Consider the following 45,562-nt stretch of genomic DNA (forward strand, 5'->3'; position numbering starts at 1 on the left):
GAAGAACCGAAAATCAATTATAGAGATGCGGTCGTTTCTTCGATCGGAGGCTTAATTGCCATTATCATCAGCAGTGCGATTGCACTAGCGCTTGGCTATCCAATGGCACTTGCTCCGATTGGCGCAAGCTGCGTGCTTGTCTTTGGGGCTCATAAAGGTCCTTTATCACAGCCGCGTCACGTACTGGGAGGGCACTTGCTTGCAACGGTTTCCGCACTTATTATTTGGAGTTTATTTCATCGAAGTCTAATCACTATCGCCATTGTGCTTGCGTTTGTTCTTATTTTAATGATTCTTACCAAAACCGTTCATCCTCCCGCTGCAGCGAGCGCAATTGTAGCTATTAATACTCAAGCCGGCTGGGGATATTTAGGTATTATTATGATTTGTGCGTGTGTGGTTGTACTGATTTCTACCGTGTATAACAATTTATTTCAAGATCGGCAGTATCCCAGGTATTGGGTTTAACACATAAAAAAGACGTCTCCTCATAGAAGACGTCTTTTTTATGTGTTTTTGCTTACTGCACTACGTGTTTTGCTGTTTCAGGGTTCATTTAGCAGCTTTTACTTTACTTCAGTTGAACTAATAAGCTGATAAACTCCTAGACTTCCATCAGATAACTCTTTTACTTTATGAATACTGTTAAATTTTTTGTATTTAACAGATCCGTCTCCGTACGAAATATCATACTGTTCTGTTGTATATACTTTATACATCGAATCATCAAGTTTTGTTACTCTATTTACGTTAAAGCTTAATAAATCTTCTGTTATTCCTTTTTTAATTAGGTAAGCTGTATACTCTTTTTGTTCTTTGTATTTTGGTCCGTTAGAATCGATATACGGCTCTGCAATAGAGAAGTCTCCGCTATTAATTGATGAAATTGTAGCGTACATATATTGTTCAATAAAACTAGACACTTCGCTAGTAGATACTCCAGAATCAGCTTTTGAATCTTGGTCATCCGACTGTTCTTCCTTAGAAGGAGCTGATGCTTCTGCCGTATTTTCTTCGTCAAAATTAAGCGCAATATCGTCTATTCCTTTTTTGATTGATACTTCTTCCGTTTTCTTTTCTCCAGAATCAAATTTACGTTTTGCATATACTTTTACTGAACCATCCATTGGCAGTGGACCTAGATAATCAATATCACCAATTTCTGTTTTTGTGTCTTTGCCATTAACGAACAGCGTCGCGTCATCATAATCTGAAGAAACGTATACCGCATGATCTGACCAATCAAACTCCACGTTCACATCTTCTCCGTTGGCGGCTTCAATCTCTTGCTCACTTTCAACTTTTCCATAATCATTTTGAACTTCACCTTTTACCGTGTGCGTACCAGGTGAAAATGGACCAATCTTTTTAGAGGAATCACTGCTTACTGTTCCAGCTTTTTTCCCGTCAATATATACCGCTGTCGCATCTTCTGTAGACTGAACTTTTGCATATACAGGGTTTACTTGTACCGTGTAATGATCAAAGATTCCCCATTTCTTTCCGTCTTGTTCTAGCTTAGCGTATGAAGAGTGATCTTCGCTTGGGACTCCTGCTTCAAGCGCTCTGCTGTCTGCCACTAACCCTTCAGAGATTGATTTCATCACATCGGGATTTTCGTGCAAATATGTAATAAATGATTTGGTTTGCTCATCGTTGGCTTCTAATTGAATTTGACCATCATTTACATATTGTTTTACTTTATCAACATCATTGCCCTTTACTGAAGCAATGAATTTTTCTGACACGGCTTTGGGCGCCATCATTGTTTTATCGATTCCGTAATAAGCGCCGCCAAGTATAGCAGCTGCTGCTATCACTGAAATTGTTATAACCTTTGTTCTTTTATTTGAAGGCTTTACCGAGCCTCTGCCCTCTTCTCTTGACGGTGATGCAGATTCTACGTAACGCTGTGATTGTTCTCCTTGACTAGAAGCCTCCTTTCTTTCAACAGGATGTCCACACTCTGGACAAAATTCATGCTCATTTGTTAACTGATGTCCACACTCTCTACAATAGCTCAATTTCTACACTCCTTTTTTATAATGGTTTGAAAAAGCATCGCTGTACACGATGCTCTCTGTCGACTTAAAATAGATCATTCAATTCAGTGCTGTTCCCCATTCTTGTAATAATGGTTTTGGCTTCTTCTCCTAAGCCATTCGCAATGAACGTCAGCACAATCGTAATTACTACATACACAATAAGAGTGCTGTAGATACGATCTAGTCCGCCTGATCCGCTTTGCTTGAAGCTAGCAATCGTAAATGGAACCACAAGGAAAATACTCAACAAACCAAAATTCATAAAATAAGAAAAGTATTCCACATGTAGAAATGCCAGCACAAGCCCAATTAAAAGCAGAGCTGTTGGAATAATTAAAAACGTGCCAAAGCGCGAGAAAAATTCTTTAAAGGAAACGTCTACTTTTCCAAACTTTGCTGCAACATATGTTGCTCCAATAATAACCGCAAGTCCAATAAAAATGAGAATCCCTTGTTTAAAGACGAAATCTGTAAAATTAAAGTGAATGATGCTGTTAATATCTGTGGCTTTTATCAAATCAACGCCTGTATTAAAATCCTCCATGTCGGATGGCGCCAGCTCTTCACTGATAATAGGAAGCTTGAACATGCTTCGAACAAATTGAATCAATAATAGCTTCCAGCCTACATACAGCATAATAGGTATACTAAGAGCATAAAGAATGACTGTAATAAGAGCATTAACAAATTGGCTTTCGCCTGCTGCTTGCGCTGTAGCTGTTGGATTTTTAATCCCTTCTGCAAAATAACTAAAAAATGATTTTGACACTTTTTTCGCCTGACGAACACGCTGATTAGGTTGTTGAGGCGCATACGCTGCTTGCGGCTGAGGTTGAGGCTGATATTCAGATGCTGCTGCCGTCTGGCTTGCAGCTGCCTCTTCTTGTAATTTATGACCGCATTTCACGCAAAACTTTCCGCCATCATTAAAATGGCCGCAATTTGAACAATTCAAATGCTCCTTCCTCCTTCAATATATTGTTTAAAATATAGTTATATAGATTTACCTAGGTGTAATCTATATAATTCTATACTCACATCTTTTAGAATTATACACCATTTCTGGTATTTTAGGAGAGGTGTTTTCAGCAGATCAGCTTAAAAAATTTCTACCCAAACTTCTTCGCCGAATTCTTTCTTTTATTTCTACATGCAAGTTGTATATCAACCTTCCTTTTATGCTTTTAGTTCACTAATAAAACTATTTTACGTCTTAACTGTCTTGTTTTAATTTTCAGAATTGTTTATACTCAAAACATCTTTGCTTTTTTAGAAAAACAATGGAGGTGACTTTGCAGCACGGTCTATACATACTGGAGGGGGATTTTTTATGTTGAAATTAATTGGGGTTTTGCTAGTGGCAGTGGGATTTTTATTTCGTTTAAACACGCTGCTTGTGGTAACTGTTGCAGGCATCGTGACGGGCCTTGTATCAGGCTTGTCACTGCATGAAGTAATTACGATGTTCGGCCAGTTCTTTGTAGATAACCGCTATATGTCTATGGCTATTTTACTTACTCTTCCTATATTCGGCGTATTAGAAAAATACGGGCTGAAAGAACAAGCGGAAGTGCTGATCAAAAAAGCTAAAAACGCTTCTTCTGGAAATGTTTTACTTATATATCTTTTTATTCGTGAAATTTCAGCCGCAGTCGGCTTAAATATCGGAGGACACGCTCAATCCGTGCGTCCGTTAGTGGCACCTATGTCTGAAGGCGCAGCTCGCGCCAAATACGGAGAGCTTCCGCCCAAAGTAAAAGAAGATATCCGCGCTCACGCAGCGGCAGCTGAAAATACAGGCTGGTTTTTCGGAGAAGATATCTTTATCGCAACGGGTGGAATTCTCTTAATGAAAGGGTTCTTTGACTCTGTAGGCATTCACGTGGACGTCTGGGATATGGCACTTTGGGGTATTCCAACGGCTATCTCAGCACTGCTGATCAGCGCCATTCGTTTCCGTCAGTTAGACCGACGTATTCATAAAAAAATGGCGAAGCATAAACCAACATCATCTTCAAAGACGGAGGCGAGTTAAATGAAAAGCATCCTGACGCTTGATACGATTTACTACTTACTCGGTATTATTGTCGCTTTTATCGCGATTCGGATCGCACGTGATCACAACCATCCTAATCGTTTAGGATCTTCTCTATTCTGGGCGCTGTTTTCCATTACGTTTTTATTTGGCAACGTCATTCCGCCTTTTTATGTAGGGTGCTTAGTGATTATTATGGTTCTGCTTGCTTCATTTAACCGCGTGACTAAATCCAATGAAGCCGAAACACCGGCTGAAGAACGTGTGGCTCACGCCCAAAGATTAAAAAACAAAATCTTTTTACCGGCTTTATTTATTCCTATTTTTACGATTATTGGCACTCTTCTTTTTGGCAAAATTAAGTTTGGGAACTGGGCGTTAATTGATCCAGAAAAAGTTACGTTAATTTCACTGGCAATCGCAGCTGTGATTGCGTTTATCGCTTCAATGGGCGTCACCAAAGCAAAAATGGACGTACCTGTTAAAGAAGGAAGCCGCTTGCTTCAAGCAGTTGGCTGGGCAGTTATTTTACCGCAAATGCTCGCAGCGCTTGGCGGCATTTTTTCAAAATCAGGCGTTGGAACAGTCGTCTCGGATATTGTAAGTGATATTCTTCCGACTAACTATGCATTTGTTGCTGTGCTTGCTTACTGCTTGGGGATGCTGCTGTTTACAATCGTCATGGGAAATGCATTTGCTGCGTTTGCCGTTATTACTGGAGGTATTGGCCTTCCCTTAATTGTACACATGCACGGAGGGAATCCAGCGATTATGGCAGCACTTGGCATGTTTGCTGGCTACTGTGGCACGCTTCTTACGCCAATGGCAGCGAACTTTAATATCGTACCTGCTATGCTGCTTGAATTAAAAGACAAAAACGCCGTCATTAAAGCACAAGTTCCGATTGCGCTATCCGTTTTTGTTGTTAATACATTATTGATGTACTACCTTGTATACCATTTTTAAAGGAGACGACTAGAATGACAACTGTATTACTAACCGGTTTTGAACCATTTGAAGGTGAACGCATTAACCCGTCTTTAGAAGCGGTAAAAGCTTTAGATGGTGTAGCTGTTGAAGACTATCACATTATTGCTAAACCTCTTCCTACTGTATTTGGCGAATCAATCGCAAAGCTTCATACGTATATAGAAGAAATTAGCCCTTCAATCGTCATTTGCGTTGGACAAGCAGGCGGACGAGAAGGCATTACAGTAGAACGCGTGGCCATTAACGTAGACGATGCGCGAATTCCTGACAACATCGGCCAGCAGCCCATTGATCGCCCTATTATCGAAAACGGCCCTGCCGCATACTTTTCGACACTGCCTATCAAAGCAGCTGTCGAAACTATGCGCCAATCAGGCATTCCAAGCAGCGTCTCTCAAACTGCTGGGACATTTGTCTGCAACCACGTATTTTACGGGCTCATGAACATGATTCAAAACTGCTCGATTAAAGGCGGATTTGTTCATATTCCTTATCTTCCCGAACAAGCTGTAAATCATCCAGGGAAAGCGAGTATGTCGCTAGATTTGATTGTGCAGGGGTTGCTTTCTATTGTAAAGACCACAATTGTAACTGAAGATGATATTTTAGTTTCAGGCGGCGCTACTCATTAATGCTAAAGACCAGTTCATATAGAGAACTGGTTTTTCTTTTTATATACGCACAAATTTTTTATTTAATAAATTAATGGAAAGTGTAAACAACCTCACCTCTCAGTCGATATATAGTATGAACATATTTTCAAAAGATGTTCGATTACTTTTATCCCGCCTAAAGACGGGACACTTCTTGCATACAAGGATGTAAACCGAGAAGTAAAACTATTATATGGAGGTAAGGAAAATGAGAATTAATCACAACATTACAGCTTTAAACACGTACCGCCAGTACAACACAGCCAATAATGCACAAGCAAAATCTATGGAGAAATTATCTTCTGGTTTACGTATTAACAGTGCGTCTGATGACGCTGCTGGTCTAGCAATCTCTGAAAAAATGCGTGGTCAAGTGCGTGGATTAGATCAGGCTGCACGTAACGCCCAAGATGGTATCTCAGTTATTCAAACAGCTGAAGGTGCTTTAGGTGAAACTCACGATATTTTACAACGTATGCGTGAATTAGCTGTTCAGTCTTCAAACGACAGCAACACAGATGCTGATCGTGGAGAAATCCAAAAAGAAGTAAACCAACTTGCTAAAGAAGTTACACGAATTGCTAACGATACTGAATTCAATACTAAAAAACTTCTTACAGGTGCAGTTGATTCATCTAATACAACAAACGTCACAGATGCTGATTCAATGACATTCCAAATCGGTGCCAATGCTGGGCAATCTATCAACCTTGATATTAAAGCGATGGATGCTGTTAGCCTAGGAGTTGCTGGTACTGACGCATCTAACGCTGTAGCTGCAGGAACGGCGGATACTGCTAAAGCTGTAACAAATGACGGTATTAACGTTTCTAGTAAAGCAAGCGCAAGCACAGCTATTACAGCTATTGAATCGGCAATTGAAAAAGTATCTGCTGAACGATCTAACTTAGGAGCTCACCAAAATCGTTTAGATCACTCTATCAATAACTTAAATACATCATCTGAAAACTTAACGGCAGCTGAGTCACGTGTAAGGGATGTTGATATGGCGAAAGAGATGATGGAGCAAACTAAAAACTCAATTCTTGCTCAAGCCTCTCAAGCAATGTTGTCTCAAGCTAACCAACAACCGCAGCAAGTACTTCAATTATTACGTTAATTGGTATTTTAAGAGAGTCTCTACACAGAGGCTCTTTTTTACTTTTCCTCAGGCTAAAATAAAGCTTCTTTACTAATTCAATACAATCTAGCTAAGTTGATCTCTTATAAGAAATTCTGTTACTTTAACTGTTGTACTAGATAGTATTGTTCCCAAAAGTATCATAGCAGCCATCTTGGATAAAATAATAGATTTCAGGTAACTTTACACTTACTTCTCTTCCTAATTTAACGAAACGAGAAACTTTCGAATCAAAGATAAAAATATTCCTCCTTTACTTCTTTTTAATTGGTAAAATAAAAAACAAAAAGGAGGAATACAGTGAATAACATAAAAAAACTTCATTTATTTTCTAGAGGCTCTTTTCAGATACTGACTATTTTACTTTTTTCTCACCGCTTTTTACAAGGATGTTTCGAAAGAATATATTCTCATCAAAAAGCGAAGATCCGACCCCAAAAGCTACATGGCTTTTTTTCAAACCATTTGTATGCCGGTGAACGTGTTTCTCTTATGTTTATTTTACTGTGCAAGCTAAAAAGCATCTATCGCTGAGGATAGATGCTTTTTTATGTATATTGTTTGTTTTTTATACAAAATACTTTGTTAGATATATTTAACAAAACATTACATATTTAAGAGACTTGATAAATGCTTGGCTACAATCGCTCCTTGACCGGCTGAAGAGCTGATACTAGAAAACAAAGGAGTCGTGCAGGCGTCTCCGATTGCGTAAATAGATGGGTTGCTGCTTTGATGCACTTCATTGATGACGATGAGCCCGCTTTGTGTAGTGGTGACTTTTTCTTTAATAAGTTCAACATTGGGCGCTACGCCTAGTCTAATCAGCACTGCGTCTACTGATAGGTTCTTACATTCACTGTTTTTACTTTTTAAATCGATCGATGTGACGTGATTTTTCCCGTGGATAGCCGTCACTTCTGTATCTGTCATCACTTTAACACCGGGGTCGGAAAGAACTTTTTCAACGTATTGCTCTCTTGCTTTAAAATGCGTAGAACGATGAATCAGATATACTTCTTTTGCTTTTGATGCTAAAAGATGTGCTCCTTCAAACGCCCGGTCTCCCCCGCCAATGAGAGCAACCCTTTTACCTTTTAACCGTTCTCCGTCTGCTGAAGCAGAATATACTTCTCCTCGGTCAATCATTTGCTGCTCACCCGGCACTCCGAGCTTTCGCTGACTAGAACCCGTTGCTAAAATAAGATACGTATAGCCAATTTCTTTTTCTGTTTCTTGCTGCTTTACTTTTACTGTTTTAGAACATTCGTCAATGGAAATTACTTTTGTATTCGCTTCATATAAGCAGTCCATATCGATAAAATGCTGAACCATTTTACGCTGCATTTCGATGCCATTTTCCGCTTGTATTCCGGGATAATCAATAATCTCATTATAAATCGTAAACAGCTGTCCGCCTAACTGTGCCTGCTCTTCAAGAAGCAAGCACTCAACGCCTAGCCTCTTACACCACACGGCAGCAGAGATACCAGCGGGCCCTCCGCCAATAATCAGTACGTCAACGTGTTGCATACAGCTCACCTCGCTTCTGCTTCTCAGCTTATATGGCTTTTTGTTTCTTTACATTTGTCGCTGTAAAAGAGATAAAAATTCTCCTCGAACCTCTGGTTTTTCCATAAACATTCCTCGAACAGATGAAGTGGCTGTAGAAGCTGAAGATTTTTTAATTCCTCTTCCGCACATGCACATATGCTTTGCTTCAATAATCACCATGACTCCTTTCGGCTCTAACACTTCTTCGATTGCATCTGCAATTTCATTTGTTAGACGTTCTTGAACTTGAAATCTTTTTGCATATCCTTCTACCGTACGAGCAATTTTAGATAGACCTGTGATTTTTTTATCCGGTATATACCCAACGTGGGCAACGCCAAAGAACGGCGCAAAGTGATGTTCACACATTGAGTGAAATTCAATGTCTCGTATTAACACCAATTCATTGTGATTCACATCAAATGTTTTTTCCAAATGAGCTTTCGGATCTTCTCGGTAGCCTTCCGTATATTCTAAAAACGCCTTTAGCACGCGGTACGGCGTCTCTTCAAGGCCGTCTCTTTCCGGATTATCTCCGCATAAATCAATCAGCTCTTTCACCGCATTCATAAATGTGTCAGCTTGACCTATTTTTTTATCTATTTCAGTTGAATTCGTGCCTAGTGTTTCTAAAAATTTTTGAGCAATTAAATTTTGTGTACTTAGTGCCATCTTTTTATGTCCTCTTCCCTTTTCTTAGTAAGTTTATTTTTAAATGATGGTTTTGCTTCAGCTATTTAAAAACGCTTCTTCAAAATCTTCTGCAGCAAGAGGCTTGCTAAACAAGTATCCCTGCATGTGATTACAGCCATTTTCCATTAAAAACGCTTTTTGATATTCTTCTTCTACACCTTCTGCGATTACCTCCAGCTTTAAGCTTTGAGATAAGCTGATAATCGCCTGGGCAATTTCACTGTTGCTGTAATCTTCTTGAATATCCTGGATAAAAGACCGGTCGATTTTCAAACAATCGATTGGTAATTTTTTTAAATAACTCAACGAAGAATATCCGGTTCCAAAATCATCGATAGAAATTGATATACCATATTTCTTTAACAGATGTAAAGCTTTAATCGTTTCTTCCGCGTTCATAAGCAGTGTACTTTCTGTAATTTCCATTTCAAACCAAGCGGGATCAAATCTATGCAGCGAAAGAAAGTGTTTAATTTCATTAACCAAAACAACCGGATCTTGAAATTGCCGCGGGGAAAAATTGACCGCCAGTGTCATTTTTTCGTCTGAGACCTTATTCCATTCGCTGACTTGAGAACAAGCTTTCTTCATCACAACTTCCCATAAGTATTGAATCAAACCAGCTTCTTCTGCTATAGGGATAAACGCTTCTGGAGAAACAAATCCAAGCTCTGCGTCATTCCAGCGAACTAATGCTTCTACGCCGGTGATTACATTGCGATGCGCTTCTATTTTCGGCTGATAGTAAACGTCAATGTCCCCTTTTTGAATTGCTTTTCGCAAGCGCGTTTCGATGTGAACTTTTTCAGCTTGTTTTTGATTTAACGAATCATGATAAATACTTACTTTGCTGCCGCCTTGTCTTTTTGAAGCATACATGGCGACATCTGCATACGTAATAAGCGTGTCCAAATTCGTAGAGTGCTCCGGATAAAAGCTTAACCCGCTGCTGATACTGACGAAAACTTCATCATTGTCAATGTAGCAGGGCTGTTGAACATACGCCATGATCTTCTCGGTAATACCTTCAACTTCTTCCGGTGTAAAATCGCTGAATAAAATAACAAACTCGTCTCCTCCTTGCCTTGTAAGAAAATTGTTAGCAGGAGGCAGACACTCTTTAATACGGTTGGCTATCAGCTGTATAAGCTGATCTCCTTTTGAATGCCCTAGCGTATCATTAATATCTTTAAACCGGTCTATATCCATAAATAACACGGCTACGTGACGAATGGACTTTTCCTTCGACTCAATTAAGCGCCTGTTTAATTCTTCTTTAAAATATCTTCTGTTTGGCAATCCTGTCAAAAAGTCGTGGTAGGCATGATACTCACTTTCTTCCTGACTTTTCTTTAAATCGTCTACATATGTTTTTAAAAAGTGAGAAAGGTGATTGATGTTTGCTACAAGTCCTCCCAGCTCATCTTTTCTTCTTGTATTCAGCACCTTGCCGAAATTACCTTTAGCGATTTGGTTCACGTGCTCCATAATATGTTTAATCGGCCGCGTAATGGATGTAGAGAAGATAAAGCTTATAATAAGGACAATAAAGATAAACGGAAGAGACAATAATAAATGTTTAATTAATTCTTGCTGCAGTTCTTTTTCAATAAGTCCGTAGTCATACACTACGCCTATTACATAAGCTGGAGTGTTTTTTTCTTTAATCGGTACCAATGTCTTTAATACTTTTTTATGGTTAATTTCAGCAAGATAGCTTTGTGATTTTCCCGTTTTTAAGACCTCTTGTATGGATTTTTTATCCCGTTCGGTATTTCGGTACGTGTATGTTCCGTACCAAATCGGCTGATCTTTTATTTTAATATATTTATTGCCGTTTAAGTATACGTTTTGATTTCTTTTCCCAAAATTTTTGGGGTTAAAAACGGTTAGTTCAAGAACGCCTTCCAGATTTTCTGTGAAGCGGTTCATCACGTTCGTAGGACCGAACCTTTTTTCAAAATCCAGTACGTGCCGATCACGGAAATAAGGATCAATAATATAATTAGTAGACCCGTCGTAATAATAGCCCCACTTGTCAATGTGATTAGGGTTGCTGGAGGCTACTTCAATCGGACCGCTCCAAAAGTGAGGTAGAGTCACTCCTTTTTTGGTAGTAATCGTCTGCTGAGAAAGCAGCTGCCGAAAAGATGTATACCAATAGCCCCACTCTTTTGTAGACATATTGATTTCCTTAGGATCAGAAGATTTTACGCCTATAATATCATCTCCCGCAGGAGCTAATAATGTAATGTGAGATATCATCAGTTTTTTAGCCAGTCGCTTTAACTGGTCATTGCTGACGTCATGGTAATCAGCAGGCAAAGAATCCTGAATCGCAATCGAAGCCGTTCTTAATTCTTGTGCCATTCGATTTTCCATATAGGAAGCACTATTTTTTGAGTTTTCGACTTCGTACGCAATTTCCTCTGTTACCAGCGTGATTTCTTTTTTGTTAAATTCTATTAATCTATTTTTTGATCGAATGTAGTGCAAGGTATTATTCGCTAGTAGAATACACAATACCAGCAAAGTAAAGAATACGGATAACTTTTTCTTTATCGACACTAGTTGGCTGCCTCCTGTTTAAAGAACGGATCCGACAGTTTTAACACCTGCCTATATGCTCTAGCTTTACATCGGATACTATTCTTCAATTTCCACAAAAAAAAGAATGAACTCATACAAAAAACCAACCGCTTTGGTTGGCTCTATTCTTAACTAATCATAAAACATATTCAATAAATACTTTTATTTACATGGGTAGAACAAATTTGTATTACTATAATATTTTAACTTCTTTTTTCAAAATATCAATGCGTAAAATTTAACTTTCTTTATCCCTGCTGCTACTCCTTAAACTTCTTCAACATTCGATGATACCAATAGATTCCCACTCCCGTTAGTAAAATAATCGTTCCCCACTGATGCGGTAAAAACTTCAGCAGCCATATGGACATTATAATAGTCGCTACTGTTAAGTTACTCAGCCACTGTTCTCGGCTTAGCTTTTTCTTATTCACGATCACCGCCACATAACCAATGGGTGGCGCAAAAAAACACAGAAGCATCAGAAATTTTTCTGAACGGTACCAAGGCTGTTTTTTCATTTTTCCTCACTTTTTCGATTTAAAATAAACTGATAGCCAAACGTCACAATAATTCCTGTCCAAAACATCGAGAGCGACGATACTAACTCAGCACCATTATAGGAGTACATTATTACGTTCACAAACAGCAACAATAAAAGTATATAAAAATCTGCCGACACAGCTTTATTCCAATTTTGATGCTCACGTTTAGAAGCATCCTTAAAAAACTTCATCGAAACTCTCCTTTTACATCTCATACATCACTTGTCCATTTAGGGGTTCTATCTTTATGTTAGCATATTGGGTAGTTTTGGAAAATAAATAAAGGAAATTTCATGAAAAATCCACGACCAACAACAATAGAACTAAAAAAAGATAATAAATGTAAATAAATAATTCTTTTTAACTATTATTCCGCACACAAAACGTCCATATTAGTATACAATAATCTCAAAATATGTTTTTTAAGGAGATAAAAGGATGACAGCAACTCATAATCAGCTAACAAACGCTTTTCACCGTACACCACACGATCAAAACACATTTCATTTTCTTGATGAAAAAGTAACGCTTCTTGTATCAGGTGAAGACACAAACGGAGCTTATGCCGTGGCACACGTAGTGAAACCAGCAAACCAAGGTCCCCCGCTTCACCTTCACGAACATGAAGACGAAACGTTTTATATAAAGCGCGGCTCAATGATTTTTTACATAGGAGAAGAAATAATTGAAGCAAAAGCGGGCGATTATGTTTTTGCTCCTAAAGGTATTCAGCACCGCTTTGTGACCGGACCAGAAGAAACGGAATTTATCCTTACTGCTTCTCCTGCAGGCTTTGATTCATTCGTTAAAGAACTCGGTACTTCGGTTCCCGAAAATGCTCCTCTGCCGCAAGTGGGACCACCTACTGAAGAAGAAATTATCAGTTTAGTTACCGTCTCTAAAAAATACGGCATTACCTATCCTGAAATTGAAAAAGAAATGAATAAAAAATAAATCAATACATAGAGATCTGCTCTTTACCGGGCAGATCTTTTTTCTATTTTGATTCCGATTTGGTTATGGAATAATTTAACACACCCTTGTCCACACTATACTTATCTGTTTTTTCATAGATACGTACCATTTTTATAGATAGGAGGAAAGCCAATTGAACGCAGAAAGCAAGCGTTTGACTTCAACTGAAATAACGAGTCTATGCGCGCAGTACCACCAGGATACGCTGGCGATTTGTGTAGCGAAACATGTTCTTGCAACGGTAACGGATGCCGAGATTCGGTCGCTGTTTGCCTTTTCGCTAGAGTTATCAAAAAAGCATATTGAGCTGCTTACTGCCATTTTTCATGCTGAACATTTTCCGCTGCCGAACGGATTTACAGATGAAGATGTGGACTTGCACGCACCTCCGCTTTTTACAGACTCGTTTTGGCTGAAATATCTTCACGACATGACGATTCATGGCTTGTCAGGGTACGGCATTTCGTTTAGCGTGTCGATTCGCCGAGATATTCGAGATTATTATCATCAGTGTAATTTAGATGCGATGGAAATCTACAATCGGTCGCTCGATTTGCTTTTAGCAAAAAATCTTTATGTGCCAGCTCCTTATTTTTTAACCCCGAAAAAGCAAGAGTCGATCACAGATTTGTCTTACGCTCTTGATTTTGTCGGAAAGCAGCGTCTTTTAAACGCAAATGAAGCCGGTAATATTTATTTTAACTTACGCAAAAGCATGGCAACTAAAGCGCTTTTGATTGCCTTTAAACAAGTGAGCAAACGAAAAGATGTGAAAAAAGTAATGGAGACCGGTCTTGATGTGGCCCACAAGCATATTGAGCTTTATTCTTCCATTATGCACGAAGAAAACCTTCATACGCCTCCGCTTTTGGATAATGAAATCACAACCTCTACGCACGCGCCTTTTTCAGAAAAGCTGATGACGTTTCACGCAGGCGCAATGTTTAAAGTAGCCATTACTTATTACGCAACGGCAATGACCACCAGCATGAGGCTTGATATTGTCGGGCACTGTGAAGCGTGTATTTTACGAGACTTAAAAGTAGCGGGGCGCTGCAGCGAAGTGATGATTAAAAACGGCTGGATTGAAAAGCCGCCTGAAGCAAGCGATCGTAAGCAAATGTAAGTTTTTTCATAGCAGCTCTTGACCTGAAACGCGTTTCATACTTTATGCTGTATTTATTCCCATTAGCCGGCGTGACACGAACGGTGGCGTTACGGCTGATATGTTATCCATAAAAAAATCCGGTATGTTCACCGGATTTTTTGTATGCTTACATATTCATTTCTTTTTTATACGCCACGTACGAATACAGATAAGGAATCGCCACGCACAGAACGATACTCCCCCACATGATAACTGACTTGTATCCATCAGGTAAAAAAGCGCTAATAAGAATTAACAGTCCGCCGATAAAAAAGATCTTTCCAGATAAACGATGCGTCTTTTTCCATACGTTTTCATTGCTCAATGTCCACGGTGTACGAATGCCCATAAAATAGTTCGAGCGCACGCGCTGCAAGTAGTTTCCGATAATAATAAAAACGAGTCCAGCCATAATTGGAGCAATGTACGACATCGGCACGTTATAGCCAAGCCCCTGTAAAATAGTGCTCATATTTACAAAAAAGAATAATAGCAGTACGGCGTTTAACAGGATGTTATACGTTTTTGAAAAGTACTTATAATTTTCTTTGCGCGGGTCAATTCGCGGAACAAATGCGATGATAAAATAAATAAGTACCATGATTCCTACTGTTAAGATCATTGCATTGATCTTCGTTGCAAATCCGTCTGCTTCTCCATTTGCTCCCCAGTGAATGGGCATCGTAGCTGGAAGATGCGGCAGTGCAATCAGCCATGCAACCAGTGTTAAAAGGGTAATACCTAAAGGAAATACGTGTTTGTTCATTTAATTCTCTCCTTTCTGAAAGCTGAAAAACCAGCCGATTAAATCTTGAAAAACGGTTGTATTTAACGAATAAATCACAAACTGCCCTCTTTTTTCATCTTGAACGAGGTCCGCTTGCTTCAAGATTTTTAAATGATTTGAGATGCTTGGTTTGGTCATATTAAAATACTCGGAAATTTCTCCTGCGGTTAAATCCCGCTCTTTTAGCAGCTCTAAAATCTTTCTGCGAGTAGGATCCGCTAAGGCTTTAAACGTTTCATTCAATTGAAGTTCATCTCCATCACATTTAAGTATTTAGATAATTATCTAAATATTAAACTATAAAGTATAATATGTCAATATTTTGAAAAGAGAACACTGCATTTGACTCATTTTTTTGTTACTTCAAAGCAGTCCATGCATACAAACTGCGCTTCTTGATGTAAAAAAGCTTTAATTTCAGTCATCCCTCTTCTACTTGGATACTTCATTCGCATCCATACTTCTTCATTCGGCTGAATTTCTTTTTGACAAACGGAACATCGCTCTTTTATTCCAAACATACTATCCCTCCATCTCTTTGTATAACTATACGTTTTACTAGCCAAAAGGTTTCATAAAAAAGAGGCTAGGACGTAATCAAATCAATTCCAGCTAAAGACAAGCAAATTGAGAGAATGAGCTACAAACATGAAATCTACGGTCAATCTACTAATAAAAAAATCCGAACGATTCATCGTTCGGATTTTTTTTACCTAACATACTTATGTTCTAGCCTCTTTTAAACATTATAGCGGCGTTACGTTTTCCTGCTGTTTTTGCTGTATTCTCTGTTTTTTCGATTTTCTGAAATGAAGCAGTTCATATACAACCGGAATAACTACGAGCGTAAGAAGAGTCGCAACGGCCAATCCTCCGATTACAACGACTGCTAGACTTTGAGAAACGAGGCTTCCGCTTTCGCTTTGTTTAAATAAAAGCGGCAGCATCGCACAAATCGTAGCAGCAGACGTCATAACAATTGGACGCATACGCGTAGCGGCTGCTTCGACAATCGCATCGCGCATAATCATTTTCTTTTCATTTTGCTTCACGCGGTCCAATAGTACAATGGCATTCGTTACAACAATACCAATCAGCATCAGTGCTCCAAGTAAAGCCGTTACGTCTACTGGAATGCGGCTAATTAATAATCCTAAAACGGCACCGATTGCTGCAAGCGGAAGCGAAAATAAAATCGCAAACGGTGTGCGGATTGTTTTGAACGTAATCACCATTATTAAGAACACAATGCCAATTGACACAAGCATTGTAATGAACAAGTCAGAGAAGTCTTCTCCTTGCTGAGTGCTTGCTCCTCCAATTACAACGTCAACATCTTTTGAAATCGACAGCCCTTTATTCTTACCGTCTCCAAAAATTGTTGTTTGAATGTCTTTATTAATTTCTGAAAGCTTTTCTGGATTGACATCCGCTGTTACTTGAATATATGGGTCTCCATTTTTATGAAACTGATTGGTTGGCTTTTCAGCTTGCGTTAGTGAAGCCACTTTTGAAACAGGGGACGGTCCTGTCTCTGTCATAATAGAAATATCTTTTAACTCTTTTGGTGATGTTGGATTTAAGACAGATTCAAGAAGTACATTTGCTTGTTTTCCTTCTAAATCTATCGCTCCAATTGGCGTGTTGTTCAGCATAACGCCAAGCTGCTGCGCTACTTGCTGCGTATTCGCTTTTGTTGGATCTACGTCTAGAGAGTAAATCGTTTTCTTTTCGTCTTGATTCGTAGAAACTTTGTCTACTCCTTTTATATCGCTGATTTCTTTCTTAATGCTGCTTGCCGTTTTTTCTAACTTGTTCATGTCGTTTCCAATTACATCAACGGTAATGGAAGTAGTGGAAGCTCCCATTAGTGAAGCAGCACTTACGCTAAGATCCCCTCCGTCATAAAGTTTCTTTTGATTTTGGATTCGTTTCATTAGCGAATCAGTGTTTCCACTGTCTTTTACGATAATCGTATACGTAGCTTCAGTAGGCGAACCAACGTCTCCCCACTTGGCTCCCTCGGCCGTATTACCAAGCTGCATATATACCTCTTTTACTTCTTTTTGAGCTAAAATATAGCGTTCAAGCTGCAGTGATTTTTCTTCTACGGTTTTAATTGGCGTGTTGTTTGGATAGCTTAACGTTGTGCCTACAAAGTCAGATGAAGAGTTATCAACCGCTCCTTTAGGCATCATTGTGTACGCGCCAATAGATCCGACAAATAAAAGCAGCGAAAGCAGCAGTACAACCCATTTATGATTAAGCGACCACGTAATGACCTTTGTAAAACGAACCGGCTGCTTGTGCTTGCGAAGTTTTTCATTTTTTAATAATCCCGCACTCATTAACGGTACAACCGTAAGTGCCACAATTAATGAAGACAGCAGTGAATACGTCAGCGTTAGAGCAAACGGAAGCATAAAGTCCTGAAGCCCTCCGTTTACAAGGCCGATTGGTAAAAAGACAGCGACTGTCGTTAACGTAGAAGCGGTAATAGCAGAGCCCACTTCTTTTGTCGCATCAATAATCAGCCCAAGCGAAAACTCTTCCTTTTGCATTTTCCGGAAGATGTTTTCAATAACAACGATACTATCATCTACCAACCTACCAATCGCTACCGCTACTCCTCCAAGCGTTAAAATATTAAGCGTGACGCCTGATTTAGACAGTAAGAACAGCGTAAAGCAAAGCGATAACGGAATGGATACAATTGTAATAAACGTAGAACGAACGCTGCGTAAAAACAGCATAATTACAATAGTCGCAAAAAGTGCGCCTAGCAACACTTCTTTCATCATTGAATGAACAGAGTTTTGTACGCTGTCTCCTGTTGCAAAAAATACAGAAGCGTGCACATTGTTATAGTCTTTGCTAATTTGCTGAGACAGTTTTTTTACTTCTTTTGTAATGCTAACGGCGTTTGAGTGACTGTCTTTTGTCACAATAAGTAAAAGTGCATCTTTTCCGTTAATATGCGTCACGACGCCTTCAGGCTTTTTCACCTCTACTTTTGCAAGGTCCCCTAGCGTTACATTCGGTGCAACCGGCAGCTTTTTCACTTTATCCAAGCTGTCAATTTTACCAGTTACGTTGATGTTGCTCGACTTGTTATTAATGACTTTTTCTCCAACTGCAAGCGACGTGTTTTTTCCTTCTAACACGCTGATGACTTTATCAATAGTCACGTTCTTTTGTGACAATTTTTTATTATCAACTTTAATAGACACGTAGGAATCCGTTGTTCCATACGTTTGAACACTCGCAATGCCTTTAACGTCTTTATATTTAGGGATCAGTTTTTTCTCTGCAAGATCCAGATTGTCTCTTGTTAATCCTTCTTTAAATGTGAGTGAAATATCTGCGATGGGAATCATAGAGGTATTTAATTGAATAACGTTAGGCTTTGATACGCTGGCTGGAAGCTGCACCGAAGACAGCGCTTCTTGGACGTTTGTTTTTGCTTCTTTCATATCCGTTTTGGATTCAAATGAAATATCGATTTTGGAATAGCCGTCTCCCGTCGTCGAATACACGTTGCTTTTTCCTTTAACACCGGCTACCGCTTCTTCAATCGGTGACGTCACTTGTTTCTCCATGGAGTCCGCATCCGTTCCTTGCCCCATAACCACTACTGACACTTGAGGCTGATCAGCGGTCGGCAGGAATTCCATTGGAAGTGTAAAATAACTAATGACTCCTAAAGCTAAAATTAAAATAGACATAATGGTGATAGCCGCTTTATTTTTGAACGACCATTTGGTGAGCCATGACATGAAATATCCCCTTTCACTTTTTCGTACAAACTCAGTCAAACATTTCTAAAATATGCTAAATAACCACTAAATTATACCTAATATCTCTTACCATTTAAAGACTTATTTTTGTAAAAAGTCCCATTATTTGAACAAAATCGTTTATGTGTATGCGTTTGATTATATAAACAGCTCCTTTACAGCACAAAAAAAGACGCCGATACCCGGCGTCCCACATGTAGTAAGTGAAAGAAGAAGAAGAATATGCCTACGATTTCTCAGGCAATTCTATGACCTTATTTGGTTTCTTCCCGTTTTTTTATGAAATAAACATATTTAGCATAAATTCCCTCAACTAGCAGCTCGGCTGTGCTTTGCTTCCGTATCGTTTTGAATTTTTAAGGAAGTTAATAACGCCACGATGCTTCCGGCAAAGCCAAATAAAAACAAGTGATGAATGCCCGCCATAAAGCTTTCGCCTGAAGTCAGCAAAGCACCCATAATGGTAACGCCGATTGCTGTTCCCATGTTTCTGCAAAACATAAAAAATGACGTTGAAATACCTCTTTCATGTCCGCCTACTAATTGCTGTACACCAATGACGCCAACCGTAGAAAGCAGTCCAAACGATAGTCCTTGTACAATCATGACGCAAAACACATAAAAGAAACCGTGACTTTCATTTAGCATAAGCAGCAGTGTTCCTGAGCCGACCAGCAGCACATTTCCAATTAACAATAGCTTTCTGTAGCCGTGTTTTAAAATCCATTTACCCGCCGGCACGGACACAGACATCCATCCAACAGCTGTTCCTAACAGCGCAACTCCGCTCATAAACAGTGACAGATGCGCTACTCGCTGTAAAAATAACGGAATGTAGCTTGACGTGCCGAATAAAGCCACTGTCCCAATAAACGCATTGATATTAATCCATGACAGCGTTTTGTTTTGGAACATAGACAGCGGTACAATCGGAGAAGCATGTTTTCGTTCATGGAGATAAAAAATCACTAATAAAATAAGTCCCGCTACTGCATACACAACTCGGTTTTGTTCCACTACCGTAACGAGCAGCAGCGACGTAACGCCCGCTCCAAACAAAATGGCACCGATGTAATCGACTTTTGCTCTTTTCGGCTCATAGCTTTCTTGATACGGCATTAACGCTAGAAACGAGACGATACATACCGGTAAATTAATAAAGAAAATCCATCTCCACGTTAAATAATCCACAAAAAAAGCGCCTAAAAGCGGAGCTAACACAGCTGATAATCCCCACATCGTTGTAAAGAGCGCCTGAATTTTCCCTCGTTTCTCTACAGGAAATAAGTCTCCGGCAATAATAGCGGGAAAGGCCACCATAAACCCGGCTCCTATTCCTTGAACCGCACGGAAAAGAACAAGCTGAATCATCGTATTCGCCACGCCGCAAAGCATCGAACCAATTAAAAAAGCAATAATTCCAAACCCAAATACTTTTTTGCGGCCAAATAAATCCGATAATCTCCCCGCTACCGGAGATAAAATCGTGCTTGCAATCATGTACGAAGCAAACGACCACGCGTACAAATCAAACCTTCCAAGCTCTTTTGCAATAACGGGCATCGTCGTATTCATTATCGTTGAATCAAGCGAAGCCACTAGCATTGCCAGCACAATACTAACCATTACGGACGTTCTGCTTTTCATGTAACAATCTCCTTATCTCTATAATCTGAGCGTCTAGTGTACTCCTCCTTGCCGTTTGTTGTCTATACTTATGCATACAAAATGCTAAAAAGCTTCTCACTTTACTATGAGAAGCTTTTTAGCTGCTTATTCACATATCTTCTTGGACCTTTTCTTGATCAGACAGTGCTTTGTTTCGAGCCATAACCGCAAATCCAGCCATTATAATGATGCTGCTTGAAATTCCGTATAGAATTGGCGTAGTAGAAGAAAGTCCTTCAATCAATAGACCTCCAAGTACTACTAGCGTACTAACAACAATCGCTGAAACTCCTGCTTTTGGATGAATGTCTTTCCAGAATAGGGACACAACAAACGGAACAAAAATCGCTCCTGATAAAATGGCATACGCAACGTCTAGCGCAACAAGCACGTCTTGAATCCAAAGAGCAAAAATAATAGCAAGCACGCCGACAATAAGCGTATTTACACGCGTTAAAATTAAATAATTTTTCTCTGAAATATTTTTAAGCCACACTTTTTTTATAATATCGTTACTAATCAGCGTAGAAGACGCAAGCAGCGTTCCTGAAGCAGTTGACATCAGCGCCGAACAAACGCCTGCCAGTACGAGACCTAGTAACCCTTGAGGCAGAATTTGAACTGCAAGCGTCGCAAATATGCTTTGACTGCTTTCTGCGTTTGGCAGCAGCAAATATGCACACATTCCAATTACACTTCCGGCAATCGCGTAGGCAATGCTGTACACGCCTGCAAAAATGGAGCCGTTTCGGGCGATTTTTTCTGTTCGCGCCGTAAATACCCGCTGCCAAATATCTTGAGATACTGCCATACCAAGCGTATATAGAAGGAAATACTGAAAGATTTGACCGTATCCAATCGATGAAAAATCAAAATAAGATGATGGCAAATCTCCGGTAAGCGCTTTGAGACCCCCTGCTTCTGATACGCTCATTGGAAGCATAAATCCAAAAATCGCCACCGTCATCACAACAAACTGAATAATATCAGTGACCGTTACGCTCCACATTCCGCCTAAAATCGTGTAGAACAAAACAATCGAACCGCCAATTAACATTGATGCGGTCATGTTCCAGCCAAGCAACGCATGAATGATCGTTCCCATTCCAATCACTTGAGTGACTGATACCATGAGTGTATAAATAGCGGCAACAACCGCACTGATTATTTGCGCTTGAGCGTTATATCTTTTTCCCAGCAGCTCACTGATAGTGGTCACTTTCAAAGACGAAATCCGCTTGATGAAAATCGTGCCAAGCGTAATGATTCCAAGTCCAATCATCGTCACGAACCAAATGCCAGACAGCCCGTGCTCGTAGCCAAGCTGAGCCGTTCCAATCGTTGACGCTCCTCCTAGAATAACGGCAGACAAACATCCTAAATACATGAACATCCCTAAGTTTCGCCCGGCTAAAATAAAATCTTCTGATGACTTTGCTTTTAACGAGCCAATGATACCAGCTACAACCAATACGCCAAAATAGACAAACATAACCGTCATATCCAGTCCGTTCATAACAGATTCCTCCTTATTATGGGTCAATCTATCTTTCATTGAAACAAAGAGCTTTCTAAAGCTTTAGATCACGTGAAGACTTGTGATTTCTGTCAATGCTTCGTCTAACACGCGAAGCCCGGCATCAATTTCTTCTTTTGTAATCGTTAAAGGAGGAATCATTCGAATTACTTCTCCGCTATTTCCGCAAAGGTAAAACAGCACCCCTTTTTCCAAACATTTGTCTAAAATCTCAAGAAGAAGGCTTCCGTCACCTTGCTTTGTTTTCGGATTAATAATTTCAATTCCAATCATTAGTCCTACTGAACGAATACTTCCGATCACTTCATGCTTCGCTTTTAAATGCTGAAGCTGATCCGCTGCATATTTCCCCATTTCTTTTGAGTTTTCAATCAGCTTTTCTTCTTTTAGTACGTCCAATGTCGCAAGCGCTGCTGAACAAGCGATTGGATTGCCTCCAAAAGTGGTTCCGTGTGTACCAATCGGCCACTTTTCCATTAGCTGTTTGGAAGCTACGGTAGCACTTAACGGAAGTCCTGATGCTATGCCTTTTGCGATTGCCATAATGTCAGGCGTCACGTCAAACGTCTGAGCTGCAAACCACTCGCCGGTGCGTCCAAAGCCAGTTTGCACTTCGTCAAAAATAAGCAGAATGCCGTGTCTGTCACACACTTCTCTTATTTTTTGCAGCCAGGCTTTCGGAGGGATCACGTAGCCGCCTTCTCCAAGAACCGGCTCTACAATCATGCATGCTACTTCTTCCGGCGTTACTTGATGCTTAAACAAAGTGTCAAAATCTTTTTCCAGCTTTTCCACGCAGTAGATTTCCGGATCTTCTCCTTTTGGACACTGAATCACGTCTGCATAAGGCACTTGATACGTTAAGCCCGATGGCTGAAGAAATTTCCGGTATTTGCTTTTTGATGTTGTCACACTAAGCGCTCCGAGAGAACGACCGTGAAAGCAGCCCGTAAACGAAACTGTATAAGGTCTTTGCGTAACGTACTTTGCCAGTTTTAACGCTCCTTCAATTGCTTCAGTGCCGCTGTTGGCAAAGAAAAAGCAGTCCAATCCTCTTGGCAATACTGTTTTTAATTCTTCAGCAAGCTGTAAAATAGATTCATACATAATCACACCTGACGGGCCGTGCATAAGATGATCAACGCTTTCTTTAATCGCTTGTACAACTTTAGGGTGACGATGACCTGTATTAGCTGTTGCAATGCCTGATGTAAAATCTAAATACGTTTTTCCGTCAGCTCCGTAGTAGTAGCAGCCCTCTGCTTTTACCACGGGTAAATTAGGGTGATCTTTGGCCATGCTTGGTGCTAGTAAATCTGGTAAACTGTTCATTAACTGTGTAAGTGATGCCTGCGTCATCTGACTTCCTCCTCGCAATCTATCAAGTAATGTGTTTGTACTTGTTTTACATGCAAAGAGCGTGCCAAAGACGTTAAAAAACGGAATGTTTTTTTAATTTTCTAACAACTGAAGGCTGACTGATTCCAAGTGCTTCCCCTATTTCCGTTGTCGTTTTATACTGTTTTTTTGCTTTTATTAATATCTCTTTTTCCAGCTCGTTTAACGCGTCGTTAAGCTTCATTTCCCCAGGTTCTTCAACGTGTTGAATCCGTTTTTTTCTATGCAGAGAATGCGGCAAATGCTCCATTGTAATCAGCGTTTGTGAAGACACAACCACGGCGTGTTCAATCACATTAATTAACTCTCGTACGTTTCCTTTCCATTCATGTGCAAGCAGTGCGTGAATAACCGCATTATCAAACGTTCTTTTTCGGTTGTATTTCTTTTCAAACTGCCCGGCAAAATGTGTGAGCAGCGGAAAAATATCTTCAGGGCGCTCGTTCAAAGATGGAATGGTAATCGGTACAACGCTTAAACGAAAATATAAATCTTCTCGAAATTCTTTTTCAGCAACGGCTTTTTCTAAATCTTTGTTCGTCGCTGCAATTAAGCGAAAGTCCACGGTTTTAGGCTTTCTTCCTCCAACGGAATAAAACTGTTTTTCTTGAATGAGCTTTAAAATTTTTACTTGATGCGCCGGTGACAGTTCTCCCACTTCATCTAAAAAAAGCGTACCACCATCTGCTAATTCGACCAGTCCCACCTTTCCATTTTTAGATGCACCGGTAAAAGCACCCGCTTCGTAGCCAAACAGTTCGGCCTCAAATAAATGATCTGGAATGGCCCCGCAGTTCACTTCAATAAACGGCCCTTTGCTTCTTGTACTTTTGTTATGTATCAGCTTGGCTAAGTGCGTTTTTCCTACTCCTGACTGCCCTAAAAGTAAAATATTTACGTCTACATTCGAAACGTGAACAGCCGTACGAAGAACGTGCTGCATCTTTTCGCTGTTGCATACAATTCCTTCTGTTGATAGATTTTGATTCCGCAGCAGCATAAGCTCGCTCTTTACACGCTGCATTTCGCCTTCCATCGCATCAAGATATGTTTTCATTTCCATAAGCTCCGTCACATCATGAGAATAGCTGACGATTCTTTTAATCTCTCCTTTTTCATCTTTTACTGGAATGCCCGTGACGAGTACCTGCTTGCCTTGTTTAGTTGTTTGTACAAGCGTAATTTTCTTCTTTGTTTCAAGCACAATTGGGGTAACGATTGGCGTAAACAACCCTTGTTTTTCAAGTTCATAAACGGATTTCCCCAGCAGTTTTTCAGCTTTTACATCGTAAATATTTCCCGTTCCTTCATGTATTCGGACAATGATGCCTTTTTCATCCGTCACAAGCAAATCATCTTTTAATGAATGAAGGATCCACTGATTTTCATTCCATTCTGAATTCATGTATGCTCCCCTCTTTCTATTCATTTTTGAATAAAATACAATTCGTTTTTGAATAACAGCATTTATTTTTGAATAATCAATTTATTATATCACGAGGGCTTCTTTTTATTTTGAAACAGCAATTGAAATGAAGTTAAAAATGCATTAATATATTTTTATGAAGTTATAACTTCTTTTTTTTAGGAGGCTATATGAATCCATCATTTCAAGAATTAATTAAACATAAATACCCTGACCTTTCTCGCGGTCAAAAAAAAGTAGCGGAGTTTCTCGTCAATTTTACGGAAAAAGGCTCGCTGTACACGGCTGGGCAAATTGGCAAAGAAGCAGGTGTCAGTGAAACAACCGTTATTCGTCTAGCTTACGCACTGGGATTAAATGGTTTTTCCGATTTACAGGAGCTAATGCGAAAAGAATGGCTTTCTTCTGCCGAATCAAAAGAATCAGCTAGCAAGCCTGCAGCTGATTCTGCAGCGGAAGAAAAGAAACCTTTTAGTGAATGGCTTTCCCCTGTTGACGAAAAGGAATTATCTCAAGCTGCAGATGCGCTTATCAAAAGTGATCAAGTGTATATTGCAGGTTTCCGCGAATCTCATACGGCAGCTTACTGGCTGTATTATAAAATGAATCAGCTTCGCAATCATGTTCTTTTATCTTTTCCAACAGGATTTTTGCTTGAAACGCTATGCAATCTCACAAGCGCATCAACGGTTGTTGTATTTTCACTGCCGCGCTATACAAAAGAAGCGCTCGAAGTAGCTCAGCAGGCTAAAAAACAAGGAGCGAAAGTAATTGCCATTACAGACCGCCGGCTGTCTCCGGTAGGTCAAGTCGCTGATATCACACTTTTAGCCGGAACAACCGAACATATTTTATCGCTTCTTGCCCTATCTCAAATTGTCATTAGCAGCATGCAAAAAAGAGATGAAAAAACGGCTGGAAAACGACAAGAACACTTGGAAAAGCTCTATGCCGAGCAAGGCATCTTTTTAGAATAGATAATAGAAAGGAAGTAAACAAATGACTGAAGCCTTAACAATTCGCTCACTCACAACAACCGCTGAACTAGAAGACGTACGCGCATTAGAAAGCCGCGTCTGGGGAGAAGAAGAAGCAACGCCAGTTCATCAAACCTTAACCGCTGTTAAAAACGGAGGTCTTGTTCTCGGTGCGTTTCTAAATGAAAAGCTGATTGGCTTTCAATATAGTTTTCCAGGGTTTGACGGAAATTGCGTCTATTTATGTTCTCATATACTAGCAGTTGACCCTGCCTACCGCAGCATGGGTATCGGAGCTAAGCTTAAGCACGCGCAGCGGCAAGAAAGTAAAAAAAAGGGTTATTCATATATTAGCTGGACGTATGATCCTCTAGAAAGCGCCAATGGGTATTTAAATATTGGAAAGCTTGGAGCCGTTTGTTCTACGTATATTGAAAACTGCTACGGAGACATGAACGATCCGTTAAATGCTGATTTGCCTTCTGATCGATTCGTTGTGGAATGGGCATCCACAGAGGATACAAAACGAACTCAGCCTCTTTATACGCCAGATCAAATAATGGACGCATCGCTCATTCAATGGACGTTAACGGATCAAGGGGTTCCTTCTGTTACAGATATTGATGAAAGATGGTTGGATCATGACATCGTGTCTGTAGCTATTCCATCTGCGTTTCAGCAAATGAAAGAAGTCTCTCCTTCTCTAGCATTAGACTGGCGTATGCGTACAAGACGCGTATTTCAAACGTGTTTTGCAAAAGGATTCCAAGTAACAGACTTTATGAAGTATCCAGAAAGCAGCGCACCCGTTCATTTTTATATTTTAACGAAAAAAGAGGTGCAAAAATGAAGATCAAACGCGTTATTTTACGTCATTTAAAAATGGATTTACTTCATCCGTTTACGACAAGCCTTGGAAAAGAAGTGGATCGAGATTTTATTTTAGTACAAATTCAAGACGAAGACGGACGATCCGGCTGGGCTGAATCCGTAGCGTGCGCGGATCCTTTTTATAAAGAAGAAACGCTCAAAACAAACTGGCACATTATGGAGGATTTTTTAATTCCTTTGCTTCAACAGAAAGAAATTCAGCATCCTGACGAAGTATCTGAATGCTTTGCTCATATTCGCGGCAATTACATGGCAAAAGCGGCGTTAGAAGGCGCAGTTTGGGATTTGTATGCGCGCAGGCAAAACCTCTCTCTATCTAAAGCGCTAGGAGGCAGTAAAAGTCAAATTGAAGTTGGTCTCAGCGTTGGCATTCAGCCTACGATTGACGAAACGCTTTGCAAAATTGAAGCCGGATTAAATGAAGGATATAAGCGGATCAAAATTAAAATTAAGCCGGGCTGGGATCTTAACTTGACGCGCGCGGTTCGAAACGAGTTCCCTTCTATTCCGCTGATGGTTGATGCGAACTCTGCTTATACGCTTGCAGATGCTGATCACCTTGCTCAGCTTGATGAGTTTGATTTAATGATGATTGAACAGCCGTTGGCTCATGATGATTTAATTGATCACGCTGAACTGCAGGCCCGCATGCGCACGCCCATTTGCTTAGATGAAAGCATTCATTCAGCTGAAGACGTTCGAAAAGCTATTAAACTTGGAAGCACACAAATTATTAACATTAAAATTGGACGAGTAGGCGGACTAACAGAAGCAAAAAAAATTCATGACCTTTGTCAAACTCACGGTGTGCCCGTATGGTGCGGTGGCATGCTGGAATCAGGTATCGGACGAGCACATAATATTGCCATTACCACACTTGTTAATTTTACGCTTCCCGGAGATACGGCCGCATCATCTAAATACTGGCCGCGTGATATCGTTCACCCGGAAATCACGGTAGACAACGGCATTATTTCCGTTCCTGATACACCAGGCATCGGCTACGAACCTGATCACGATCAGATAAAAGCGCTAACTTTACACGAAAAAGTCTATACTTGCTAATCTTGAACAGGCTGGACCAAAAGTATGTCAGCTGAAGGAAAATCCGAACGATGAATGGTTCGGATTTTTTTATTGATATGGTGAGCGTAGGTTTCATGTATATAGCAGCTTCTATCTGTGCAAGACGAAGACTCCTGCGGGACAAGCAGAAAGAAAAGGCTGGCATGGAAATCAACCACAATATAAAAAGCAATGCCTACTAGCTCCTTTATCCAATTGATTTTTCTTTAGATTGGATGGATTTAGTTATGTCCCAGCCTCTTTTTCATAGACTCCTCTCCCGAGATGACACGTGCCTTGGCAAGATAAACAAACATATTAGCAAAAATGGTCTTATGCACAATCCTTCTAGTAATAAATGAATATAAATAGAGTGTAAGGGACATGCAAGGGTATATTCATTACAAATTTTAGAAGAAAGGAGCATACTGATGAATATTGAAATTGGAATTGCCATTTTCGTGTTTACAATGACAATGCTCGTCATTTTTTGGAGGCCAAACGGCATCAACGAAGCATGGCCGGCAGCCATAGGAGCAGCCATTATCCTGCTTACAGGGATTGTATCCAAATCAGACATTGTTGATATTTTCGGAAAGATAAGCGGCGCTTCTATCACCATTATTGCCACCATTGTCATGGCCGTCATATTAGAAAGTTTCGGATTCTTCCACTGGGCAGCTGCACGGCTAGTGAGTTTATCCAAAGGCTCAGGGTACCGATTATATTGGTACATTCAACTGCTTTGCTTTTTAATGACTTTACTATTTAATAATGACGGCAGTATTTTAATTACCACTCCAATTTTAATTCTACTTTTGAAAAACCTTCAGCTAAAACCCCACCAGCAGATCCCCTACCTTTTAAGTGGAGCGCTTATTGCTACCGCTTCCAGCGCGCCTATAGGTGTAAGTAATATTGTCAATTTGATTGCCTTAAAAATTGTTCATATGTCGCTTTATATGCACACTGCGATGATGTTTGTACCGGCGACACTTGGTTTATTATTTATGTCTTGGCTCATGTATACGGTCTTAAAACGCCATTTGCCAAAAAAACTGCCGCATGCTTCAAAAGATATAGAAGAGAGTTTCTTTACGAAACAGTTTCACCCCTTAAAAGGAAGCATTTCTGTTGAAACAAAACGTAAACGCACGCAATTTATGCTGAAAGTTTTATTATTTGTGTTTGTTATGCGCTGTCTCCTATTTGTCGCCTCTTATTTCGGCATACCAATCGAATTGGTTGCTGTACTGGGCTCACTGATCTTACTCATTTGGAGATGGTATCACTTACGTACAAACCCGATTGATATTTTAAAGAAAACGCCGTGGCACATTTTCGTTTTTGCATTTTCAATGTACGTTATTATTTACGGATTGCATAACGTAGGATTGACGGAACTACTTGTAAAAATTTGCGAACCAATTGTGAATCGAGGGCTTTTTGAAGCAAGCTTTATCATGGGAGGACTTGTTTCCATTCTCTCTAACTTGTTTAACAATCACCCTGCCTTAATGGTCGGAACCATTACCTTGACTGAAATGGGGCTCGATCCTATTACTCTTAAAACTATTTACCTTGCTAATATTATTGGAAGTGATATGGGCTCGCTTTTATTACCGATTGGAACACTGGCCTCTCTTATTTGGATGCATATTTTAAAAGAAAATCATATCAAGGTAAAATGGAAAGATTATTTAAAAGTATCACTTATCGTTATCCCGCTTACCACCATCGTTACGCTTTTCCTCCTATTCTACTGGGTTCAGCTCATTTTTTCTTAATACTGATTTACAGGACGGATTGTACTCTTTTGAAGCTTACAGTCCGTCAGAAATAAACAAATGTCTCTCATAAAAACTCACTTTTTTTCTATTGTTTTTTTATAGATACACATTCACCCAATAAAAACATTTTTTTACATTCACTAATTATTTAGAACAATTTAAAAAGAAAATCAATAAATATATTGAATCGAATTTCCTTCATGTGATAAGATATGGTTATATTGTTACTTTAACAATACATAGAGCGAATGAATTAGAAAATATGCAGTTGCATAGAACTTTCTAAACCCCACACGCAACATTTAGAGAGTGACATTCATTTTCTCAGTAACACCCATACCTTTCTGAAAAGAGTGAGTACATTAGACTTGCTCTTTTTGTCTGTTAAGTGATAAGGTTCATTTCTTATGTAAGGCCTTCGTTTACAATAAGACAACAAAAAACAGGTAACTAAGCATGCCGCTTCTTACCTGTTTTTATATGCTAAAATGATAAAATCAAATTCTATCGCGCGAACGCTCTTTACGAAATTGATTTTAATTCTTCAATTAATTGAAAAAATTTCTCTTTGTTTCTTTCTTCTAATGTTTGATCGACTTCACGTAAAATTTGATCTCTTCTAAAATCTCGGATAGCCTTATTTAATACCATTTTAGCAAATATAGAATCGAGGATATCCATACGGATGGGCTGCGAGTCTGTCGGGTGCTTTTCGATATAAATCAACTCCTATCCTTTCCTCTATTATAACAAATTCTAGCAATGTATCAAAATTTCATTGAGATATGCGCTGTTGTGCAACGGCTTCGTATTCTGATTCTAGTTCTTGAAGCGTAAGCTCGTATAGCTGCTTATTTCCTTTTTTATAAACCCCTGCATCCAGCAATAAATCAATCATTGATGTTTTTTTACATTGTATGTGAGAGTAAGCTTGTTTTGTCATCGTTACACCGCCTATTTTACACTTAAAAATGAAATGATTTCTCTATCTTTCACGACCTTTCTTTATCATACGGCCCGTCCTTTAGCTTACTGTGAAGAAAATATTAAATTTATGTAATAATGCATAAAAAGAGGCCGGGACATAACTAAATGAATCCAACCTAAAGACGAACAAATGAGATACATGAGCTGAACCGCTTATGACACCGCCGTTGATTTCCATGCAAGGCTTCGCCTTGCCCTTCAATCAACAGCTGGAAGGACGAAACAGATGAAGCTGTATTCACCATAAAAAAAACGAACCACTCATCAAACTAGTTGATCAATGGTTCGTTTTTCACTTGGGCTAAAATACTTTTGTCCCAGCCTATTAGTTCTTCTATTAAAAATCAAAATTGTCCGGATCTGGACCTACTCGGTGATTTTGATTTAATCCATCAATTTTGCTTACATCTTCAGCATCCAATTCAAAATCAAACACAGATGAATTTTCAACAATACGGTGCTCTTTTGTTGATTTTGGAATCGTTACAACTCCGTTTTGCAGATCCCATCGCAGAATGATTTGAGCAACTGATTTACCGTGTTTTTCAGCAATTTCTTTTAACACATCGTTATCTAGCAATTCTCCTTGCATAAGCGGAGACCATGCTTCTAGCTGAATATCGTGCTTTTGACAAAAAGCATGCAGCTCTTTTTGCGTCAAACGAGGATGATACTCAACTTGGTTAATAACAGGCTTAACGTCTGTATCTTTCATTAAGTCTTCTAAATGATGAATTTGAAAATTACTTACACCTACAGCTCTTACTTTTTCTTCTTTATAAAGCGTTTCTAATGCTTTCCACGCTGCTTTATACTTACCTTCTACCGGCCAGTGAATTAAGTATAGATCCAAATATTCTAAGCCAAGCTTTTGTAAGCTTGTTTCGTAAGCAGCCAGCGTCTCTTCATAGCCTAAATCTGCGTTCCAAACTTTTGATGTAACAAAAATGTCTTCGCGTGAAAGACCTGCTTCTTTTAGACCTTGGCGAATTCCTTCCCCTACACCTTCTTCGTTTCCATAAATAGCTGCCGTATCGATGCTGCGGTAGCCTTTGACGATAGCTGTTTTCACCGCGTTCACTAATTCAGGCCCTTCTTCTACTTTAAATACACCTAATCCAAACCACGGCATTTTGACTCCGTTGTGAAGTGTTACTGTATCTTGCAAATGATTACTCATTATAAAAAACCCCCTGCTAATTTCTTTACATTTGTTATTATGAAACAGAAAAAAAGAAAAAGATAGAACCCACTTTAAAGTAAGTTAGGCACTTCAAAGTTCTAAGGTAACTTTTTAGTAACCTTCTATCCCACTTAAAAATCCCTAAAAAAAGAATCCTCCGCAGAGAATTCTTTTTTGTTTTTATTTAACGTTTATATTGACTGCTGAACTTGTATTTCCAGCGGCATCTTTTGCCGTCACAGCCAGCTTTACGCCTGCTTTTTGTTTTGGAATAGTGACTTTAAACTGTCCTTTGCTATCTGCTTTGCCCGATGCGATCAGCTTTGTACCGCTTTTAATCGTAATCACGGCATTCGCTTCCGTTTTTCCAGAGATAAAGGTGGACAAAGACGTAACGGCATTCACTGCCGGAGGTGCCGGCGGGGTTGTGTCTTGCACTTTTACAATTTTATACGGGCTGTATCCTACTTTATTTTGCAGCACAGCCGTCACTTCTGTTCCTGCTTTTTGAGCAGGAATTTTCACGCTGAACTTGCCGTTTCCATCAATTTTTCCACTCGCAATAATTTTTCCGCCTACTTTAATATAAATAGACGCATTTTTTTCTCCTGTTCCCGTTACCGCTGTACTTTTTTCAGTAAGCGTATTAACGGTTGGAAGCGCTGGTTTTGTCTGCGCGGCACTAACTGTTACAAACGTGTTGGAGCTGTAGTTATTAGCTGCATCTTTTGCAATAACAGCTAATTTTGTAGCAGCAGGCTGCTTTGGAATGGTGATGCTGAACGTTCCATCCGATTTTGCATTTCCTTTGCCAATTACTTTTTTGTCAATTTTCACATGCACTTCTGCTTCTGCTCCCGCTTCTGTGCTTCCTGTTACGACTGTATCTTGATTGCTTACAGCGTTTACTTTTGGTGTAACGGGTGCTGTTTTATCCTGCACGATTACGGTTACAGCTGGACTTACCCCCGCTGTGTTTCCAGCCGTTACAGACAGTTTGCTTCCTGCTTTTTGTTTTGCAATCGAGATGCTGTATGTTCCTTTAGCATCCGCTTTACCAGCTGCAAGCTGAAGACTTCCGTTTTTAATGATAACCGTCGCGTTTGCTTCTGCTGTACCCGTAACGGCTGTACTTCGATCACTCACTTCATTAACTGTCGGTTTTACCGGAGCTTTTTGCTTTGCTGTAACGGTTATAGTCGATACAGTACTGCTATTTCCTGCGGCATCTTTTGCTTGTACGCTTAGCTTTGTATTCGCTTTTTGCAGAGAAATGGCAACAGAAAACGCTCCGTTTGCACCTGCTTTAGTCGTTCCCACAGTTGTTGTTCCCACTTTTACAGTAACCGTCGCATTTGCTTCTGCTGTACCTGTAACTTTTGTATCTTGATCACTTACTGCGTTTACTTTTGGCGCAGCTGGTGCCGTTTTATCCTGTACGGTTACCGCAATGGCTGAACTTGTTCCACCTGCATTTTGAGCCGTTACAGACAGCGTGCTTCCTGCTTTTTGTTTTGCAATTGAGATGCTGTAATTTCCTTTGGCATCTGCATTGCCTGCTGCAAGCTGAAGACTTCCGTTTTTAACGATGACCGTCGCATTTGCTTCAGCCGTTCCTTTAAGCATTGTGTCTTGATCACTTACTGCATTTACTTTTGGTGCAAGCGGTGCTTTTAACGTAGATTTAACCGCAAAAGAAGGAGCTTGACTTTCGTTTCCTGCTTTATCTTTTGCACTTACCGCTATTGTTGTTCCACCTATTTGTACTGGAATTGAAACAGTAAATGTACCGTTACCATCCGCTACTGCAGAGAACGTTGCATCGCCTGCTTTTACCGTCACGGCGGCGTTTGCTTCTGTTACGCCTGTTACGGTCGTATCTTGGTCACTTACTTCATTTACAATTGGAACAGAAGGCGGCGTTTGATTGGTTACGGTCACTACTGTGGCCGTGCTTTCATTTTCAGCTGCATCTTTAGACGTTACCGATACTTTTGTATCTGCTGGCTGCTTAGCAATCGTAATTGCAAATTTTCCAGCTTCGTCAGCAAGACCCGTTCCAATTACTTCATTTTCCACTTTTGCAATAACAGAAGCATTTGGTTCTGTCACGCCCGTAAGCGATGTTTGGTTGTCTCCTAGTGCATTAACTGAAGGTACATCAGGCGCAACCGTATCTTTCGGTGGTTCTTGCTCCTGCTCTTTTCGCGGATATTTAGTTGTATAAAAACTTAAAAGAGTAGTGGTTGGATAATAAAAATCTAAAATTTCACGATAGTCTTTTCCTATGCTTGCCATTTTTTGAGCACCGTATTGACTCATTCCAACACCGTGTCCATTTCCTTTACCATTAAAGGTTGTTGATGTGCTTGTTTCATTTGTTTCCGTTACAAGCAGACTAAGCATCGCACGGCTGTTTAACATCGATTTTAGCTTCGTCGATGTTAAATCTGTTAATTCCAAATGATGAACCACTAGTTTTTGCGAGCTGTCTACATCTCCTTTAACGAGGTAGTCCACCGTAATTGCACCTTTAGTCACACGGCCTCCTGATGAAGGAGCATAAAAACTCACCTTTGGAATAGACGTAATTTTAATCGTTTTACCAGGATGCTTATTGGCTACTAGCCATGACTTCAAATTATCCGTAACGGTTTTATCTTTTTCAGAAACCGTATTCCACCAAGCGCTATAGTTAGCTAAATCTTTTCCTGTTAAATCAATTTGCGTTTTTTGAATAGCTAACGTCCACGGCGTCTGCTTATCGTATGGATCTTCTTTCACCGGGAAATAAGAAAGCTGAGTTCCTCCCCAGGCATTGCTGTTTGATTCGGTTCTTCCGCCGTTGCTTGATGAGAACACGGCGTTGATTAATTTATTGTTGTAGGTGACTACTTGTCCGAATGTCTGATCTACTGCTTGGTTTGTGCTGTCGTACCACGTATAGCCACCGTACACTTGATAGCTTACCGTGTCATTGATTACTTTTCCTGCATAGCTCATTGCGTATGTTCTTGCTGCTACTGCCTGAGTTTTTAAGGCTTGCAGATTCCAAGATGTATAGACTTCATTTGGCACAACGCCTTTTAAATAGTCTTCAATCGGGAGCGTATTAACAGGTCTGACGTACGTTCCTTTTTCATTTGTAAACGCAACGTCCCCTAAGTACTGTCTGCCGTTAATAGATACGGGATTTTTATAAAGAGACGGTGTAATTTCAAAGCTTGTAAAATCACCTAAGACAGTGCTTCCTTGTTTTAAAGTGACACCTTGAGTTGTTGCTGTTACCGTATACTCTGTATTTGCATTTAAGACCAAATCCGAGTTTTTAATAGTGTATAAATAAGACGGCTTAATTGTAATTGCATGATGATCTCCTAAATAGTTTACTAATTTTACAGACACAACTGGTTCTACCGTTTCAGCTTTCACGCTAGCAAGCGGCGTGAATTGAAACAGCAGTACGCTTAGTACTAAAGCTAATGCCGTTAACTTTCTCATCTTGTTCCCCCATTTTCATGTACTGTCTAACGCATTTTAATATCACTTTCTATATCGACACAGTTCTATAAAAATTAAAGCATTTTACCTAGTTTTCTTTTCTGCTCGTCCATTTTTTTGTCGAAAAAACGCTTCTTTATATCATATGAACGACAAAAAAAACGTGTGACATAAATCAATTGATTTAGTCACACGCTTTTATAGGTCTTTTCACCTTTTATTTTTTCATTTCTTCATATGCCACGATACCGTCTGCAACATGATTCATCAGCTTTGTAAGGTAAGCCTGATCAGACAGGTTCCGGTCTTCTTCTGGATTCGTCATATACCCCAGTTCAACTAGCGTTACGGGTACAGTCGACCAGTTAAATCCTGAAAGATCACTGCGATAGCGAATGCCGTCCACTTCGACAAACTGATCTTTTTTCACCTCTGTCAGAATAGCTTGAGATGCCTGCAGACTGCTTTGATAAATAGACTTTGTATAGGAATTATCTTCTGCAGGAGTAAGCACAGAAAATCCTTTTACAGAAGCATTTTCAGAACCATCTGCATGGATACGTACGTGCAGATCAGCTTTTGAATTATTCGCAAGCTCCGCTCGTTCCCGGTTGCTGATATCTACATTATCAGAACTCCGAGTAAGCTTTACGGTTATGCCTTTTTCTTCGAGCAGCTGTTTTAATATCATAGAGGCTTCCAACGTCAGCTTGTATTCCGGCTTCTTGGTCACTACGCCTGATGTGCCTCCGGAAACCTTTATTTTTGTTTCTGCTGATCCCGGTCCGATTGGCTCTTTCTCCAGGTTAGCCTGAGATTGATGACCAGGATCAATGTAGACTAAAAAAGAAGGAGGATCCGCTTTTTCAGGCATGTTGTTTTTTACATTTTTCACTTCATTACCTGCTTCATGAGGCTGTACTGCTTGGAATTGTGAGATCGGCTGCTTCACTCTTTCTCCCTGCGCATGAGCTTTTGGTACATTTCCGCTAACGACGGCTTTCTCTGTTTGACCTTTCATCATAAAGAAAAATGAGAGTACTGCTACTATTGCAACAATACCTATTCCATAACTCCATACTAATCGCTTCATCTTCGCTCACCAAACTTTCGAATAGAGTGGGATATTCCTTATGTTAAAGTACAAAATGTGTTAACGTTATTATCTCATAGAATATGGATTTTTTTGTATAAAACGTTAAAAATAATATCGGCAATACGTTACGTATATACCAACAAAAAAACAACACTACATAATGTAGTGTTGTTTTTTAAAAAAATGACGGATGGTTAAATCCGTTTTGCACCAATATAACGTGCTTTCCAGTAGCTGTTGCTAAGAGATGTAATCGTCACGCCTTTAGATGTAGAAGCTTGAAGAAACTGATTATTTCCTAAGTACACGCCTACATGTGAAGGACCTTTTTTATACGTTTGAAAGAAAACTAAATCTCCTTTTTGAAGCTTTGCTTTTGAAACGCTTGTCCCTACTCGATACATTTGTTCCGTTGTGCGCGGAAGTGTTTTTCCAGCTTTTTTGAAAATGTATTGAATAAATCCCGAGCAGTCAAAACCTTTTGTTGTTGTGCCTCCCCATTTATAAGGAACACCCATTAATTTTTTACCAGTAGCAATAGCCGTGTCCTTGTATGAATATGACGCTGCTTCTACTGTTTGAGCAGGTGCAATAAACGGACTGGCTCCGCTAAATAAGACTGCCGCTGCCGTTATAGACCCAATGATGGCTTTTTTCATTTTTCTCCTCCATTATGTAACCGAACGTTACGTTTCTATGAACTTATTTTTCAATATGTTCGGTTTAATTATAATGAAAAAAGCCTCAAAAACTATTACGCTATGATTAAATAATGTTACAAAATGGTTACTGAGGTATTTTTATCTTTAGATATGCATAAAAGAGGTTGAGACATACCTAAGTCAATCGAATCTACAGACGAATAAATGAGCTAGTATGAATCGCTTGTTACGCGGCCGTTGATTTCCGTGCAAGACTTCGCTTTCCGCGGGCGGCCGTTGAGCCTCCTCGTCGCTCACGCTCCTGCGGGGTCTCACCTGTTCCGCTTTTCCCGCAGGAGTCTTCGTCTTGCTCTTCAATCAACAAATAGAAACAACTACATAAACGAAAACTACGTTCACAATCACAATGAAAAAATCCGAACGAGTTGGATTCTCCATCAAGAATCTCGATTCATCGTTCGGATTTCCCTTTAACTAAAACACTCTTGTCTCAGCCTTTTTTCTTTTACTTTTCTTTTTGCTGTTTCAAAATTAAGTCCTGTTTCGCTTTAGCATCGTGATGCTGCGCTAATTCACGTGAAAATTCTTCATTTGCTTGATCCGGAGCAATTTTTAACTCTTTTGGTGTTTGAGGCAGTGACCCTTTGTTGTTATGTGATGATTTGTGATTATTTGCTCTTCCCATGTTGAGACCTCCTTGTATCAATCATTTGTTTTTCATCTTTAGTTACTATTCCCAACTTTTCTAAGCAAATTCAAACGAAAAAAGATCCGAACGAATAATCGTTCGGATCTTTCTTCAACTACAATGCTTTTGTCCCAGACTGTTTGTTGTTATGATACTTTTTTTGTTACTTCGTTAATATAAGCTTTCTTGTGTTCGTCGTTAAATTGTCCTTCCCACTTCGAAATCACGATTGCGCCAAGTGAGTTTCCAATTACGTTTACCGCTGTACGTCCCATATCTAACAAACGATCGATTCCAGCGATAAATGCAAGCCCTTCTACCGGAAGTCCTACAGATCCAAGCGTTGCAAGCAGTACAACAAACGATACGCCCGGAACTCCTGCAATTCCTTTAGATGTAACCATTAAAATTAATATCAGTGAAATTTGCTGTGTGATGCTCATATCAATACCGTACATTTGCGCGATAAAAATCGCAGCAAGCGCTTGATAAAGAGTAGATCCGTCTAAGTTAAATGAATATCCCGTCGGAATAACAAAAGATGTAATGGCTTTAGGACATCCGAACTTTTCCATTTTCGCAATAATACGCGGTAATACTGTTTCTGAACTTGCAGTTGAAAATGCTAATAGCAATTCATCTTTTAACACTTTTAATAAGTGGAAGATGTTAACGCCTGCCCATTTAGCTACAAGTCCTAGTACAACTAATACAAAGAAAATCATTGTGCCGTAAGCAACAATTACAAGCTTACTAAGCGGAATCAGAGACGCTAGTCCAAATTTTGATACGGTTACACCGATTAATGCAAATACGCCAAACGGTGCAAACTTCATAACTAAATTCGTTACCCAAAACATCGCTTCTGCTGTGCCTTCAAAAAATCTTAAAACCGGCTTTCCTTTTTCACCAATGGATGCAATTCCAAGTCCAAATAGAACTGAGAAGAAAATAATTGGCAGCATGTCGCCTGCAGCAATTGATTCAAATACATTCGTTGGAACGATGTGAACAAAAGTTTCTACAAATCCTTTTTGCTCTGTAGCTTCTGCCGTTGATGTGTAGCTGCTGATATCTGATTTTTCAAGACCGCTGCGGTCCACACCAGTACCAGGGTGAAGCAAGTTAGCTGCTAATAAGCCTACAACAATGGCAACCGTTGTAATGATTTCAAAGTAAAGAATTGTTTTTCCGCCTAATTTACCAAGCTTCTTAATATCACCAACACCCGCAACGCCCACAATGATACTAGATATAACAATCGGCACCACGATCATTTTAATTAAATGAATGAATACGTCTCCAATTGGCTGCAGCACTTCAACTGCTTTAGGATTTCCGTAAAAAATAGCCCCTACAATAATACCTGCAATCAAACCAATTAGAATTTGTCCTGCTAATCCAAGCTTTTTGAACATATCTTTGCACCTTCCTTCTTTTTTCTAACAGCTCAAAGCTGTTTATTTGCACTTAATGTATTCCACAGATACAATTCAATTAAGAACTGTTTATTAAGTAGTTCTTTTATTCATAAGATTACATTATCATAGGCATCACAAAATCTAACAAAAACCTACTGAAACTAACAAAAAGTTTTTAGAAAATTACAAAATGAAAACGCTGTAGTTTTTTTACTACAGCGTTTGTTTGACTTCATAATAGAGCATTTGAATAAATTTTTTTACGTTTATACGACTCGGAGTGCTGCTTTTTCCCGTGCCTTTTTCTATATCTCTCATGCGCTGATGCACCATTGAAAAATCGAAAAACTTAGAAGCATAATTTTCAAATTTAGGATTAAAGAAGTCAACCATACCAAGAGAGGTCAAATGATTTAAAGACTGATAAATAGCTCTTCTTACTCGCTGCTCGGCTGCTTTCATTTCTTTTTGCAGCACGTCTTCTGAAAAAGATGGACCAAGCTTTCTCACGGTAATTTTCTCAAAAATTTCTTTGAGAGAAGGAAAATGCTGTTCATACATCGTGCTTTTTTCCGTTTGATGCAAGTAATTGATGATTTCAATCAAATCTTTACTTCCACTTTCCCCTAAAATCCCAAGTTCTCTTAAAAGAAACCTGCACGCCTCTGCCGGATCGCTTTCTTTTTTACCAAAAGAAGGCGTTTTTTGCTGATTTCCTACATTAAGTACGGTATTTAACGATTCTTGAATTTTCTCCATTGATTGTTGAACTTGAATTCGTTCAATTACTTTTTGAATGACCATGAGCACTTCCATACGATTAAGCGGCTTCGTGATATAGTATTCAATGCCAAGCGAGTAGGCTTTTCCAATCAAATCTTTCGTTTCTACCTGTGACATCATAATAATTTTCCCTTTAAAACTATCCTTTATTTTGCGCACGGTTTCGATTCCGTCTTGAATCGGCATTAATAAATCAATAAATAAAATATCAATCTGCTGCAATAAAGAAACTTGATCATTTAACACGATCCCGTCTTCTGCTTCTCCTATAACTTCCCCTAGATCATTATCTTCAATGATTTCAGCTAACATTGAACGAAAGACTTCGTCATCATCTATGATATAAAATCGCATATTAGTCCTTATCCCCCATTAACGTAGAAATAGGTAAATCTATAGCAAATTGAACACCGGGGCTTGGAGACAGATTAACAAATTGAATATTCCCTCCCAGCTGCTCGGTCATTTGCTTAACGTAGACAAGCCCAAGACCCGTAGAAGGCGTTCCGTCCTTTGCATATTTGGATGTAAATCCCGCTTTAAAAATAAGACGTTCATGCCTTTTTTTCACTCCGGGACCGCTGTCTCTTACATACAATAAAATGCGGTCTTCTTCTCGACATACGTCGATAATAATCGCGCCTTCTTTTTCAATCGCTTCGACCGCATTCGTTACTAGGTTATTAATTAATGATAAAAACAAGTACACATGATAGCGAGGATGCTCTCCTAAAATCGAATATGAAAAATGAATATCTTTTGCTAACATCGCCGCATATTTTTCGTTGCTGCGCATCACGATTTGAAGCAGACTTTCGATTTCCATATACTCAGAAAATTCTTCTTTTGTAATGACCTTGGACAGCCCTGCTGATATCCGCTGGTTGTCTTTTTTAATATCATGTACTTCTCCTGCAATTTGTAATGCTTTTTGGCTAAAATCGTGCAGTGAAGTAAGCTGGTGGGTATCCGCTTCGTGTAATTCTTCATACAAATCATACGACTTTTTCGTAATTCTCTCAGCGTCCTGCAGCGTTTTTTTCAAATGAATGGATTCCTCATATAAATTTGAAAGCACAACAAGCAGCTGATCATTTTTTTGAGAGATTTGTCGTTCTCTCAGCTGCCCCTCGTAAAGTTTGATCATGCTAAATAGGCATAAAACAAAGAAACTTCGAAAGACGCCTACAATAAAAATCTGCATGAACTCCGGAAACACAATATGATGATGAACCATTACATACATAAAAAACAATTCCATCCCGCCTGAAACCGTTTCGATGATGATGCTCCATATGCCAATAATCCACGGCTTTGAATGAAAATCGTTAATTTTAAACCAAGAAAAAGCAATGGCATAAACAAGATAATAAATCCCCGCTGAACACCTAATCTGCAAAGAATGCAGAAAATCAAATGATTCGTAGCTATACCAGTCAAGCCACATCCGAAAGCCCACTATAGCACTCGCAACTAAAATACCTGGTATAACAGGAGACACCTTTCTTAAAAGCAGCAGTGAAAAGAAAAAAATGGGCACAGCAAAGCTAACTCTATACGTATCATGAAAAGGATAATATTTAAGCTCTCCTGCTAGCGGCACAACGACTATCATCACTAGAATAAGTAAAACATCTTTTTTTACTACTGTATCAACTTTCATCGTTCACTTCCTGCACTTTTTGAACATAAGTATATAGTTTAGCAATCTAAAAGACAATCGCTCTTCCCCATATTTTTTACATTCCTACTTCCATTTATAAATATAGCCCATATATAAACAGTTATTTATTCTCTTTCATTATTCTCTGTAGTTTTTTAGATTTTCTTGTTTTATTTTGTAATTTTTGTTGTATAGTAGAAGTACCTTTTAAAATGTGAGGCTGTATCACAACTATTCAATTATTATTACATCACCTGATAGCTACACTAAAAAGGAAAACTATTATTTATAGGGGGAGCTTATTTTACAATGTGGATCATTACCGTTTACTCGAAAAACCAAAGTCCGACTATGTTTGAATTTGAATCAGAGGTAGAGGCGAAAAAGACATTTCAGGAGATTAAAGGGTGTAAGATCCTATCGGAAGTTATTTACTATAACGACCGAGTTCCCGCTTTAGCGTAAATCAGTTGATGTAGGAAATTTTACAAATTATCGGTTAAAAGCCACGTAAAGGGCCAAAGGATGATTCTATTCCTTTGGCTCTTTGCTGTTTGACTAGAAAAAATGAGACTGAAACATAATGAGATGAATCCAATCGAAAGACGAACAAACGGGAGACATGAGCTGAACTGCTTGTGACACCGCAGTTGATTTCCGTGCAAGACTTCGCTTTCCGCGGGCGGCCGCTGAGCCTCCTCGGCGCTTGAGCTCCTGTGGGGTTTCACCTGTTCTGCTTTTCCCGTAGGAGTCTTCGTCTTGCCCTCCAATCAACTGCTAGAAGGGTCTAACGTTGACCTAACAAAAAAACGAACCACTAATCAAACGTGTTGATTAATGGTTCGTTTTTCACTTCGTCTAACATACTTTTGTCCCAGCTTCGTTTTGCTTTGTGAGCATACTGACTGCCCACATTACGATAAAGTTGATAAGCAGCGCAATAAATCCGACATTGATATCCTTCATTTGCTGAGGCAGTGACGGAAATAACGTCCCAATAGTAGATCCGCTGATTGTAATATAGGCTACTACAATAATTCCAGCAACAATCCCCCATGCTGCTCCTTGTTTCGTTACAAAGTTATTTTTCTTCAAACTGAAAAGCAGAGATGGAAACAGCTGTGTCATTAGACTATAGCCCATTAAAATAATTGTTGACAGCGTCGTTCCTCCGTTTAGCGTAAAGTAAACGGAAATGAGAGCCACAACGGGTACAAAGCTTTTCGCTAAACGAGCAATATGCGCTTCGCTTGCTTGAGGCGCAAACGGTTTGTATATGTTTTTAGCCAGCAGCGTTGATGCACTCATTAACAGCATTGATCCCGGCACAAGCGCTGTCAGCAAACCCGCTCCTCCTATAATTCCAATAAACCAAGGATCAAAGGTTTGGATTGAGATCCGTAATAGCGCAAGATCCACGTCTCCTCCGCTTAAACCAGGAACTTTTAAAATAGCTGCAAATCCAACAAAAAATACAAAGAGCAGCATCAGCGTATAAAGAGGACTAATGATTGCATTTTTACGAAATACCTTTGCATTTTTCGCTGTATAGCTTGAACTAAACACCTGCGGCCACATATAAAACCCAAGTACTAGTAAAATAACGGTCGAAATAAACCACGAGACGCTTAATCCTTGCTCAGGAAACTTTAAAAACCCTGGCTTCGCTGTATTCACCGCTTCAAACATCGGACCGTATCCTCCGTAATAATGAAAAGGTAAATAAATGCCTAAAAATCCAATCACAGCAAGCATCATAATGTCTTTAATAACGGCCGTCCATGCAGAACCGTGGATACCGGATATCATAACATACAGCGTTAAACTGATAGCTCCCATCCAAATGGCTGCCGGCATTGAAATGGCACCGTATGATGCTTGTGATACAATAATCCCCAATCCTTTTAACTGCACAACAATAACAGGAATGACAGCAATCACTCCTACAGCAGCTACAAGCACACCAAGGTAAGGGCTTTTATATTTGCTTACAAAAAAATCAGGCTGCGAGACGAGCTTATGATCTCTTGCATACTTCCAAATAACAGGAAGAAGCCAGTATGATAAGACATATGATAAGCTAATATAAATTAACACATAAAGTGCAGGAGCTCCTTTTCCATAAGCCCATCCGCTTCCGCCTAGAAACGAAAACGTTGTGTAGATTTCTCCGGCCATCAGCACAAACACTAAAACAGCCCCGAAACCGCGTCCGCCTACCGTCCACTGCTCCAAGTTCATATCCTTGCCTTTGGTTGATCGTATGCCAAGAAAAATAGCTGCCACTAAAAATAGTAAAATAATAATAAGTGCACTATTCATTCTTCTTCCCCTTCCCGATTTCTGGGATCAAGCTTGTACATAACCCCTAAAATAATGGACGTAAGCACCACCCATATCACCATCCAAAACATATTGAACGGCATACCGAGAACAAACGGAGTAACTCGATTAACAAAAGGGAGAAAACCTAATATGCCTACGAACGGAAGGACAGACAAAATATAGATAAATTTCATGACTAAACTCCTCCGACTTTCTAAAACTAACTTCTTTATATTACCACATATTCCGTGTATTCAATGAAGGAATGCTTGCATTTAAACTGAAATAATCTCCAGAAGATAAAATATTCTGTACTATTTTACAAAAATACTGTTTTCATTTTTCTGAATAAATAGTATAATTTCTTCTTATAGTTCGCAGGAGGTATCGTACAGATGAAAACAATAGAGAAAATCAGTACATTTGCAGGAAAAACATTTACGCTTTGGGTTATTCTAATTTCCGTTATTGCCTACTCGTTCCCAGAGCATTTTGTATGGATTGGAAAGTACATCGTTCCGCTCTTAGGAATTGTCATGTTTGGAATGGGATTAACGCTGTCAGCGTCTGATTTCAGTGAAGTGTTTCGAAGACCGAAAGAAGTAGCACTAGGCGTGGTGGGACATTTTATCATTATGCCGCTTCTCGCATTCGGTTTGGCGATTGGTTTAGATTTACCAAAAGAAATAGCAGTGGGCGTTATTTTAGTAGGCTGCTGTCCAAGCGGCACATCATCAAACGTAATGGTCTTTTTGGCTCGAGGAAACGTTGCGCTCGCAGTTGCTATCGCTTCTGTTTCAACCATTTTAGCACCGATTGTTACACCGCTTCTCATTTTATTATTTGCAAGCAAGTGGGTCGATATTGATATCATGTCTCTTATTATTTCCATTATACAAGTTGTCATCATTCCGCTTGCTCTTGGATTTACAATCAAAAAGTTTTTTGGAAAAGCTGCAGAAGCAAGTTCCAAAGCTCTTCCCCTTGTTTCAGTAGTCGCGATTGTCTTGATTGTATCTGCCGTTGTGGCAGGAAGCCAAGCACAGCTTGCTAAAACAGGCGGTATCATTTTTGCCGTAGTTGTTCTTCACAACATTCTTGGTTTCACAATCGGCTTCTTCTTTGCCCGCTTATGCGGAATGGATCTAGCCAAACAAAAAGCAGTGGCAATGGAAGTTGGCATGCAAAACTCAGGGCTCGGCGTCACCATTGCTTCCACTCACTTTTCGCCGCTAGCCGCTGTTCCAAGCGCCATCTTCAGCGTCTGGCACAACATCTCAGGCTCAGTTCTTGCTTTTATCTTTAGCAAACTAAAAGACAAAAACCAGCCTTCGTCTGATAAAAAAATGGCTGGGTAATACAATAAACCTATAAGGGAAGCACAAAAAGCTTTTACCTAGGCGAATGCCACCAACCCCGCAAGGGGGGTGGCATTCGCTTAGGTATAGAAAAAAGAGACATGGCGCTTTTGCCATGTCTCTTTTTTCTACATCGATTCTAAACTATATTAGCCTCTTCCTGCTTGGAAAGAAGGGTATTTCGTCATACCA

At 39.5% G+C, this 45,562-nt stretch carries 42 protein-coding genes (1 of these 42 cut by a window edge); 13 read left to right on the top strand and 29 right to left on the bottom strand.

The genetic code is table 11. The annotated features are described in order from the left end of the window. Nucleotides 1-468, top strand: the 3' portion of a protein-coding gene (locus tag POF52_RS09435; protein ID WP_271992099.1) for an HPP family protein. 90 nt of this gene lie to the left of the window's left edge; 468 of the gene's 558 nt are visible here — the last part of the coding sequence; the start codon falls outside the window, past its left edge; the stop codon is at nt 466-468. A gap of 98 nt (nt 469-566) precedes the next feature. On the opposite strand, the gene POF52_RS09440 is transcribed toward POF52_RS09435, so the two are convergent. Both POF52_RS09440 and POF52_RS09445 read right to left on the bottom strand, forming a co-directional pair. Beyond that, the gene (locus POF52_RS09440; protein WP_271992100.1) at nt 567-2,024 is read right to left on the bottom strand and encodes a zinc ribbon domain-containing protein; all 1,458 of its coding nucleotides are present in this window, start codon (nt 2,022-2,024) and stop codon (nt 567-569) included. A 64-nt stretch (nt 2,025-2,088) separates the two neighbouring features. Then, nucleotides 2,089-3,000, bottom strand: coding sequence for a zinc ribbon domain-containing protein (locus POF52_RS09445; protein ID WP_271992102.1), 912 nt, complete (start codon nt 2,998-3,000; stop codon nt 2,089-2,091). Nucleotides 3,001-3,375: 375 nt separating this feature from the next. On the opposite strand from POF52_RS09445, the gene POF52_RS09450 reads away from it, so the two are divergent. The 4 genes from POF52_RS09450 (at nt 3,376) to hag (ending at nt 6,843) form a co-directional block, all read left to right on the top strand. After that, entirely contained in the window at nt 3,376-4,080 is a 705-nt protein-coding gene (locus POF52_RS09450; RefSeq protein WP_271992104.1) for a DUF969 domain-containing protein, read from the top strand. After that, nucleotides 4,081-5,046, top strand: coding sequence for a DUF979 domain-containing protein (locus tag POF52_RS09455; protein ID WP_176583987.1), 966 nt, complete (start codon nt 4,081-4,083; stop codon nt 5,044-5,046). A 14-nt stretch (nt 5,047-5,060) separates the two neighbouring features. After that, a complete protein-coding gene (gene pcp, locus POF52_RS09460) occupies nt 5,061-5,702 on the top strand; it encodes a pyroglutamyl-peptidase I (RefSeq protein ID WP_271992108.1) in 642 nt (213 codons plus the stop codon). Nucleotides 5,703-5,931: 229 nt separating this feature from the next. Next, on the top strand, nt 5,932-6,843 hold the full coding sequence (hag, locus tag POF52_RS09465; RefSeq protein WP_271992110.1) for a flagellin Hag: 912 nt from the start codon (nt 5,932-5,934) through the stop codon (nt 6,841-6,843). A gap of 627 nt (nt 6,844-7,470) precedes the next feature. Here the strand turns inward: hag and POF52_RS09470 are convergent. From POF52_RS09470 to POF52_RS09490, 5 genes are all read right to left on the bottom strand, one after another. After that, nucleotides 7,471-8,397, bottom strand: coding sequence for an NAD(P)/FAD-dependent oxidoreductase (locus tag POF52_RS09470; RefSeq protein ID WP_271992112.1), 927 nt, complete (start codon nt 8,395-8,397; stop codon nt 7,471-7,473). A gap of 48 nt (nt 8,398-8,445) precedes the next feature. Continuing rightward, entirely contained in the window at nt 8,446-9,090 is a 645-nt protein-coding gene (folE, locus tag POF52_RS09475; protein WP_047931724.1) for a GTP cyclohydrolase I FolE, read from the bottom strand. A gap of 57 nt (nt 9,091-9,147) precedes the next feature. Then, on the bottom strand, nt 9,148-11,679 hold the full coding sequence (locus tag POF52_RS09480; RefSeq protein WP_271992117.1) for an EAL domain-containing protein: 2,532 nt from the start codon (nt 11,677-11,679) through the stop codon (nt 9,148-9,150). 281 nt (nt 11,680-11,960) lie between these two features. Then, nucleotides 11,961-12,221 carry a hypothetical protein gene (locus POF52_RS09485; protein ID WP_271992119.1) on the bottom strand — a complete coding sequence of 87 codons (261 nt, stop codon included), beginning with the start codon at nt 12,219-12,221 and terminating at the stop codon, nt 11,961-11,963. Further along, nucleotides 12,218-12,436 (bottom strand): hypothetical protein, encoded by a 219-nt coding sequence (locus tag POF52_RS09490; RefSeq protein ID WP_176583992.1) that lies wholly within the window; start codon nt 12,434-12,436, stop codon nt 12,218-12,220. The genes POF52_RS09485 and POF52_RS09490 overlap by 4 nt, the downstream gene beginning before the upstream one ends. Before the next feature lie 247 nt (nt 12,437-12,683). Here POF52_RS09490 and POF52_RS09495 point away from each other — a divergent pair, with 247 nt between their 5' ends. Beyond that, nucleotides 12,684-13,199, top strand: a complete 516-nt coding sequence (locus tag POF52_RS09495; RefSeq protein WP_271992122.1) for a cupin domain-containing protein — start codon at nt 12,684-12,686, stop codon at nt 13,197-13,199. A 154-nt stretch (nt 13,200-13,353) separates the two neighbouring features. Then, nucleotides 13,354-14,346, top strand: a complete 993-nt coding sequence (locus POF52_RS09500) for a DUF3231 family protein (protein ID WP_271992124.1) — start codon at nt 13,354-13,356, stop codon at nt 14,344-14,346. Nucleotides 14,347-14,494: 148 nt separating this feature from the next. On the opposite strand, the gene POF52_RS09505 is transcribed toward POF52_RS09500, so the two are convergent. The 8 genes from POF52_RS09505 to POF52_RS09540 all read right to left on the bottom strand — a co-directional run bounded on the left by POF52_RS09505 (nt 14,495) and on the right by POF52_RS09540 (nt 24,959). Next, nucleotides 14,495-15,133 carry an SdpI family protein gene (locus POF52_RS09505; RefSeq protein ID WP_271992125.1) on the bottom strand — a complete coding sequence of 213 codons (639 nt, stop codon included), beginning with the start codon at nt 15,131-15,133 and terminating at the stop codon, nt 14,495-14,497. Further along, the gene (locus POF52_RS09510) at nt 15,134-15,397 is read right to left on the bottom strand and encodes an autorepressor SdpR family transcription factor (RefSeq protein ID WP_013055788.1); all 264 of its coding nucleotides are present in this window, start codon (nt 15,395-15,397) and stop codon (nt 15,134-15,136) included. A gap of 104 nt (nt 15,398-15,501) precedes the next feature. After that, nucleotides 15,502-15,675, bottom strand: a complete 174-nt coding sequence (locus POF52_RS09515; protein WP_271992129.1) for a Fe3+ hydroxamate ABC transporter substrate-binding protein — start codon at nt 15,673-15,675, stop codon at nt 15,502-15,504. Nucleotides 15,676-15,900: 225 nt separating this feature from the next. After that, entirely contained in the window at nt 15,901-18,930 is a 3,030-nt protein-coding gene (locus POF52_RS09520) for an efflux RND transporter permease subunit (RefSeq protein ID WP_271992131.1), read from the bottom strand. 330 nt (nt 18,931-19,260) lie between these two features. Further along, nucleotides 19,261-20,598, bottom strand: a complete 1,338-nt coding sequence (locus POF52_RS09525) for an MFS transporter (RefSeq protein ID WP_271992133.1) — start codon at nt 20,596-20,598, stop codon at nt 19,261-19,263. A 130-nt stretch (nt 20,599-20,728) separates the two neighbouring features. Beyond that, complete coding sequence (locus tag POF52_RS09530; protein WP_271992135.1) at nt 20,729-22,135, bottom strand: sodium:solute symporter; 1,407 nt, start codon at nt 22,133-22,135, stop codon at nt 20,729-20,731. 63 nt (nt 22,136-22,198) lie between these two features. Then, nucleotides 22,199-23,515 (bottom strand): aspartate aminotransferase family protein, encoded by a 1,317-nt coding sequence (locus POF52_RS09535; protein WP_176583999.1) that lies wholly within the window; start codon nt 23,513-23,515, stop codon nt 22,199-22,201. A gap of 73 nt (nt 23,516-23,588) precedes the next feature. Continuing rightward, the gene (locus POF52_RS09540; protein ID WP_255323366.1) at nt 23,589-24,959 is read right to left on the bottom strand and encodes a sigma-54 interaction domain-containing protein; all 1,371 of its coding nucleotides are present in this window, start codon (nt 24,957-24,959) and stop codon (nt 23,589-23,591) included. 191 nt (nt 24,960-25,150) lie between these two features. On the opposite strand from POF52_RS09540, the gene POF52_RS09545 reads away from it, so the two are divergent. The 4 genes from POF52_RS09545 (at nt 25,151) to POF52_RS09560 (ending at nt 29,700) form a co-directional block, all read left to right on the top strand. Continuing rightward, a complete protein-coding gene (locus POF52_RS09545; RefSeq protein ID WP_271992139.1) occupies nt 25,151-25,957 on the top strand; it encodes a MurR/RpiR family transcriptional regulator in 807 nt (268 codons plus the stop codon). 22 nt (nt 25,958-25,979) lie between these two features. Continuing rightward, entirely contained in the window at nt 25,980-26,807 is an 828-nt protein-coding gene (locus POF52_RS09550) for a GNAT family N-acetyltransferase (protein WP_271992141.1), read from the top strand. After that, on the top strand, nt 26,804-27,913 hold the full coding sequence (menC, locus tag POF52_RS09555) for an o-succinylbenzoate synthase (protein WP_271992143.1): 1,110 nt from the start codon (nt 26,804-26,806) through the stop codon (nt 27,911-27,913). Before POF52_RS09550 ends, menC begins: the two co-directional genes overlap by 4 nt. A gap of 431 nt (nt 27,914-28,344) precedes the next feature. Then, a complete protein-coding gene (locus POF52_RS09560) occupies nt 28,345-29,700 on the top strand; it encodes an arsenic transporter (protein ID WP_013082068.1) in 1,356 nt (451 codons plus the stop codon). A 525-nt stretch (nt 29,701-30,225) separates the two neighbouring features. On the opposite strand, the gene POF52_RS09565 is transcribed toward POF52_RS09560, so the two are convergent. The 11 genes from POF52_RS09565 to POF52_RS09615 all read right to left on the bottom strand — a co-directional run bounded on the left by POF52_RS09565 (nt 30,226) and on the right by POF52_RS09615 (nt 41,687). Beyond that, nucleotides 30,226-30,429, bottom strand: a complete 204-nt coding sequence (locus tag POF52_RS09565) for an IDEAL domain-containing protein (RefSeq protein ID WP_016766443.1) — start codon at nt 30,427-30,429, stop codon at nt 30,226-30,228. Between the two features lie 49 nt (nt 30,430-30,478). Continuing rightward, the gene (locus POF52_RS09570) at nt 30,479-30,646 is read right to left on the bottom strand and encodes a Fur-regulated basic protein FbpA (protein WP_016766442.1); all 168 of its coding nucleotides are present in this window, start codon (nt 30,644-30,646) and stop codon (nt 30,479-30,481) included. Nucleotides 30,647-31,027: 381 nt separating this feature from the next. Beyond that, entirely contained in the window at nt 31,028-31,870 is an 843-nt protein-coding gene (locus POF52_RS09575) for an aldo/keto reductase (protein WP_016766441.1), read from the bottom strand. A gap of 183 nt (nt 31,871-32,053) precedes the next feature. Next, the gene (locus POF52_RS09580; protein ID WP_271992149.1) at nt 32,054-35,374 is read right to left on the bottom strand and encodes an Ig-like domain-containing protein; all 3,321 of its coding nucleotides are present in this window, start codon (nt 35,372-35,374) and stop codon (nt 32,054-32,056) included. A 217-nt stretch (nt 35,375-35,591) separates the two neighbouring features. Next, complete coding sequence (locus POF52_RS09585) at nt 35,592-36,467, bottom strand: N-acetylmuramoyl-L-alanine amidase family protein (RefSeq protein ID WP_271992151.1); 876 nt, start codon at nt 36,465-36,467, stop codon at nt 35,592-35,594. Between the two features lie 197 nt (nt 36,468-36,664). After that, complete coding sequence (locus POF52_RS09590; protein WP_016766438.1) at nt 36,665-37,129, bottom strand: C40 family peptidase; 465 nt, start codon at nt 37,127-37,129, stop codon at nt 36,665-36,667. 229 nt (nt 37,130-37,358) lie between these two features. Beyond that, nucleotides 37,359-37,493, bottom strand: coding sequence for a hypothetical protein (locus POF52_RS09595; RefSeq protein WP_271992154.1), 135 nt, complete (start codon nt 37,491-37,493; stop codon nt 37,359-37,361). A 144-nt stretch (nt 37,494-37,637) separates the two neighbouring features. Next, nucleotides 37,638-37,817 carry a YfhD family protein gene (locus POF52_RS09600; RefSeq protein WP_013055768.1) on the bottom strand — a complete coding sequence of 60 codons (180 nt, stop codon included), beginning with the start codon at nt 37,815-37,817 and terminating at the stop codon, nt 37,638-37,640. Nucleotides 37,818-37,966: 149 nt separating this feature from the next. Then, nucleotides 37,967-39,238 carry a cation:dicarboxylate symporter family transporter gene (locus POF52_RS09605; protein WP_074894094.1) on the bottom strand — a complete coding sequence of 424 codons (1,272 nt, stop codon included), beginning with the start codon at nt 39,236-39,238 and terminating at the stop codon, nt 37,967-37,969. A 216-nt stretch (nt 39,239-39,454) separates the two neighbouring features. Then, a complete protein-coding gene (locus POF52_RS09610) occupies nt 39,455-40,378 on the bottom strand; it encodes a response regulator (RefSeq protein WP_271992158.1) in 924 nt (307 codons plus the stop codon). A 1-nt stretch (nt 40,379) separates the two neighbouring features. Then, entirely contained in the window at nt 40,380-41,687 is a 1,308-nt protein-coding gene (locus POF52_RS09615) for a sensor histidine kinase (protein ID WP_034653913.1), read from the bottom strand. Between the two features lie 309 nt (nt 41,688-41,996). Between POF52_RS09615 and POF52_RS09620 the strand changes: the two genes are divergently transcribed. After that, nucleotides 41,997-42,152, top strand: a complete 156-nt coding sequence (locus tag POF52_RS09620) for a hypothetical protein (protein WP_013055763.1) — start codon at nt 41,997-41,999, stop codon at nt 42,150-42,152. 93 nt (nt 42,153-42,245) lie between these two features. Here POF52_RS09620 and POF52_RS09625 read toward each other — a convergent pair whose 3' ends face one another. The 3 genes from POF52_RS09625 to POF52_RS09635 all read right to left on the bottom strand — a co-directional run bounded on the left by POF52_RS09625 (nt 42,246) and on the right by POF52_RS09635 (nt 44,206). Further along, a complete protein-coding gene (locus POF52_RS09625) occupies nt 42,246-42,461 on the bottom strand; it encodes a hypothetical protein (protein ID WP_271992161.1) in 216 nt (71 codons plus the stop codon). 84 nt (nt 42,462-42,545) lie between these two features. Continuing rightward, nucleotides 42,546-44,009, bottom strand: coding sequence for a sodium:solute symporter family protein (locus POF52_RS09630; protein ID WP_271992163.1), 1,464 nt, complete (start codon nt 44,007-44,009; stop codon nt 42,546-42,548). Continuing rightward, nucleotides 44,006-44,206, bottom strand: a complete 201-nt coding sequence (locus POF52_RS09635) for a DUF3311 domain-containing protein (protein ID WP_013055761.1) — start codon at nt 44,204-44,206, stop codon at nt 44,006-44,008. Before POF52_RS09635 ends, POF52_RS09630 begins: the two co-directional genes overlap by 4 nt. 201 nt (nt 44,207-44,407) lie before the next feature. Between POF52_RS09635 and POF52_RS09640 the strand changes: the two genes are divergently transcribed. Then, nucleotides 44,408-45,370 carry a bile acid:sodium symporter family protein gene (locus POF52_RS09640; protein ID WP_013082056.1) on the top strand — a complete coding sequence of 321 codons (963 nt, stop codon included), beginning with the start codon at nt 44,408-44,410 and terminating at the stop codon, nt 45,368-45,370. Nucleotides 45,371-45,562 lie beyond the last annotated feature (192 nt).

The organism is Priestia sp. AB, assembly GCF_028369225.1.
Lineage (GTDB): Bacteria > Bacillota > Bacilli > Bacillales > Bacillaceae_H > Priestia > Priestia megaterium.

Coding starts and splice junctions, on each gene's coding strand:
- POF52_RS09450 (WP_271992104.1), top strand. CDS start 3,376: ATGTTGAAATTAATTGGGGTTTTGCTAGTGGCAGTGGGATTTTTATTT.
- POF52_RS09455 (WP_176583987.1), top strand. CDS start 4,081: ATGAAAAGCATCCTGACGCTTGATACGATTTACTACTTACTCGGTATT.
- pcp (WP_271992108.1), top strand. CDS start 5,061: ATGACAACTGTATTACTAACCGGTTTTGAACCATTTGAAGGTGAACGC.
- hag (WP_271992110.1), top strand. CDS start 5,932: ATGAGAATTAATCACAACATTACAGCTTTAAACACGTACCGCCAGTAC.
- POF52_RS09470 (WP_271992112.1), bottom strand. CDS start 8,397: ATGCAACACGTTGACGTACTGATTATTGGCGGAGGGCCCGCTGGTATC.
- folE (WP_047931724.1), bottom strand. CDS start 9,090: ATGGCACTAAGTACACAAAATTTAATTGCTCAAAAATTTTTAGAAACA.
- POF52_RS09485 (WP_271992119.1), bottom strand. CDS start 12,221: ATGAAAAAACAGCCTTGGTACCGTTCAGAAAAATTTCTGATGCTTCTG.
- POF52_RS09490 (WP_176583992.1), bottom strand. CDS start 12,436: ATGAAGTTTTTTAAGGATGCTTCTAAACGTGAGCATCAAAATTGGAAT.
- POF52_RS09495 (WP_271992122.1), top strand. CDS start 12,684: ATGACAGCAACTCATAATCAGCTAACAAACGCTTTTCACCGTACACCA.
- POF52_RS09505 (WP_271992125.1), bottom strand. CDS start 15,133: ATGAACAAACACGTATTTCCTTTAGGTATTACCCTTTTAACACTGGTT.
- POF52_RS09515 (WP_271992129.1), bottom strand. CDS start 15,675: ATGTTTGGAATAAAAGAGCGATGTTCCGTTTGTCAAAAAGAAATTCAG.
- POF52_RS09520 (WP_271992131.1), bottom strand. CDS start 18,930: ATGTCATGGCTCACCAAATGGTCGTTCAAAAATAAAGCGGCTATCACC.
- POF52_RS09525 (WP_271992133.1), bottom strand. CDS start 20,598: ATGAAAAGCAGAACGTCCGTAATGGTTAGTATTGTGCTGGCAATGCTA.
- POF52_RS09530 (WP_271992135.1), bottom strand. CDS start 22,135: ATGAACGGACTGGATATGACGGTTATGTTTGTCTATTTTGGCGTATTG.
- POF52_RS09535 (WP_176583999.1), bottom strand. CDS start 23,515: ATGACGCAGGCATCACTTACACAGTTAATGAACAGTTTACCAGATTTA.
- POF52_RS09540 (WP_255323366.1), bottom strand. CDS start 24,959: ATGAATTCAGAATGGAATGAAAATCAGTGGATCCTTCATTCATTAAAA.
- POF52_RS09545 (WP_271992139.1), top strand. CDS start 25,151: ATGAATCCATCATTTCAAGAATTAATTAAACATAAATACCCTGACCTT.
- POF52_RS09550 (WP_271992141.1), top strand. CDS start 25,980: ATGACTGAAGCCTTAACAATTCGCTCACTCACAACAACCGCTGAACTA.
- menC (WP_271992143.1), top strand. CDS start 26,804: ATGAAGATCAAACGCGTTATTTTACGTCATTTAAAAATGGATTTACTT.
- POF52_RS09560 (WP_013082068.1), top strand. CDS start 28,345: ATGAATATTGAAATTGGAATTGCCATTTTCGTGTTTACAATGACAATG.
- POF52_RS09570 (WP_016766442.1), bottom strand. CDS start 30,646: ATGACAAAACAAGCTTACTCTCACATACAATGTAAAAAAACATCAATG.
- POF52_RS09575 (WP_016766441.1), bottom strand. CDS start 31,870: ATGAGTAATCATTTGCAAGATACAGTAACACTTCACAACGGAGTCAAA.
- POF52_RS09580 (WP_271992149.1), bottom strand. CDS start 35,374: ATGAGAAAGTTAACGGCATTAGCTTTAGTACTAAGCGTACTGCTGTTT.
- POF52_RS09585 (WP_271992151.1), bottom strand. CDS start 36,467: ATGAAGCGATTAGTATGGAGTTATGGAATAGGTATTGTTGCAATAGTA.
- POF52_RS09590 (WP_016766438.1), bottom strand. CDS start 37,129: ATGAAAAAAGCCATCATTGGGTCTATAACGGCAGCGGCAGTCTTATTT.
- POF52_RS09600 (WP_013055768.1), bottom strand. CDS start 37,817: ATGGGAAGAGCAAATAATCACAAATCATCACATAACAACAAAGGGTCA.
- POF52_RS09605 (WP_074894094.1), bottom strand. CDS start 39,238: ATGTTCAAAAAGCTTGGATTAGCAGGACAAATTCTAATTGGTTTGATT.
- POF52_RS09610 (WP_271992158.1), bottom strand. CDS start 40,378: ATGCGATTTTATATCATAGATGATGACGAAGTCTTTCGTTCAATGTTA.
- POF52_RS09615 (WP_034653913.1), bottom strand. CDS start 41,687: ATGAAAGTTGATACAGTAGTAAAAAAAGATGTTTTACTTATTCTAGTG.
- POF52_RS09620 (WP_013055763.1), top strand. CDS start 41,997: ATGTGGATCATTACCGTTTACTCGAAAAACCAAAGTCCGACTATGTTT.
- POF52_RS09630 (WP_271992163.1), bottom strand. CDS start 44,009: ATGAATAGTGCACTTATTATTATTTTACTATTTTTAGTGGCAGCTATT.
- POF52_RS09635 (WP_013055761.1), bottom strand. CDS start 44,206: ATGAAATTTATCTATATTTTGTCTGTCCTTCCGTTCGTAGGCATATTA.
- POF52_RS09640 (WP_013082056.1), top strand. CDS start 44,408: ATGAAAACAATAGAGAAAATCAGTACATTTGCAGGAAAAACATTTACG.